We start from the raw sequence: 57,671 nt of genomic DNA on the forward strand, positions 1-57,671 counted from the left end.
TCCGTAGGGAACATTAGACCTTCTGGAGCATTGACCAAGAAATCCTCACCAGGAAATGGAGGCCCAGGGTTTGTGCCACTGAACATATCTGCTTCATCGCTACCTGATACGGAAGTGAATGTACCTGTGGTGACAGGGATACCGTCGATAACGACCCAACCTTCATACTTCCATCCGGGTTCAAGGGCGGGTAATTCCAATCCGTTTTCAGCACTACCAGAGCTGTTGTCCAAAAACCAGATTCCACTATACTTTTCTTCTTCAGTTCCCGTTCCGGTGGGTGTTGCGATGATGAATTTACCTGAAATGGCATCAAAGGTGGGAGCCACTGTCCCTGTGGTTAAAGCGGCGGAATTCCCATTAAAATCGCCAACGAATATTTTTGTGTCTGCCGGGGAAGTGGAAGGGTCTGGATTAGGTTCAATGGATAAAACGAATTTCGTGGCACTTTCCAACGTAACAGCATCAACATCAAAGGATGTTTGGGAAAGTTCCCCATTCGCATTTACCGAAAAGGTACCTGTACTCACTGGCGCACCATCTACAATTACCCAACCTTCGTAGCGGAAATCCGCACCCAAATCCTCCAAACCGTCAATTGCCAAGGTCAGCGCAGTGCTCTTTGGTTCCTCAACGTCGTCGTCGTTAACATTACAGGATGATACCAGTAAAACTGACATCAAAATAAATACGTACTTAAAATTTAATCTGTCCATTTTTTTCATGTTTAATAGTTATGGGACAAACTAACGGGGATAGTATAACAGAAGGATCACAAAAGGGTAAACTTTTGATACGGACTTATTACAAACCAATAACAACCGTTTGATCTATCATTTCAGGTAACCCCCAATTCGTTATATGAAATATGAATGGTATATTGTAAGGACACTTCCAAATATTCAACTACTAGTGTGTATAAGTACTTGTTGATCACATTTTTTTGAAGTGCAGACAGCGGTTAATATCCCAGGTTTAATCCTGCTGTGATAATTCTGTGATAACTTTTGATTTTATTCGTAACTACAAATATGAAAAATATTCTAATAATAGAGGATGATCCCGAGATAATCAAACTATTGGAGATACATCTTACCGACCTGATTTACACTACATCCAAGGCGATGGATGGGGAAGAGGGACTCCATATGGCCTTGGAAAACGATTATGACCTGATTCTCTTGGATTTGACCTTGCCCACCATGGATGGCGTTGAAATATGCAAAAAGCTTCGGGCTGTAAAGAATACACCCATTATTATGCTTACCGCAAAATCGGAAGAAATCGATAGGGTTCTTGGTTTGGAGATAGGTGCTGACGATTATATGACCAAACCTTTTAGTATTCGTGAGCTACTTGCCCGGATCAAGGCCGTTTTACGTAGGACTGAGATAAAGGTGGAAAAGAAAGAAAACACGTTAGCCATAAACGCCGAGAATTTAACAATCAATATTGAGAAAAGAAAAGTCCTTTTGGATGATCAAAAAATAGAGCTTAGTCCAAAGGAATTTGAGTTGTTGGTATTGATGGCATCCAATCCCGGCCGGAATTATACACGTTCTGAATTGTTGAATATGATATGGGGTTACAATTTTGAGGGGTATGAGCATACGGTAAATTCCCATATCAATCGTTTACGGGCTAAAATTGAGTCCGACATGGCAAATCCCAATTTTATATTGACCACCTGGGGAGTTGGGTATAAATTTAATGAAGACGTTATAGAATGAGTACAGATAAAACCTTAACACCACGACTGGTAAAGAAATTATGGCTTGCTTTAATAGTATTGATTGTGGTCATTGGGGCTTCGTACATATTTATCACAGGGTATTTTGACAATAAGCATAGTGAGGCGACCATACAAAAGATAAATGCCAGTTTAGCCAATCATCTTATAGAGGAAAAATTTCAGGATTCGTCACCTTTTTTGGTTGATGGTAGTGTGAACAAAGCGTTGTTCGGTGATCTAATGCACGATATGATGGCCGTTAATCGGAGCATTGAAGTGTATTTAACCGACAAGAGTGGGCATATTTTATATTCCGTTGTTTTGGACCATAGTGCGGATTCTGATGTAAAAAGTGTATCGACGACCCCCATAAAGGAATTTATTGCGACCAAGGGAGAGAAATATATTTTGGGGGATAACCCAAGAAATCCTGATGAAAGGAAAATATTTTCCGCAGCACCATATAATATAGAGGGTAAGGAAGGGTATATCTATATTATTCTGGCCGGGCAAGAGTTACAACAGGTAAGTGATACCTTGATCGGACGCTATTATTCCAATTTGGGTATAGGCGCTTCCCTCCTAGCCATACTCTTTGCAGGTATCATTGGTTTTATAAGTATATGGTTTCTTACGAAAAACCTAAGGCTTATGACCGGCACGGTCAGAAGGTTTCAGGAAGGTGATCTTGAAGCTAGGATCGAGAACCCCAAAAACTCGGATATTGAGGTGTTTGCCAACACCTTCAACGAAATGGCGGATACCATTGTGGGTAACCTTGATAAAATGAAATCCGTAGATCAATTGCGAAGGGAGCTCATCGCCAATGTTTCCCATGACCTTAGAACTCCCTTGGCCATACTGAAAGGTTATATTGAAACCATGCAAATGAAAAAGGATTCCCTAACCGACTTGGAAAAACAGGAATACCTACAAATCACCTATGACAATGCGGATAAGTTATCCAAATTGATCAATCAATTGTTTGAATACTCAAAACTTGAGGCAGAACAGATCACCCCGGTAAAGGAGCCATTTTCCATTACGGAATTATCACATGACCTTATCGCAAAATTCAATGTATTGGCCCAACAGAAAGAAATAGACCTTCATCTGAACAACGCCCAGGAAAACTGTATGGTTTTTGCGGATATAGGCCTTGTTGAGCGAGCCTTGCAGAATCTTTTGGAAAACGCCCTTAAATATACCCCACCAAAGGGAGAGGTAGTACTATCCATAAAACAGAATAATGATCAGGTTGAGATTAACATTAGGGATACAGGGACAGGCATTCCATTAAGTGAACAACCCTTTATTTTCGACCGCTACAAACAGGTCGATAGTAGCATTAAGAAACAGGGACACGGTTTAGGGCTGGCAATCGTCAAAAAAATCATGGATTTACACGATACTACCATCACAGTACTTAGTAAACCCAAAGAGGGAAGTTCTTTTATCTTTAAATTACCGGCCTATCACGTTTAGTATGGAAATAGATGATCACAAAAAGTAAAAACCTTCCATATTTTGGAAGGTTTTTATGTTTCTAAGGCATTAGAGTCCACTGAAATAACTACCATAAAGATCTTTGAATTGGAAACCTTCCGAGAATCGATGTTTGCTCAATTTCTTATGGGCCACCAATCCCCAAAGTAACAGCTCTTTTAAAAAATAACTATCCTCTTTTGGGATTTCAGGATTCTTTTCCTTGATCAATTGACCCAGCGGAGGCACGTCATCAAGAGCCCGCTTGTATTCAGTATCGGTATATTCATCCAAAAGTTCAAAACCTTCCCCTTGGAAAAACCAACTAACAAGTTCGTCATAGGGTCCTTCCTCATCCTTGCGTTCCAATTTTTTAATCTCTGGAAAATAAGTTGTGAATAGCGATTTTACCGCTTCATCGATTAGAATGGCGGCAACGGTGTCCGCACCCTCCTGTTCCCCTTCATACACCAATTCAATCTTACCGGTAATGGCCGGTATAATTCCCATAAAGTCGCTTAGCCTTACGGTCGTTTTATCGGCTCCGGTTATCAAAGCCCTACGTTCTGCCGTGCTTAACAGATTTTCAAATGCCGTGATACTGGTTCGGGCACTAACCCCACTTTTGGCATCAACATATTCACTGTTTCTTGCCTCAAAACTGATTTGTTCCAAAAGGTCCTTCGCGATTTCCGGAACATACACGGTATCTATCTGTCTTTGGTCCAAATTGGATTCCTGGGCCGTTATTTTCCGTGCTGTTGGAATGTCTTCGGGATAATGCGTCAGAATCTGCGATCCTATCCTATCCTTCAGCGGTGTTACAATACTTCCGCGATTGGTATAGTCCTCTGGATTCGCAGTGAAGACAAATTGAAGGTCAAGGGGTAATCGTAATTTAAAGCCCCTAATCTGAATATCGCCTTCCTCCAATATATTGAACAATGAAACCTGGATTCTGGATTGCAGATCGGGCAACTCATTGATTACGAATATACACCGATTGGCCCTCGGGATCATTCCAAAATGGATAACGCGATCGTCGGCATAGGACAGTTTAAGATTTGCAGCCTTAATGGGATCCACATCCCCTATTAAATCAGCCACGGTAACATCCGGGGTGGCTAATTTCTCATAAAACCGTTCACTCCTGTGAAGCCATGTTATAGGTGTGTCGTCTCCCCTTTCTTTTATCAATTCCATTGCGTAACGTGAAATGGGATTGAAAGGGTCGTCATTGATTTCCGAACCTTCAACGAAAGGAATCCATTCGTCGAGGAGATCCACCATCAAACGGGCCAACCTGGTTTTGGCCTGGCCCCGTAATCCCAATAGATTGATATTATGGCGCGATAGTATGGCTCGTTCCAATTCGGGTATCACGGAATTCTCATAGCCCCATACCCCTTGAAAGGATTCCTCCCCTTTTTTTATTTTCCCCCGTAGATTGTCACGAAGTTCATCCTTGATACTTTTGGTTTTATAGCCGGCTTTTTTCAGCTCCCCAAGTGTTGTTATTTTTTCCTTTTTCAAGTTCATATGCTTTTTTGTGATTCCTGTTAGTACAGGAATTGTAGATTAGTATTTTATCCTTTTAATCTTTTTCTTCGGTTTGCCTCATAATCCTCAAAGATCATTTCACCCAGACCGGTCAATCCCGTAAAGAAGGCCTTGCCTTTATTGGCTTCGGTAAAATGTCTTATAAATTGCTTAAGATAAGGGTCTTGGGCAATCATAAAGGTAGTTATGGGTATATGCAGTTTTCGGGCCTGACTGGCCATATTATAGCATTTCTCAACAATATAATCGTCGAGACCTACACTGTTTTTATAATAGGTGCCATCGGGTAGCCTCAGGCAACTGGGTTTACCATCAGTAATCATAAAAATCTGTTTGTTGGTATTTCGCTTTCGCCTCAGTATGTCCATCGCCAACTGTAATCCTGCTACGGTATTGGTATGGTAGGGACCTACTTTTAAATAAGGAAGTTCCTTTATGGATATGGGCCAAGCATCATTTCCAAAAACCAGTATGTCCAATGTGTCTTTGGGATATCTCGTGGTAATCAATTCGGCCAATGCCATCGCTACTTTTTTCGCAGGGGTAATTCGGTCTTCGCCGTAGAGAATCATACTATGGCTGATGTCGATCATCAAAACCGTACTCATTTGGGCCTTGAAGTGGGTATCTTCAACGACCAAATCATCTTCCGTCAATGAGAAATCACCAACACCATTATTGATTTGCGCATTTTTAAGACTTTCGGTCATAGAGATATGCTCTAATCCGTCTCCATATCTATATTCCCTAAAGTCACCCGTATGTTCGTCGCCCTGTCCCGCTTTGTTTGTTCTGTGGTTACCAGCACCTTTGCGCTTTAATTTTCCGAAAATCTGATCTAAGGCATGTTGCCTGATAATGCGTTCCATTTTGGCGGTAATCGATAGATTGCCTGGGGTTCCTTCCTCGCCTTCCCCGTCACCACCACCATCCTCGAATTCTTCCCTTAGGAATCCTTTAGCCTTTAGGTCCTCAATAAAATCATCAATGGTGTAGTTCTCATCGGTAAGCCCATATTCCTTATCCAATTCCCGTAACCAATCCAATGCCTCATCCACATCACCCGAAGTATGTGTGATCAACTCTTGAAAAATCTCGAAGAGTTTATCAAAAGGGGATTGCTCAGGAGCATCGTAGGTAGTAAAACGAAATCCTTTTCTCAAATTCATAGCCATATCATAAAATTAAGGTATTAAACATGAAGGTAAATCGTTTTTAGAAAAACTTAACGCTGGTAAATATTTTGGTATGGTCTAGTCGAGGTTAGTTAAGAGAGAATATTAATAAGTGTAAGTAACATAAAATATAAGTTATTTCCTACAATATCAGCTTAGTTATAACGTTCAACTAAAAGTTGATCCAAATCTTAAGTACCTATGAACAAATTAATTCTATTATTCCTTTTTCTAGTGTCCATACTTCCTGGGACCATCGATGACGATTGTTCAGCTGTTTACAGTAGGGCAACGTATGCCCTGTCCCATTCCAAAAAGGCCTTAAAGGCCCACAATTTCGACCACCAGGTTTATTATTCCGGTAAAACTTTGGAAGCCTACAAGAAAATTGCCGATGGTATGAAAGAGTGTGACTGTGTAAATGCCACAGAGCTTATCCTGGATATTACCATGGATGCCAAAAAAGCGGCTGATCCAGTAGATTGGGCCCGTGGACGGTATTATAGTAAAAAGGTATACCTAAATACCCAAGAATTGATAACAATTCTTGACCTATGGGCCGAATCCCATGAATAATAAGATTCCTTGCTTGGAAGAATCCAATATGGTAGGAAGTTTTAGTGCCTTCCCTTTAGGACCTCTACAATGTCATTAAGGGCATACCCCTTAGCTTGTAACAGAATTAAATAGTGGAATAGAAGATCGGCACTTTCATTCAAAAATAGATCATCATTGTCGTCTTTGGCCTCTATGACCACTTCAACGGCTTCCTCCCCTACTTTTTGGGCAATTTTATTGATGCCTTTATCGAACAATGAAGCTACATACGATTTACTGCCATCGGCCGCTTTTCTCCGTTGCGCAATAACCGCCTCCAATTCGGACAAAAAACCGAATTCCTGTTTGTTATCTTCATTCCAACAGGTGTCACTTCCTTTATGGCAGGTAGGTCCAACAGGATTTACTCGAATCAATAAGGTATCTTGGTCGCAATCGTTCTTAACATCCACCAAATTCAGGAAGTTGCCACTTTCCTCCCCTTTTGTCCATAAACGCTTCTTGGTTCTACTATAAAAGGTCACCTTTTTGGTATCCAAGGTCTTTTGATACGCCTCTTGGTTCATATACCCCAACATTAAAACGTTTTTAGTTGTTGCATCTTGAATGATGGCAGGAACGAGTCCGTCGTTGTTTTTATTGAAATCAATATCCATTTTATATGTTTTAAACGCCTTGAACATCTTAATTATCCAAGAACATGATTTTTATAATCGTACGGGAATCCCTTTTGATCGGAGTTCCTTTTTTAAATCGTTTATTTCAATTTCCTTAAAATGAAAAACACTTGCCGCCAGGGCAGCATCCGCTTTTCCGTTGATAAAGGTATCTGTAAAATGTTGCATATTGCCCGCACCACCGGAGGCAATAATCGGAATATTCAGTTCCGATGACAATTTGGCCAAGGCTTCATTGGCAAACCCATTTTTGGTGCCATCGTGGTTCATTGAGGTAAAAAGGATTTCACCGGCACCACGTTCCTCGACTTCCTTGGCCCAGTCAAAGAGTTTAATTTCCGTAGGAACCTTACCTCCTACCAAATGCACGATCCATTCGCCATCAATAACCTTGGCATCTATGGCAACAACAATACATTGTGAACCGAACTTGGCCACCAAGTCATTGATCAATTGTGGATTTTTAACGGCTGAAGAATTAATGGAAACCTTATCGGCTCCGTTATGGAGTAAGACATCAACATCTTCTACCGAAGAGATACCACCACCGACCGTAAACGGAATATTCACCTTTTCAGCCACATGGTATACCAAATCGGCAAGGGTTCTTCGTTTTTCTTCTGTAGCCGATATATCCAAAAAAACCAGTTCGTCGGCACCTTCCCGGGCGTAGATTTCAGCGAGTTCCACGGGATCTCCAGCATCGCGAAGATCAACGAAATTAATGCCTTTGACCGTTCTACCATTTTTAATATCCAAACAAGGAATGATTCTTTTTGTAAGCACTTTTTTTAATCTTATGAAATTAATATTCTGAATAGGTACCCAGTTTTATTTGCCAATACTTTTGGTTTCTTATACTTCACTACGCTTGCTTTAATACGGTACAGTGAATTTTATAAAATCTTTCCAATTCCCCTCTTTCAGGATTACGATGATAAAATATAAGTTTCCAACTGTTTAAGGCTGATCCTATTCTCGTAGATCGCCTTTCCGATAATTGTCCCCTCACAACCCAGTTCAGCCAATTTCGGTAGCTCATCAAAAGTTGAGATTCCGCCAGAGGCGATTAGTTTGAGGTTAGGGACCTCTTTCAATATTTTTTGGTACAATTCAAAAGAAGGGCCTTCCAACATGCCATCTTTGCTAATATCGGTGCATATAACATAGGAAATACCTCTTTTTTGATACGATTGGATAAATGGCACCAAGTTTTCCTTTGACTCCTCTAACCAGCCTGAAACCGCTACTTTTTCATTCATGGCATCTGCACCCAGGATTATTTTGTCAGCACCATAACGTTCCAACCAACTCAAAAAAGTTTCCTTGTCCTTAACCGCAATACTACCACCTGTTACTTGATTGGCGCCACTTTCAAAGGCAATTTTCAAATCCTCATCCCGCTTTAATCCACCTCCAAAATCAATTTTCAATTTGGTTTTGAGCGCAATTTGCTCCAAAACCTTATGATTGACGATCTGATGTGATTTAGCTCCGTCCAAATCGACTAAATGCAGGTGTTTTATTCCATGGGATTCAAATTCCTTTGCAATCTCCAACGGATTTTCGTTGTATATTTTTTTTGTGTTGTAGTCTCCTTTGGAAAGTCGAACACATTTACCATCGATGATATCAATCGCCGGGATTATACGCATATTATAATTGTAAAAAGTTCTTTAATATCTGTTCCCCCACGGTGCTACTCTTTTCGGGATGGAACTGTACCCCATAAAAATTGTCCTTGGCCAATGCGGCGCTATACGGAATTCCGTATTCGGCGGTAGCTATGGTTTCTTTACACAAAGGGGCATAATAGCTGTGCACCATGTAAATATATTCTGTTTTGACAATATCCTTAAACAGATTTGTTTTCAATGCTGTAATGGCATTCCAACCGATTTGCGGTACTTTGACTTCATTTGAAAAACGGACCACATCACAATCGAAAATCCCCAACCCTTTGGTGTCTCCTTCCTCGGAACTATTGCACATAAGTTGCATTCCGAGGCAAATACCCAACACGGGTTGTTTCAGTTGCGGAATTAAAGTGTCCAAGCCACTTTGCCTAAGCATTTTCATGGCACTACTGGCCTCACCTACCCCTGGGAATATAACCTTATCAGCATTTTTTATTTCCTCGACATCATCGGTCAATAGGGCATTATATCCCAATCGTTTAAAAGCGAATTTGATGCTTTGGATATTTCCCGCTCCGTAATTTATAATTACTATTCTCATAACATCCCCTTTGTCGAAGGTAAAACCATCTTCTCTACATCCCGTTTTACCGCCATTTTGATTGCCTTGGCAAAGGCCTTGAAAATGGCCTCAATCTTATGATGCTCATTTTTACCTTCAGCCTTTATATTCAGGTTGGCCTTAGCGCCATCGGTAAATGATTTAAAAAAGTGATAAAACATTTCGGTAGGCATTTTTCCGATCATTTCCCGTTGAAAATCAGCGTCCCAAACCAACCAGTTGCGGCCACCGAAATCTATGGCGACCTGCGCCAAACAATCGTCCATAGGTAAACAGAAGCCATATCGTTCAATGCCTAATTTGTTTCCCAGTGCTTTATGGAATACCTCTCCCAATGCTATGGAAGTATCCTCAATGGTATGGTGTTCATCTACCTCAAGGTCACCTTTCACCTTGATATCCAAATCCATTTGACCATGTCTGGCCAATTGATCCAACATATGGTCAAAAAATGAAAGGCCTGTATCGATGTTACTTTTTCCAGTACCATCGAGGTTCAATTTGATATAAATATCGGTTTCGTTGGTCTTCCGTGTAATTTCAGCAGTCCGATCATTCAGCTTGAGAAACTCGTATATCTTTTCCCAATCATTGTTCTCCAGCGCGATCACGCTATCCAATTCCTCCCTTTTCACCGAGATTTCATCAGTTCCCAAATTGGTGTTGTCATTGATGAATATTCCTTTGGAACCCAGGTTTTTAGCCAGTTCCATATCGGTTAATCGATCTCCGATCACAAAAGAGTTGGCCAAATCGTATTCCTCGGAAAAATATTCGGTTAATAACCCCGTTCCCGGTTTTCGGGTATCGGCATTCTCTTGGGGAAACGTACGGTCAAGAAAGACCTTGTCAAAAACCACCCCTTCATTCTCAAATGATTTAAGGATGAAGTTATGTACGGGCCAAAATGTTTCTTCAGGAAAAACATCGGTTCCCAGCCCATCCTGATTGGTTATCATGACCAGTTCATAATCCAATTCCTTGGCAATTTTACCTAAGAAGGTAAAGGCTTTCGGGTAGAAGATCATTTTCTCGAACGCATCGATCTGTTCATCGACAGTTTCTTTGATGATGGTACCATCACGGTCTATAAATAATACTTTTTTCATGTTATGCTATTTCCTTTAACGCGGTAATCAATTTTTCATTTTCAATCTTGGTGCCAATGGTGAACCGTAGGGTATTAGCGCAAAGGGGTTGTGTTGTCCTGTTTCGAACCACAACACCTTTTTTCAGTAGCTGATTATACCTTTTGTTGGCATCGTCCACTTCAACGAGTATAAAGTTGGCGTCTGAGGGATAAATCGTTTTTATATAGGACACTTCATGCAATACTTTCAACAAACATTCCTTTTCGACCAATATCTGACCTACTTCCATTTGTAACACCCCGGTTTTCAAAACCTGCTCCAACGCTCGCTTTTGGGTTAATTCGTTCACATTGTAAGGCGGCTTTATGGTGTTCAAGACAGCGATAATTTGCGATGAAGCGAAACACAACCCCAATCGAATACCTGCCAATCCATAAGCTTTGGATAAGGTTTGGGTAACAATTAGATTTGGAAATCCATCTAAGCGTTTCAACCAACTATCCTTATCCGAGAAATCGATATAGGCCTCATCAATGACCACTAATCCGTCAAAATTATTCAAAAGGTACAGGATGTCACTTTCGTTGATAGTATTTCCGGTTGGATTATTGGGTGAGCAAATGAAAATGACCTTACTATTCCCATCTACAGCGTTTAAAATGCCTTTAGTATCCAATTGGAAATCCTTGGTCAGGAGTACCTCACGATTTTCCACGGCGTTGATACCCGATAAAACCTTGTACATACCATACGTAGGAGGAAGGGAAATAATATTGTCGACCTTCGGTTCACAAAAAGCCCTGAATATCAAATCCAATACTTCATCACTACCATTTCCCAAAAGTATGTTATTGGCATTGACTCCTTTTTGTTCTGCCAATACCGCTTTAAGGTTACGTTGTTGGGGGTCGGGATATCTATTTACACCATTCTCGAACGGATTCTCATTGGCGTCCAAGAAAACCATCTCCGTACCATCGGAAACATATTCATCCCTAGCCGATGAATACGGTTGTAACCCTTTTATATTCTCTCGAATACTATTATTTAAATTGAATTCTGACATTTCTTTATTCTTTCAATCGCATTTTGGCTTTTCGTATTATTATCAATCCTTCAGACTTTGTAATCGAAGTGTTACCGCATTCTTATGGGCGTATAAACCTTCCGCCTCTGCCATTACCTCGATGGTCTTTCCAATTTCCATTATACCCTCCCTAGATATTTTTTGGAAGGTCATACTTTTCATAAAGCTATCCAGGTTTACGCCACTATACTGTTTGGCGTATCCATTGGTAGGCAAGGTATGGTTCGTTCCAGAGGCGTAATCGCCAGCACTTTCCGGGGTATAATTGCCGATAAAAACAGAGCCTGCATTTTTAATGTTCTCGATGAAGTACTCCTCATTCGTCACACAAACGATAAAATGTTCTGGACCATATTCATTGATCAGGGCGTTGGCAGTGGCATCATCCGCAACATAAATCAATTTACTGTTGGCGATAGCCTTTTCAGCGATTTCTTTTCGCGGTAATTCTTGAAGTTGTTTTTCAACTTCAATTTCAACTGCTGCGATTATTTCTTTTGAAGTCGAAACCAAAATCACTTGACTGTCGACACCATGTTCGGCCTGACTTAACAAATCGGAGGCCACAAAGGCAGGATTTGCCGAGTTATCGGCAAGGACCAAAAGTTCACTGGGGCCTGCCGGCATATCGATAGCAATTCCATATTTGGTCGCAATTTGTTTGGCGACAGTGACGAATTGATTACCAGGGCCAAATATTTTATAGACTTGCGGAATGCTTTCAGTACCAAAAGTCATCGAAGCAATCGCCTGTATACCGCCTACCTTGAATATTTTGGTCACCCCACACAAGTTGGCCGTAAACAAGATGGCCGGGTGGATCTTTCCTTCCTTATTCGGAGGGGAACACAACACCAATTCCTCACAGCCAGCAATAGTAGCGGGTACGGCAAGCATTAAAATAGTGGAAAACAAGGGCGCGGTACCACCGGGAATGTACAGTCCAACTTTTTGGATAGGTCGTTTTTCTTGCCAACATTGTACCCCATTGGCAGTTTCTACCGCTACCCTATCCGTCTTTTGGGCTTTATGGAATATTTCAATATTGTTCTTGGCTGACATTATAGCCTCTTTCAATTCTTGGGAAACCAATGTTTTAGCCTCCTCGATTTCCGGTTCAGAAACCAGAAACCCATTTATTATAACGCCATCAAACTTTTCGGTATACTTTCTTAAGATGGTATCGCCATTGTTCTGTACCTCTTTAAAAATAGCCTCAACAGTTTGTTCAATATCGGCTACGGTCTGTGTAGGGCGCTTTAACACATCACTCCATTCCGATCTATTGGGATTGTAAATCTTTTTCATGTTAGCGTTCATCAATTTTTTTAATCATATGGTATCCTAATGGTTCAAAACCATGACCTTCCCAAAACTTTTTTCCTTTTTCGTTCTGTACATAGCAATTAACCTCTGCGGTAGTACAATCAATACTTTTCGCATATTCAAAAAGCCATGACATCATAAGCTCACCAACCCCTTTACTGCGATATGCTTCTTCCACATACACGTTATCAGGCTCAATATGTTTACCATTGTACAATTTGTTCAGGACCCAGAAACCGCAACAAGCGATCAATATGTCATTGTCATAAACGCCGATACATTGGTAAGCATCCATGGTCAACATCGGTTGTAAACGGCTTTTTAGCAAAGCTTCGGAAAACGTACCTTGATTCAGCTTATAGACCAAGGGTAGAATCGATTCCATTTTGTCAGAGGGAATCAATTCTAGTTTTAAATTGTCTTCCATACCAATAACTAAAGCACCATTTTCTCGATAGGGCAAACTAAAATACCCTCGGCACCCGCTTGCTTTAATTCATCGATTACTTCCCAGAACTTGTCCTTATTGATTACGGTATGTACCGAACTCCAACCTTCTTCCGCCAAAGGTAACACTGTGGGACTTCGCATCCCGGGCAATAATTTCAGGACATCATCCAATTTATTGTTCGGGGCATTCAGCAAAACGTATTTGGACTGTCGGGCCTGTAAGACCGACTTGATCCTAAATTGCAACTTTGTCAAAATAGCCTTTCGCTCATCGGTTATTTTTTGTGAAACCGCCAAAACAGCTTCACTCTTCAACATTACTTCAACTTCCTTAAGGTTGTTCTTAAAAAGTGTACTGCCACTTGAAACGATATCGCAAATTCCATCCGCAAGTCCAATATTCGGGGCTATTTCAACAGATCCATTGATAATATGCAAATCGGCATTGACCCCCTTTTCCTTTAAATAAGCGATAACCGTATTGGGATAGGAAGTGGCTATACGTTTTCCCTCAAAATCCTTGACAGAAGTATATTTCATCGATTTAGGCACTGCCAAGGAAACCCTACATTTGGAGAATCCCAATTTTTCGGAAATATCAATACCCTGACCTTTTTCAATCAATACATTTTCACCGATTATGGCGATATCCACTACCCCATCACGCAGGTATTGGGGTATGTCTCCGTTACGTAGGTAAAAGACCTCCATGGGAAAATTTCGCGAAGATGCCTTTAGCTGATCTTTACCATTATCAATGGAGATTCCACAATTTTTAAGGATTTCAAGGGAATCCTCATTCAAACGGCCCGATTTCTGGATCGCAATTCTAAGTTTTGTCATTTTCTTCTTTTGTTAGGTTCAAGCAATCAAAAGAGCTCTAAAAATAAAACCCGTTTGATTGCTCAAACGGGTTTTAAATATTTTGTAATACTACAATACATCCTTACCTCGCTTGACAGCAAGTATAAAAATGATGATGTGTATTTTGATTCTTCATTACGAATGTAAAATTATAATTTATTTTCAATTCACAAAACATTTGTTCAAAATTGCACAATTCTTTCTTTGAAATGTACATTATCCAACAGTTTAGTTATTTCCCAAAATTAAAGGGAGACCTGATTCACCTCCTCCGACAACTATGATCTTTGTGTTGGGTGACTTGGAAAGTTCCAAAGTAGCATCGATACCTTTGTCCTTCAAGATCTGGTCATTCAAGGAAGCACTAAGGATTCGGTTCGCATCGGCTTTACCTTGTGCCTCAATAGTTACTTTTTGAGCTTCTTTTTGGGCCGTAACCAATCTAAACTCGTACTCCAAGGATTCTTGCTCTTGCTTTAATTTACGTTCAATAGCTTCCTTGATAGTTGGAGGTAAGGTTACATCACGTACCAATACTTCGTTTAATTGAATGTACTGTCCATCAACGATCTTTTCGGTTTCCTCAAAAATTTCCTGCTGAATGGCATCCCGCTTGCTGGAATATAGTTGCTCAGGGGTATAACGGCCTACGACACTCCTTGCTGCTGAACGTATGGTTGGCAATAAAACCCGTTGAATATATTCAGAGCCTTTTTCTTGGTGTAATTTCCCCAAGAATTCGACTTTTGGTTGGAACCAAATGGATGATTCCAATTTAATCTCCAATCCATTGGATGACAATACTTGCATTTTTTCAAGAACTTCTTGCTGTCTCACCTCATATACAAATACTTTGTTCCATGGGGCAACAATATGAAAACCTTCTCCCAATGGTGGTTCATCGGTGACGACACCCCCACCAAAAGTTTTGTAAAGGACCCCTGCCTCACCCGAGTCAATTGTAATTGCAGATTTTGATATCAATATCACCAAGACTATTAGTATAAATACTGCTGGTAATGCTATTTTAGGTAATTTATCCATATAATTGATTTTAATTTAATCCGTTGTATTTTCTTATAAACCATTCTACAGACAATGCTGCGATTATTAATCCTAAAAGAAATCGGAAATCAACCAAAGGTACGACATTTTCATCGCTTTTCTGTATAGGTTTGAATTGGTCATTGGCCAATAAGTCATCTATAAGAATATGGGTATCCTTTGGGAAATACAACTTGCCCCCAGTACCGTTTGCAAGCCTTTCCATTTTCTTGTAATTACTCGATGTGAACTGCTTTTCCACATCAAAATCCAAGATATTGAAACTTCCTGATTTAGTCAAATTTTCATCTTCAACTTTTACGGAAAACGCATATTCCCCTGATGGCATATTACTTAAATCAGTCTCGTAATACCCTCCTTTCAATAACATGGGGAAATCCTGCACTGTATTCGCCCCTTTCTTTCTTAGTTGCAGGGTGATCTGGGCATTGGGATCGAAAGTAAATGATTCATCAAAATAGTTGACGGTTATCTTGGCATCATTACCATGGTCATAAAAGGATTCGTAATCCAGGACCAATCGGTCTTTGGGTTCATTGACCGAGAGGTATAGGATTATTTTGCCGATCAACTCATCAAATTGATTGAAGTTTTGCTGCTCCTTATAATTTTGAACCCGCCATTTCCAAAGGTTTTCACCAAAAAGGACAGCCTCCCTCCTTTTGTCATCATCCAAGACGATCAATAAGGGTTCCCCTATATCACTTCCCTTGATTTTTTGGGACAATAATCCATAACTGTTTTTAATAATCATGGTTTCACCCAAGTTGGTTTCCAACGGGGGATAATTATAAAAATCGATATCGGGAATATTGAATTTATTGAAGCCTTTGTTGACTAACGGACTCACTTCCTCAGCTTGGTCGTAACTGTTTTTTGAAAAGGAATTCTGTGTTTTATTGAGAAAATCCCAATTTGTTTTTGGACCGGTGATCGTGAAAGTAGCTATGTTGGATTTCGCAATAAAATCGTATGTCTTACTAAACGATGGTGTCGGTTGATATAGGATGATCAAATCCACATCCTCCAATTTCCCCAAATCATCTATGGGTTTTAGTAGCTCTACCGAGCGCTGTTCATTGCTTTCAATGGACTTTTTCAAAGCACCAATGTCTGGATGCAACAGTTCGGAGATAATGGCGATGTTGGTTTTCTCATCAATCACCTCTATCGCAATGTTCTTGATGTTATTGGTAATGTTCTTTTCGTTTTCCAAAGGGTCAAGACTTATCTTCAATGTCTTAAGACCCACGGTAGCGGCATTTAAAAGTACGTTTATGGATGCCGAATTGTTGTTCTTTGATAATTCCAACTTTTGGGAGTGTACCGTTTTACCATTCATCGTTATTTTGAACCTGGAAACAATATGATCCTCCCCGTCATACGATACGAAAACCTCAAGAGGGAACTTGTTCTTAAGAAATGCATATTTGTTGCTATTGACTTGAACGATCTTCAAATCATCGTACCTCGTGGTATCCCCTACAACCAAGGGAAATATTGTGGACTTTTGCTGATTGCCGTAGTATTCATAATCATCCCCCAAGGTATTGTTGCCATCACTTAAGAGTACAATGGCACTCCGGGAATGATCGAAAATGGTATTTAAGGTTTTGATTCCTTTCGCTATATCCGTAGCGTTTTCATTGAAAGTCAGACTATCCAGAACCCTCAATTCCCTACCGAATCCATATTGTTGGATATTGAACTTATCCTTTAAATTATCTGATGCATTAAGCTCCGTGAGGATTGCATTTACCTGATTCTGGCCTATGCTATTCTTGATTGAGGATGAATTATCGACCAGTACGATTAAATTGGATTTCTCCAGGTAGAACTTTTTTTTAATGAACTTTGGGTTTATCAATAACAAAAAAGTACTAAATACAGCCAAATAACGCAAAAAGGAAAGCAGTAACCGTTGCTTTCCTTTTATTTTTGATCTGTAGTAATATTGAAAAATAACAACCAACAGGGCAGCTATTGCAGCTAATATAATCGCAAGTACTGTTGTTGTTTGCATTTCTTTCTAAACTAGAAGCCATTTGGACCAATTGGACTATGGTCGATACGTAGTTCGTTACCTGTGTTAGGTTAACATTCCCCCATTGACATGCAAAACCTCTCCAGTAATGTAGGAGGATAAGTCAGAGGCAAGGAAAAGACAAGCATTTGCAATATCTTCCGGAGTCCCTCCCCGTTTCAAAGGAATCTCATCACGCCATGATTGAACCACTTTTTCGTCAAGCTTATCGGTCATTTCCGTTTCGATGAATCCAGGGGCTATTGCGTTGCAACGAATATTTCTGGAACCCAGTTCCAAAGCCACTGATTTTGTGAAGCCGATCATACCGGCTTTGGAGGCGGCATAATTTGATTGTCCGGCATTTCCCTTAACACCAACGACACTACTCATATTAATGATAGAACCTTTTCTTTGTTTGAGGAAGGTACGTTGTACGGCCTTTGTCATGTTAAAGACCGATTTTAAGTTGGTTTCGATCACTTGGTCAAAATCGTCCTCGCCCATTCGCATGAGAAGATTGTCTTTGGTGATGCCTGCATTATTGATTAGGATATCAATACCACCAAAATCCTCCAATACCTGCGAAACAAGTTCTTCCGCAGCTTTAAAACTAGCGGCATTACTCTTGTACGACTTGGCTTTCACTCCTTTGGCCATCAATTCTTTCTCCAATTCCAAGGCTGGACCTTCACTTGAACTATAGGTAAAGGCCAAATTGGCCCCATGATCAGCAAATACCAGGGCAATGCCTTTGCCTATTCCCCTACTGGCTCCCGTGATTATTACGTTTTTTCCTTCTAACAGTTTCATTTATTGATTCTTTATGCTGTTGGTTATCAAATATAGGATATGTTTATCCAAAGTTGAAAAAAATCCCGATAATGCTGAGTAATCATCAGAACGATCGGGATTATAATTTTTTTTATAAGAAATTTTGACAGAGGTAGTCTATCCCATCACCTCTTTTACTTTAATGCCTATTTCCGCAGGGGAATCGACAACATTGATGCCACATTCCCTCATAATGGCCTTTTTGGCTTGGGCAGTATCATCACTTCCTCCTACGATAGCACCTGCATGTCCCATGGTCCTACCTGCAGGGGCTGTTTCCCCAGCGATGAAACCTACGATGGGTTTTTTACTTCCACTTTCCTTATACCACTTTGCGGCATCGGCCTCTAATTGTCCTCCAATCTCACCGATCATTACAACACATTCGGTTTCCGGGTCATTGATCAATAACTCAACGGCTTCCTTGGTTGTTGTTCCGATGATTGGATCTCCTCCAATACCTATGGCGGTAGTGATTCCCAATCCTTGGCGAACAACCTGATCGGCTGCTTCATACGTTAGTGTACCTGATTTGGATACAATACCAACATTGCCTTTCTTGAAAACAAAACCAGGCATAATCCCAACCTTGGCTTCTCCTGGCGTGATAACCCCAGGACAGTTGGGTCCAACCAATCGGCAATCCTTATCCTTTATGTAATCGGCGGCTTTCACCATATCGGCAACGGGAATACCCTCCGTAATCGTGATGATTACCTTGATACCCGCGCTGGCCGCTTCCATAATGGCATCTGCGGCAAAGGCAGGCGGTACAAAAATAATGGTCGTATCAGCCCCTACTTTTTCAACAGCCTCCTCAACCGTATTGAATACAGGTCTTCCTAAATGTTCTTGCCCTCCTTTTCCCGGAGTAACACCACCAACTACATTGGTACCATAAGCTATCATTTGCTCTGCGTGGAAAGTTCCTTCGCTACCGGTAAATCCTTGAACAATTATTTTGGAATTTTTGTTGACTAGAACGCTCATAAAGGTTTTATTTTATTTTATTCACAAAAATATGCCATAGCTTATTATTTGAAAAGCCATAACGGGGTTATTCTTTTAATTTTTCTATAATTTCGGGAATTTTTTTCACGTAAGCTAATTGCTTTAATTTCTCCCTGGATTCTTCAATGGGGGTGCCAAAATAACTTTTACCCCCCGGAACGGATTTTGTTACTCCCGTTTGTCCCATGATTACGGCTTTGGAGCCAATCGTTATGCCACTATTGGTGCCAACTTGACCCCATATGGTGACTTCATCCTCAATAATCACACAACCTGCTATTCCTGTTTGTGATGCTATTAGGCACAGTTCGCCAATAACGGTATCATGGCCAACGTGCACTTGATTGTCCAATTTGGTGCCTCGTTTTATCGTGGTATCCCCGGTTACCCCTTTGTCAATAGTACAAAGGGCCCCTAATTCAACATAATCCTCAAGGACAACGCGCCCACAGGAAATCAGTTTGTCGAATCCTTCAGGCCTTTTTTTGTAATAGAAGGCATCGGCACCCAATACGGTACCTGCATGAATGGTAACACCATTCCCTATTACACAATTATCATAAATACTGACATTGGAATGTATAAGGCAATCTTTCCCAATGGTCACATTATTTCCGATAAACACATTGGGTTGGATAATTGTACCCTCCCCAACTTTAGCCGAACTGGATATCGATAAAGTACTTTGTTGGAAAGGCCGAAAGAATTTAGACAGTTTGTTGAAATCCCTAAATGGATCGTCAGATATCAACAATGCTTTTCCTTCGGGGCATGCTACATCTTTGTTGATCAAAACAACCGAAGCTTTTGATTTTAAGGCCTTATCGTAATACTTTGGATGATCTACAAAGACTATTTCCCCATTTTGCACTACATGGATCTCGTTCATTCCCAAAACCTTAAAATCCGGGGAACCTACATAGGAACAATCTATTATGGTCGCAAGTTGTTCAAGGGTGTGTGGGCTAGGAAATCTCATGGCATAAAGTGATTTGCAATATTCTGGTTAGGTAATTATTCCTTTACCCTTTCCATATAATTACCCTTTTCGGTATCGATCTTGATTTTATCCCCTTCATTGATGAAAAGAGGAACATTGACCCTGGCACCGGTTTCCACGGTTGCCGGTTTAGTGGCATTTGTAGCGGTATTCCCTTTAACACCAGGCTCTGCGTGGGTTACTTCCAGAATAACGCTGGCAGGCATATCCACAGATAAAGGCATACTATCCTCCGTGTTGAATAAAATGGTCACAACTTCACCTTCTTTTAACAAATCAGGAGCATCCAATGAACTTTTCTGAAGTGATATTTGGTTATAGTCATCGGTATTCATAAAGTGAAAGGTATCCCCTTCCGCATATAAATATTGATATGATCTTGTTTCAACACGCACGTCATCGATTTTATGACCAGCAGAAAAGGTGTTGTCGACCACTTTGCCGCTTGTCACACTCTTAAGTTTTGTTCGTACAAAAGCTGGACCCTTACCCGGTTTTACGTGTAAAAACTCAATAACTTTATAAATGTCGTGGTTGTATTTAATGCACAATCCTTTTCTAATATCTGATGTTGATGCCATATGTAAATTTAATTAGTACTAAAATAACCTTTCATAATACCGCGTTGTGAATCCCTGATAAATTGAAGAATTTCGTCCCGTTCGGGAGTAGCCTCCATTTCGGCTTCAATAATCTGGACCGCTTGGGTATTATTGTAATGTTTTTGATACAGGATACGATATATATTCTGTATTTCATGTATTTTCTCAGAGGTAAATCCCCTTCTTCGAAGTCCGACAGAGTTGATTCCCACATAAGACAAAGGTTCACGTGCCGCTTTGACATAAGGGGGTACATCTTTACGTACCAAAGACCCTCCTGTCACAAAAGCATGTCCTCCGATGGAAACAAATTGGTGTACGGCCACTAAGCCGGCCAAAATAACATTATCCCCTATGGTTACATGTCCTGCCAATGTCGAATTGTTGGAGAAAATACAATTATCACCTACTAGACAATCGTGGGCAATATGGCAATAGGCCATAATCAAACAGTTTTTTCCTATAACCGTTTTCATTCTATCGGAAGTGCCTTTGTGAATCGTAGCACATTCGCGTATCGTGGTATTGTCACCTATGATCACTACGGTTTCTTCCCCTTCATATTTTAAATCCTGGGGAGAAGCGGAGATTACCGCACCAGGGAAAATATTACAATTTTTTCCGATACGGGCCCCTTCCATTATGGTGACGTTGGAACCGATCCAAGTACCATCCCCAATGATTACATTGTTATGTATAGTGGTAAAAGGTTCAACGACAACATTTTTCGCAATTTTGGCGCCTGGATGAATATAGGCAAGCGGTTGGTTCATATATTAGTTCTTTTTTACGATTTGGGCCATCATTTCGGCCTCACATACCAATTTATCATTGGCATAAGCATACGCTTGCATATGGCATATTCCCCGACGTATGGGTGAAATTAAACTACAGTGGAAAATAAGGGTATCCCCTGGGAGTACTTTCTGTTTAAATTTGACATTGTCGATTTTCATGAACAATGTAAGGTAGTTTTCAGGGTCGGGAACCGTGCTCAAGACCAGGATTCCCCCCGTCTGGGCCATGGCCTCTACCTGTAAGACACCCGGCATAACAGGTGCACCTGGAAAATGTCCTACAAAAAACGGTTCGTTCATGGTGACATTCTTCATTCCCACCACGTGCTGGTCCGAAAGTTCCAATATCCTATCGATCAATAAGAAAGGAGGTCTATGCGGAAGCATGGCCATAATCTGATGGATATCCATCAAAGGCGGCTTGCTCAAATCATATTTAGGGATATTGTTGCGCCTTTCCATTTTAATGATCTTGGACAATTTCTTTGCGAATTGGGTATTTACAAAATGACCTGGCTTATTCGCAATTACCTTTCCCCTAATCCGTATTCCGGCCAAGGCCAAATCCCCAATAACATCGAGTAATTTGTGCCTAGCGGCTTCATTGGGTTGGTGCAATGTCAAGTTATCCAAAATACCATTGGGTTTTACTGAAAGCTTCTTTTTATTGAAAGCCTTTTCGAGTTTTTCCATGGTTTTTGACGAAATCTCCTTATCTACATAGACAATGGCATTGTTAAGGTCGCCGCCTTTAATCAAACCATTTTCGAGAAGGGTTTCCAATTCGTGAAGAAAACTGAAGGTCCGTGCATCGGCTATTTCCTTTTTGAAATCGCATAGCTTGTGCAAGGTAGCATTCTGTGTACCCAATACTTTTGTGCCAAAATCAACCATTGCGGTGATTTGATAGGTATCGGATGGTATTATTGTTATTTCACTTCCTGTGGCATCATCCTTATACGATATTACATCCTTAACGATGTATTCCTCACGGTCTGCTTCCTGTTCTACAATACCCGCATTCTCCAAGGCCTCAACGAAGAATTTGGAAGAACCATCCATAATAGGAGGTTCCGGTGAGTCAAGTTCAATGATCACATTATCGATTTCCAATCCGACCAAAGCAGCCAAAACATGTTCCGACGTATGGATTTTGACCCCACGTTTTTCTAGGTTGGTGCCTCTTTGGGTATTGACGACATAGTTGGCATCAGCCTCTATAATAGGCTCTCCTTCCAAGTCAACACGTTTAAATGCATAACCATGGTTTATAGGGGCAGGGGTGAATTTCAAAGTAACATTTTCCCCTGTATGCAAACCTACACCTTTCAGTGTAGCCTCTTTTGCAATTGTTCTTTGTTTATCCGTTGTTTTGATCACTGTCAATCTTTTTTTCCAGTTTTTCAATTTTCTTTACAATCTTAGGTAGGTTCTTAAAATGAACATACGACTTATTAAAATCCCCATACGTCAATGCTGGAGATCCCTGTAATACTTCATTGTCCTTTATATTTCGGCCAATCCCTGATTGGGCCTGAATTTTTACATTATTTCCGATCGTTATATGACCAACAATGCCCACTTGGCCTCCGATCATACAATTCTCACCGATTTTAGCCGAACCGGCAATACCCGTTTGTGCAGCAATAACCGTGTTTTTGCCGATTTCCACATTATGGGCGATTTGAATCTGATTATCCAATTTAACCCCTTTCCTTATTAAGGTAGAACCTAAAGTGGCCCTGTCAATGGTAGTGCCTGCGCCAACATCGACATTGTCTTCCAGAACAACATTCCCGGTTTGGGGAACCCTTATGAATTCACCGTTTTTGTTTGGGGAATATCCAAAACCATCCGCACCAATGATCGCACCACTGTGAATCATGCAATTCTTACCGATTACGGTTTCAGAATATATTCTGGCTCCTGCAAATATGGTGACATTATCATCAATTCTTACATTATCACCTATAAATACATTGGGGTAGATCTTAACATTGTTTCCAATGATTACCTTATTTCCAATATACGCGAACGCCCCTAGATAGAAATTATCACCATAAACGGCGTCGTCGGCTTTAAAGACTGGGGACTCTATCCCAACTTTATTGTTTTTAACCTCATTGTAGTATTGCAAGAGTTTTGAAAAGGATTCATACGCATCATCCACCTTGATCATGGTGGTTTCAATATGCTGTTCCGGAACAAAATCTTTATTTACAATGGTCACTGAGGCCTTTGTAGTGTAGATGTGAGAGGTGTATTTGGGATTGGCCAAAAATGTTAACGAACCTATTTCGCCCTCCTCTATCTTGGCGAGTTTGTGTACCGAAATATCAGGGTTACCTTCAACTTCTCCTTCTAAAATGCCCGCAATTTGACCTGCTGTGAATACCATGGGGACAAAAGTAAGAAAAATAGTTAAACCGTTTCTTTGGGGTAACAGATATAAAATTTAGTCACCTTTTTTGAAAGTGTTTTCAAATTCAGGTGGTCGGAAGCTTTGGCGGCATCCTTAAGTTTACCATCCTTCCTAAGGATATTAATATTCTGTTTATCAATATTATATGCCCTATTTGATATTTCTCCCGTAAAAACAAAATATGCGGTTTCCTCATCGGAAAGCTTCCAAAGCTCTTTGATCTTGGTAAAATGTTCTTTTAATTTTTTGTGGGAAATCGACTTATTCTTGAGTTTTATGGTGAGCAATTTTCTATTAATGATCATACCGCACAAAGTAGAGAGCACAAAATCCCTATGATATTGCCATTGTTTGAGTGCTGATAAAATGTCGATATCATCCAAATGGGAAAATTTGTCCAAATTCGTGGCATTGAAGTTATGCACGTCAATTTTGTGCTCCATAAAATACAACAGTGCCTCGCTACAATTCAAATGCTCGCCCTTGGCCAAAAGTTCCTTGGCCCTTTTTAAGACACGGATCAATAATTGCTCCGCTACCAAGCCTGTCTTGTGCAGGTATACCTGCCAATACATAAAACGTCTGGCCATAAGGAATTTCTCTACGGAATAAATCCCTTTTTCCTCAACGACCAGTTTGTTGTCTACCACATTGAGCATACCGATCAAACGTTCCGCATTGATACTGCCTTCAGCCACGCCCGTATAAAAGCTATCCCTTTTCAGGTAATCCATCCGATCCATATCAAGTTGACTGGACATCAATTGGTTTAGGAAACCTCGGGAATATACACCTTGAAAGATTTCAATCGCAAGCGTTAAACTTCCGTTAAACTTTTTGTTGAGCTCTTTCATAAAAAGCAAGGAAATATGCTCATGGGAAATACCCTCCACTATACTGTGCTCCATGGCATGGGAAAAAGGGCCATGCCCAATATCGTGCAACAATATGGCCACTAATAACCCTTCTTCTTCCTCTTTGGATATTTCAACACCCTTAAAACGAAGTACTTGAATGGCATGTTGCATTAAATGCATACAGCCCAAGGCATGGTGGAAACGGGTGTGATGCGCTCCTGGATACACCAAATAGGATAACCCCATTTGTGATATTCTGCGCAACCTTTGAAAATAAGGTTCTTCAATAAGGTTAAAAATAAGCGTACTCGGAATTCTAATAAATCCGTAAATTGGATCATTGAATATTTTAAGCTTGTTTGAATTTGTCAAAATGGCTTTTTTAAATAATGATCAAAGTTATACAATTGAAACGATAACCCCTATATGAAATGGGCATGGCCTATTGCTTGCTACTGGATCGATCTTCAGGAAAAGGCAAATCATATACAGGTCTCATTAAATATAGTTCGCATACTATGAACAAGATAACAATCCTATGGGTCGATGATGAAATTGACCTTTTAAAACCACATATTCTCTTTCTCGAAAACAAGAATTACGAGGTTGTTACTTGCAAAAGTGGTCAGGAAGCATTGGAAGAAATACAGAAAACCCCTGTGAACATCATTTTTTTGGATGAGAATATGCCGGGTCTTTCCGGTTTGGAAACCTTGAGCGAGATCAAATTGATCAATTCATCGATTCCTGTGGTCATGATCACCAAGAGTGAGGAAGAACTTATCATGGAAGAGGCCATCGGTTCAAAAATCGCCGACTACCTGATAAAGCCCGTAAACCCCCATCAAATATTATTGTCATTAAAGAAAAACCTGGATCATTCACGTTTGGTATCGGAACGTACTACGGCCGATTATCAACAGGAATTCCGAAAAATAGCTATGGACCTGGCTATGGTCAATTCTTATGGGGAATGGATCGATTTGTACAGGAAGTTGATCCATTGGGAACTGCGACTTGAAAATATAGAGGATTCCAGCTTGATTGAAATCTTGGAATCCCAAAAAACCGAAGCCAATAATCAATTTGGGAAATTCGTGGAACGGCACTATGAAGACTGGTTCACCGAGGATGATGGTCCTGTTTTGTCACATAACCTTTTCAAAAAATGGATAAAACCCGAAATCATGGATACTCCCACCTTGTTGGTCGTTATCGATAATTTAAGATATGACCAATGGTTGGCTTTCGAATCAACGGTTAGTCCGTTTTACAAGAAAACCAAGGAGGAATCGTATTTCAGCATTTTACCTACAGCCACCCAATATGCCAGAAATGCCATTTTCTCTGGACTTACCCCCTTAGCGATGGAGAAAAAGTTTCCCGATTGGTGGAAAAACGATACCGAAGAAGGAGGCAAGAATCTCTATGAGGATAAATTTTTAGGAGAGCAACTGAAACAATTGGGGTTACCCCTTACATGGGAATACCATAAAATAAGTAGTCTTAAACAGGGCAAACAGTTATCCCAAAATTTCAAATCGCAGAAAAACAATGATTTAACGGTCATCGTTTACAATTTCGTGGATATGCTTTCCCATTCGAAGACCGAAATGGAAGTGATCAAGGAATTAGCCTCAAACGATAAGGCGTATCGTTCCTTGACGTTAAGCTGGTTCAAAAACTCACCCCTATTGGATATAATCCAACAAGCCCAACAAATGGGTCTTAAATTGATACTAACCACCGACCATGGTACCATTAACGTAAAACAGCCATCCAAGGTTATTGGGGATAAAGAAACGAGTTTAAACCTCAGATATAAAACAGGACGAAGTTTAAGTTATGAGGAAAAGGATGTTTTGGAGGCTAAAAATCCTGCTGACATTCATTTACCGAGTATCAATATGAGCAGTTCGTTCATTTTTGCCAAGAACGATCTCTTTTTTGCCTATCCCAACAATTACAACCACTACGTAAGTTATTATAGAAACACGTATCAACATGGCGGGGTCTCATTGGAGGAAATGGTCATCCCCTTTATCGTGTTGGAGCCTAAATAATTTTTTGTGAAAATGGAAATCACCTACACCGAAAACCAGATTACTGAGGTAGCCGATAAACTAATCGAGACACTGCCTTCAAAAATCGTCTGTTTTAATGGGGAAATGGGTGCTGGGAAGACCACCCTGATTAAAGCTATTGTAAAACAATTGGGTGGTGTTGATGAGGCCAATAGTCCCACCTTTGGCATTGTGAACGAATATAATGATGCCGAAAATCAGGTTCTGGCGTATCATTTTGATTTTTATCGATTAAATGACGAGAATGAAGCCTATGATTTTGGTATTGAGGATTATTTTAATTCCGATGCTTGGATTTTTATGGAATGGTCCGAAAAAATCGAATCCCTTATCCCCGATGACGCCATTATGGTAGCTATTCAAGTGATTGATCGCACCACCCGAAAATTGAACCTGCCCTGATCTTTAAAGGTGCTCGCAACGAATGGGGCAAATTTTTAGTATTATTTTTCGATGAAATCCATTTTTTTCGATAAAAGCATCATTTTTCAGGGTAAAATGTAAGTTTTTTTCGACGAAATACATGGTAATTCGTTTTTTTTTCCTACATTCACAACGTTATCAACCAATTACTAAATTAAAAACCCTCAAAAAAATGAAAAGATTACTTTTTTGCGCATTGGCTTGTGCAACCCTATTGGCTGTTTCTTGTGAACCAAATTCAACATCTGATGAAGACCAATTGTACGAACAAGGAATAGATAAAACGAAAATCAAAAAGAAGATATAATCCGATTTTTCTAACCGTTTATCGAGGGACAATGCAATTTGTCCCTTTTTTTATACTAATTACGGAAGTCTTACGTTAGCGCCTTATAGATTTACTAATTAGATGATGAATGATTTGAAGGCGAAAAAACGGGCAAAAAAGAAATTAATTATAGAATCTATCTTTATATTCTTTATAGCGATATCCCCTTTTCTCTATAAGATTTATGATTATTTACCCGAAGACCCGGAAGCTACTATTTCATTTTTGGGTATCACCATTGGAAATGGCGGATTTGAAGATGTTTCTATGTACGTCTGGTTTTTGATGAGTAAGATAGTACCTCTATACTTAATGATTTTATGGTTTATGACCTCTAAAAATTGGTGGTACCATATTATTCTCATTCCTATCGCAATGTATGCCTTTCAACTTTTCGAAGTAATATTCGATTCAGATGATTATGTCGACACCGAAAATATTTGGTGGCTATTGCCAATTTGTATGATTATTATTCCCATTGTTTATTTTATCCGGATAAAACTGTACGATAAGTATGTTCATGGTATAGATTTGGAAGCTATTGACGCCGAACTCAAAAGCTTGAAACAAAAGCAAATGAAAGGGGCTAATCCAGACAAGGTCGTTGATAACCAGGAAGATGGTTCCAATCACGCAGCGGAAAACAAAATTGATGGACAATCATTCACTAAGGCCTAAATCGAAATTATCTGCGTGAGAACCTTGAAAGTAGCTTAAGACTTTCAGCACGTACCCAAAGACTGGTTGTCTTTGAAATTTTGATTACGGCAACCGATATTCCTTGAATAAAATTCAATATAAATTTCATTATAAAGTTGTAAATTTACTTTTATCGCTATTTTTTTGCGATTAGAAGTAAACCCTATGAAGCAACCATCCTCGCCATTTAGCAAGTCACAATTGCTACCACAAGAAGAGACTCTTGAAGTATTGAAACAGAAAGGTGAACTTTTTATCGGTATACCCAAGGAGAACCAATATCAAGAAAAACGTATTTGCCTAACCCCAGATGCGGTTAATGCCATAACAGCCCATGGGCATCGGGTGCTCATTGAGGCTGGTGCAGGGGAAGGCGCCCATTTTACCGATCTTGAATACACCAATGCTGGGGCGGAAGTAACGAATGACATAAAAAAGGTTTTTGGTTGTCCCATTATTTTAAAGGTAGAGCCCCCTACCCTTTCCGAGATTGAATTGCTGAATCCCCAGACTACCGTAATTTCTGCCCTACAGATCAAAACGCAACAGAAAGCGTATTTTGAACAAATGGCCAAAAAACGCTTAACCGCAATTGCCTTTGAGTTTATAAGGGATGATGATGGTAAATACCCTGCCGTTCGGTCCTTGAGTGAAATCGCTGGGATTTCCTCTGTATTGATAGCTTCCGAACTAATGGCGGCGACCAATAAGGGCAATGGCCTCATGTTTGGAAATATCAGTGGCGTTCCCCCTGTGGAAGTAGTCATTATAGGTGCCGGAACCGTAGGTGAATTTGCGGCACGATCGGCCATAGGGCTTGGTGCCAATGTAAAGGTTTTTGATAATTCGATTACAAAACTCAGGAATATCCAGACCAATCTGAGACAAACGGTCTATACTTCCACCATCCAACCAAAAAATCTACTGAAATCATTAAAGCGATGTGATGTGGCCATTGGGGCGGTACGCGGTAGGGAGCGTTCCCCTGTGGTAGTTACCAATACCATGGTGGAACATATGAAGAAAGGTGCTGTCATTATCGATGTAAGTATCGATATGGGCGGGTGTTTTGAATCGAGTGAGATTACCGATCACAATAAACCCACCATTGAAAAATATGGTGTTATCCATTACGGTGTTCCCAATATACCATCGCGCTATCCTAAAACGGCTTCCATTTCGATCAGTAACATATTTACCCCCTATCTTTTGAAGTTGGGGGAAGATGGCGGATTGGAAAACTCACTTCGATTTGACAAGGGGTTGCGGAACGGACTCTATATTTACCATGGCATACTTACCAGTAAGGCTGTAGGTGAATGGTTCGACATGCAATACAGCGATATCAATTTCTTGATTTTTTAAAGGGCACTTACGTTAAAAAAAAGGTCTTTTTTTGAACAAAAGCCTATCTTGCGGTTTTATTGAAAACCATTAAATACGTACATGGCATTTTTAAAACGTTTAGGATTTTATCTCATTGGGCTTGCTATCGGACTTGTTTTTTTAACGATCTTCCTTAAAAAGAAATCAGAAGAAACAGGCGTGGAATTTTGTTACTTCCCAAATTGTAGAACACTGAAGGATATTCGTTCTAAGCCGCTTTCCTATTCTGATGAAGTCCAAAAATTGATAGACCATCAACAATTGGATTCCCTTTCCATTGCCGATTTTTTAAGGGAAGGGGAAGTGGATTTTAAAAATAGTGATACGGAATCAACTCCATGCCGAACCTATGTCATTGATGGGGTAATCAAGAATGAGCCTTCAACAATGACTGTTCGTAATTGCCCAGATAGTGCCGTTATTGAAAATGTGGCATTTTGAACCCTCCGGTAATCATATTTTCCTTCTTTTTCTTTCTTTTTTCAATAGTGTAAGTTCCCGACTTGTCTGTCCGGCTACAGAGGTATTCTCTTCCGCTCTTCGAATCAAATACGGCATAACGTCACGCACAGGTCCAAAGGGCAGGTATTTGGCAACATTGTATCCTTGGTCCGCAAGATTGAAGGAGATATGGTCACTCATGCCATATAACTGTCCGAACCAAATTCTTTGATCATTTTTGGCCAGCCCCTTGTCTTTCATTAACTGCATAAGATAATAGCTGCTTTCCTCATTGTGGGTTCCGGCGAATAGTGAAATGCATTCCAAACGATCTAAAATATATTGCGTACAGGCATCAAAATTTTCATCGGTGGCCTTTTTGGTCGTGCAAATGGGGGATTTATATCCCTTTTCCTCAGCACGTAGGTTCTCTTTTTCCATATAGGCGCCACGAACGGTTTTTATACCGATTTTAAAACCTTCCTTTTGGGCACTTGCATACAATTCTTCTAGATAATCCATTCGATCCCACCGATACAACTGTATCGTATTGAAAACTATGGGTTTTTCTTTATTGTATTTTCGCATCATATCCCCTACGAGCTGATCCGCTGCGCCCTGCATCCAACTTTCCTCGGCATCGATCAATAATGATACATCCAAATCAAATGCTTTTTTACAGGTTTTATCGAAACGGTTGACTACCCTTCCCCATTCGGCTTGCTCCTTGTCTGTAAGGGTATCCCCTTGGGTCACCTTTTTGAACAAAGCCAATCTACCATATCCTGTAGGTTTAAAAACAGCAAAGGGTATTGCTTCCTTCTGTTTCACAAAATCCAAGATCTCCAAGGTTTTGCCCAAGGCAAAATCCAAGGGGTCTTCATCGTCCTGTCCCTCCACGGAATAGTCCAACACCGCACTCACACCTTTTTCAAACATCCTGTCGACCACTGGCATACAATCGGCCTCACTTACCCCACCACAAAAATGGTCGAATACGGTTGCCCTTATCAATTTATCCACTGGAAGATGTGCCTTTAAGGCAAAGTTGGTCATTGCAGTGCCAATACGTACTAGGGGTTCATTGGCGATCATTTTAAACAAAAAGTAAGCACGCTCTAATTCGGAATCTGATTTTAACGCAAATGCCTTTGAAGTATCCTCAAAAATTCGCTCCATTTTATACCATAATTTAACATATCAAATATAATCACAGATTTTATATTCCTATCATTAAAAATAACGTTTATTTTGTGTTTTAGATAAATGAAATATGGAATCGATCACAACTTCTTCTTACGCCGTACATTTTAACGGGAATGCTTTTTTACAATTAAAGGATTATCTTGGTAAGCACACCTATTCAAAGGTATTTGTCCTTGTGGACGAAAATACCAAAGAACATTGTTTACCCGTATTTGAAAAGACCTTGGCGAATGCATTTCCGTTTGATCTGATCGCGATTAAGGCAGGGGAAGTACATAAGAATATAGAGGCTTGTACCCATGTTTGGCAGGCGTTGTCAGCTTTGGATGCTGACCGAAAAAGCCTATTGATCAACCTTGGGGGCGGAGTTGTGACTGATTTGGGCGGCTTTGTTGCCTCAACCTACAAAAGAGGAATTGATTTTATTAATATACCTACCACCCTATTATCTATGGTAGATGCTTCCGTTGGAGGTAAAACCGGTGTTGATCTAGGGTCCTTGAAAAACCAGATTGGGGTGATCAACCAGCCAAAGATGGTTTTGGTATCCACTGTATTTTTGGAAACCCTAGAAGACCGGCAAATGCGAAGTGGCTTTGCTGAAATGTTGAAACATGGCCTAATTCAGGATGCTTCGTATTGGAAAGCATTGAAGTCACTCAGCAACCTTGATACCATAGGGGGAGATATATACACTTCAGTTTCCATAAAGAACAAAGTAGTTCTGGAGGATCCCACGGAACAGCATTTAAGGAAAATATTGAATTTTGGACATACTTTAGGTCACGCTGTTGAATCCTATTTTCTAGAAAACGATGATAAGGAAACCCTTTTACATGGAGAGGCCATAGCGGTAGGAATGGTGTTGGAAGCCTATCTTTCGAACAAATTGACAGGATTGCCCACGGAGGACCTGGAGGACATCAAAACCTCCTTTTTTAAATGGTACCCAAAAGTTGATTTCACATCCAGCGATATAACCGCCATTCTATCCATGTTGAAATTCGACAAGAAGAATTCGCACGGGAATATCAATTTTGTACTATTGGAATCCATCGGAAATCCGGTTATAGATGTGAAAATACCCAACGATTTGTATGAAGGGGCTTTTGCTTACTACAAAGTTTAGGGGCTTCATATACTAAAATCATTGATTTACAACTCTTTGATTCAATATGTTGGAATATTGGTTAGTTTGGATATATAAATAACTGATTTTTAGAATGATCAATTAAACCAAACTATCATGATCCGTAAACTAATCGATTACAAAAAATTAAATCATCATTTAGCCGCCAAACTTATTGAAACCTATCCCAATGGGTATGGTGACGATGATATCATCACTTTTAAGAATGTGCATGGTGAAATCATCGAAACTGTGGAACTAAGGACAGATGACACTGTTTATTTGGTAAAAATAAGTAAGAGTCTTGCCAATTTCATTTCGAACTTCGAGGAGAATATGGAACGAGGTTTGGAACCAAGGCAGCAACCTGAATTCGAAGACAGCTTGGATGGTAAGGAATTTGAACTGCAATCCGAGGATGATTTTAATGAGGAACTTTAAAATTTTACCCTAAATAGCTGTTTCGAATTACATTTCTGTGGTGTTTTTGGTGTCCACAGATAATAAAGCCCAATGCCGCGACACTCATTGGGGCATTGCTGGCCCTACCCATACAATGAAGCGCTTTTTTGTCCATAGAAAAGAAAAGTGCATTCGTTGATTGACGAATGGCCCTATACTCATCAATGATACTTTGCTTTGTTCGGTTCGCCGCATTGGAGTTGGGTACATATAAATCTTGGTCAAAACCCGGTAATGGTGTTTCGTCTCCCCGCATAAACCTCAATGCCCGATATTGGAAAACCCGTTCCGTATCCAAAATATGAACCAGAACCTCACTAATGGTCCATTTCCCCACATCATAAGCATAATTTAATTTTTCATCAGGAATGCTACTGATAAATTGAGGGAAATTATTTAGTTGTGAACCCAGGGTCTCGAACAATTCAACATTGCCCAAAACATCCAAATAGGTTTTGTAATAAGGATCGTATTCTGATGATTTCAATTCATTGATTCGCATAGGCCACAAGCTAAAAAATCCCAAAAACCATAGTCTTTGGGAGATGAATTATTGTATTATGAGGAAAATCACAATTCGTTGAAAATCGTATGCATCAAACGTTTTTTATCGTTGATACTTTCTTCCAAGGAAATCATGGTCTCAGTTCTGCTGATTCCTTCAATATCATCAATCTTAAAGATGATGTTCTTCGCATGATTGGTATCCTTAGCCCTTATTTTACAGAAAATATTGAATTTTCCAGTAGTAATATGGGCAACGGTTACATTTGGAATTTGCTCCAAGCGTTCCAATACAAATTTTGTTTGATGCGTTTTCTCCAAGAAAACACCTACATAGGCAATAAAGGCATACCCCAACTTTACATAGTCCAAAGTAAGGGAGGAACCACGGATGATTCCGGCTTCTTCCATTTTTTTGACACGTACATGTACCGTACCAGCAGATATCAATAATTTCTTGGCTATATCGGTGAAAGGGGTTCTTGTATTATCAATCAACATATCCAGAATCTGGTGGTCAATCTCGTCTAATTTAACTTTTGTCATGGTCATTTAATCTTTGGTGCAAAAATACGTAATTAAGAAATTAAACATAATAAAAGTTGTAATTTTTTAACAAAAATGTAATATAAGATTGTTTTTTGAATCTTATGTTCAAAATCAGGACTTTATGAGATTCCAAAAAGTTTGGGTTTTTAATGCCGATAGATCATTTTCTTGGCTGCAATCATACGTTTTATGTCCAAAATAATTTTGAAGATTCCCCGAATTTTCGATGTGGGGTATAAAAGCAATTTGCTCATTTTGAAGTGTTTCCTTAAAAAGTAACCCAATAGCGTCCCCGGACTTGTATTTCCCAGGATCGATAATATGTACATTTGATATCAGGATGTCATAAAATAATTTGTTGTTATCGGGAATACCAAAATACATTTCCTTCTGAAAGCCATTGAGGCTATCATCTGAAATCACCTCCAGGGCAGTAAGCAGTGCTATAAAAATATAGTTACGCGTATGCTCCCGTTCATAATCGTTGAAATAATGGCCCGCTTCGAATAAAATGGTAGGGATATCCAGCATTTGGAAGGTATCGCCCACGCAATTGGCATTAAAACCATCGTCATAGCGTCCAATTTGACCAGGTATCAAGTTTTGCAACACATTATTCATAGCAACAATCAAACGCATACTTTGTGCCCTTGAGGGGGAAATACTGCGTTCTTCATCAAAAGCCGGGGCCAAAAATGATACCGTAGCCGGTTTTGGGGTGTTCCCTACATTGAATATGGTACGTTGCCCGTGGAGATTGAAACAATAATCAGGCAGAAAATTCTCATAACACGTACGCAACACATTACTTTCTGGTTGGGTCCTTTCCTGGGCATCCCTGTTCAAATCAACCTTATTGGCATTGATACGGGTATAGGCTTTAGCCCCATCTGGATTAAGCATTGGAATAACCTTTATGGTACAGTTCCTTAAAATAGCTTTACAATCCTTCGGATTCGATTGAAACAAATTAAACAGGTCAAAAACGGCTTTGGTCGTGGTGGATTCATTGCCATGCATTTGTGACCACATCAATATTTTGGTCTTACCGGTTCCAAAAGTAACCGCATGAATGGGAGACTTATTTACGGAGTGACCAATAACCTTAACTTGAAAATTATCAGGAAGCCGATCAAGTATCGGTTTTATATGATCTAAGGTTATGTACCTGCCTTTTAAGTTATTTTCTTTTACTGAATTATAAGTGTCTTGGGAAATTACCATTTTCAATCTTTATTTCAACGCCGCTAAGGTAACATCATATTAAATTACAATTGTAATCATTGGGTTTACATATGTATATTCACGTGTTTACATTTGTATCATGCTTTATTTAGAATTGTAACCAAAGCCACAATGGATTATAATGAAATTGTATAAAATTAGTTTATAAAATTATATATCAGATTATTATCGCATTTCAATTAAAGTATATATTTAATCTATGTCTATTGAAATCCATTATATTCCCTCGTGATGGTGCATCTTTTTATTACCTTTGTATTCGAATAAATTACAATGGTAAACACTGGGGATTTTATAAAACGTTTGGAGGAAATTCTTCGCTATTACGACTTATCGGCTTCTTCTTTTGCGGATAAGATCAAGGTACAGCGGTCCAGTATTTCCCACTTACTTTCAGGAAGAAACAAGCCAAGTCTGGAGTTTGTGATGAAGGTCGTCAAGGCGATTCCTGAAGTGGACTTGTATTGGTTATTGGAAGGAAAGGGTAGTTTTCCTGCCTCAAAAAAAACTACTTCCAAAGCGCCCGAAGTGAAGCCTCTTGCCCCTGCTTTGGAAAATAAGGAAAAAAACATCCCAAAGGCCAAAGGGAAGAAATCCATAGATAAAATCGTTATTTTCTATAGTGATGGAAGTTTTACATGCTATGAGGGCTAATCCTAAATGGTAAATTGAATTTTATTTGGATACGGCATATGCTATGTGCTACTAAATTCTTTATTTTGTGTTTATGCTTAAAGAATTTATTGTTTCATTCGTTTTATTGTTACTTCTTACCTCATGTTATCAGCCACAAAGGGACTGTAAGGCGTTTAAGGACGGTAAATTCACTTTTACCACAGTTATAGGCGATAAGGAAGTAAGTACTACTTTTGTGCGTTCAAGGGCTCTGGAAATTGATTACTTTCAGGGAAAATCGGATAGTTCCTCAGTTCGTTGGATCAATGATTGTGAATATGTCGTAAAGAAGATGCATCCTAAGAACAAGGCCGAGGAAAAATCGGTTCATATGAAAATATTGAGCACTACCGATAATTCTTATACATTTGAATATAATATTGTAGGTGACCCTAAAAAATCCAGGGGAACAGCCATAAAAACCAACTAACCATGTTCGATATTTTAGCAAGTCCCGATGCCTGGGTGGCATTACTCACATTAACCTTTCTTGAGATTGTCTTAGGTATAGACAACATTATCTTCATATCCATTGCTGCTGGTAAATTAGAAAAAAAACAACGTAAGAAAGCGACTAACTTGGGATTGGTTCTGGCCATGGTCATGCGTATCCTATTGTTGTTCGGGATTTCGTTATTGACCAGTATGAAAAAGCCTTTTTGGGTTTTGGATGGTGAGTGGATATCAGGTGGGATCAGCGGGCAAGGGTTGATTCTGTTCGCAGGAGGGCTGTTTCTACTTTATAAAAGTACAAGTGAGATCCATGAGAAAATAGAGGATAAAGGCCATGACGAACGGGAAGTTACAAGTCACCGCTCTACGTCCTTGATGAATGCCATTATTCAAATTACGGTAATCAACATTGTTTTCTCCTTCGATTCTATTTTGACTGCCATAGGAATGACCAATGGCATCTCCCCAAACCCCAATGACGCCTTGATACTAATGGTCATTGCGGTGGTTATCTCCGTATTGATCATGATGTTGTTCGCCAATCCTGTGGGTGAATTTGTCAACAAACACCCTTCAATCCAAGTTTTGGGGCTCTCTTTTCTGATTCTAATCGGATTTATGCTGATTGCGGAATCGGCCCATTTGTCGCATTTAGTGGTCTTTGGCAATGAAGTTGGGGTTATACCAAAAGGATACCTCTATTTCTCCATTACATTTTCGCTAATGGTCGAATTCTTTAATATGCGAATGAAGAAAAACAAGAAACCTCCCCTAAAGGAGGTTGATGGGAAATAGAAAACCTCTTTCCCTTAATTAGGTCTTGTGTATGCGGCCTTGGGGTTTTGGTTCTTCTGTTGCTTAAAAAGCCTTTGTTGTTGTTTTACGGTTAATGTACTGCCGTCCGGACTCCAACCTGGAGGTCCGAAGATATACATTAAGGCATGGGAGAGTTTCTTTGACTTTTTTACATCGTTCCATATATCCTTGAATTCATGGGTAAGGATAACAACGGGATTGTACGATTGTGGTGCGTGGATAACCCCGTATTTGACGTCGATATTCTCGTCGTACTCTTTCCAGGTACCAAAAATCTTGTCAAAGATGTTCAGGAACCCACCATGGTTTTTATCTAAATACTCAACATTCTGGGCGTGATGCACCTGATGCATGGTATGTGTATTGAAGATTTTTTCCAAAAAGCCCAATTTAGGCACATATACGGTATGTAATTGAAACTGCCATAGTGCCTCGATACCCAAACAGACAACGACCATTTCAGGAGGGAAGCCTAAAGCCGGCATCCACATATAGAACAATGGTTTGTATAAAATGGTAAACCATCCGTTTCGCACGGCTGTTCCAAGATTGAAGTTGTCGGAGGAATGGTGTACAATGTGCGCAGCCCAAAGAATGCGTACTTCGTGATTGGCCCTATGAAACCAATAATATGTAAAATCATCGGCCAATTGACAGAGCAACCAAATATACCAAGCATAGCCAAATGAGGCATAGCCCATGATATTGGTTCGAACCCCATCAACTACGGGATTGAATAATTCATAGGTGAATTCGAATATGACAATAGCGGAAATCACTTTGATCAGTGGGGCGATGATTGCGGAGCCAACGCCCATAAAACCACTAGCGAACAAGTCTTTCCATTCATAGAGATCATCGTCTCCATGAGTCTTGCTATAGGCCAATTCCAATAAGATAAATGCTATAAAGCAGGGTACTCCGTATACCAGGGGGTTGGTAAAATCCATATTTTTTTAATTAATGCAAAGGTACTGTTTAATATTTCAGTCCTACAAGGCATGTTGTTATTCTTTATTATTCCTGAGAATTTCATTCTGCTCTTTCATGAGCTTCTCAAGATTCGCCAACAATTCAATGTTCTTAGGCGTTTTTTCTTCTTTATTGGTGGGGTCTTCCGCTTTGGTTCTAAAGCGGTTCATGAATTTAATAACTGCAAAGATAGTAAATGAAATTATCGCAAAATCAACAATTACCTCGATAAGTTCCCCATATCCTATCGCAACTTCAGTCACATCCCCAACGGCTTCGCGTAAGATATATTTTTTATCGGCCAAATGAACATCCTCGGTCATTAGGGATAAAGGAGGCATTATTACTTTTTTGACAAGAACACTGACTACTTTGTTAAAGGCTGTACCTATGATAATACCGATGGCCATATCCATCATATTTCCCTTAATCGCAAAATCCTTGAATTCTTGAATAAAATTCCTCATTGGGGTCAATATCTAAAATAAGGCGGTTTGTCCTTCGTCATCACTATCAGGATTCTCTTTCTGGCCATCTTCCGATTTTGGTTTCTTTTTGGTATCAACACTTACGTCCTCTTCGTCAACCACTTCTATTTCGCTGGTTTCTGGGGCTTCTGGTTCCTCATAGGGCAAAGATTCCAATAAATTGATATTCTTCACTTTGTCGGAAGTCAATTGATTACCTAAAGCTTTTATTCCTTTAATCGCTATAAAATCTTCTAAATCAACCGTTAAGTTTGGCTTATGGTCTTTACCTCTAGGCTTTGTGAACTCTATCTCGGCAACCGGGCGCCAATCTGTGGAGACCAATTCGAGATGTGATTTTGGATGCTCGGAAATGAACATGTCTTCCCGATTGGGATGTTCAATCAAAAATCGCTTCACATAGAACCGTTCTTTTTCCCCTTCCCAATAAATAGCGGATAGTGGTTTGTGGGGGTTCCATTTCTCAAGAATGATCATGTCGTCATCAAATCGGGAGGTCAAGGTTGGTAAAATTGTTTTGGCCACCCCTTTCTGGGTTACGATCAATAAGAGATCGTCGCCACGGAATTCCCCTAGCAGTTCTCCCCTACCATCTACATTCAAACGACGTACAACATCATCGAACCAAATTTTTCGAGGTTTGAGGGTGGACACCCCTTTTTCTTTTAGTTCAATTCGTTTTACAGTGTATTTCGTAACAATGTTTCCTTTAGACCCTCTTCCTTTAATGATGACATCCGCAAAATCGATATCCCATTTCAATTTTTTTATACTACCTACCTGTCGAAGGTTGATGGTGACCACCTCTGCCTCACCATTCGGATTGGCTGAAAAATATTGAACAAGGGAATTGGGTTTCCCTGGAGTGAGGTCGTACAGTCGATCTCGGGTAACACTGGTCACATTGAATCTCTTGATATAGGTAGGTCCGCTTTTACCGTCCCTATAAATCATATTATAGGTAGTACGCTTGTCTTTTTTCTTAAAGACCGCGACATGGATAATATTCTTGCCGATAAAGGTTTTGGTGTCAACCTTGGTCACCATGGCCTTACCATCTTTGGTAAAGACGATAATATCATCTATATCACTACAATCGGTCACATATTCATCACGACGTAGTGAAGTACCGACGAAACCTTCTTCCCGATTGACGTACAATTTCGTGTTTCGTATGACCACTTTGGTAGCCTCAATATCGTCGAATATCCGTATTTCCGATTTACGTTCGCGGCCTTTACCGTATTTGGTCTTTAAATTTTTGAAATAATCGATTGCAAATTCAATAAGGTTCTCCAAGTGATGTTTTACCTCGGCAATACTTTCCTCCAAATTATCCAAATACTGCTGGGCCTTATCAATATCGAATTTGGATATACGTTTGATTCGGATTTCGGTCAAACGAACAATATCTTCTTCGGTTACAGCTCTTTTCAGATGTTTGGTATGTGGTTTTAAGCCTTTATCGATGGCCTTGATCACCCCTTCCCAAGTTTCTTCCTCCTCAATATCGCGATATATCCTATTTTCTATAAAAATACGCTCCAATGAGGCAAAATGCCATTGCTCCTCGAGTTCCGACAGCTTGATTTCAAGTTCGGCCTTTAAGAGTTCCACGGTAAGATCCGTGGATTGTTTCAACATATCGGTCACCCCTATAAAAAGAGGCTTGTTGTCTTCAATGATACATCCCAAGGGTGAAATGGAAGACTCACAGGCCGTAAAGGCATACAGTGCATCTATGGTCTTGTCCGGGGAAATACCACTAGGCAAGTGCACTAGGATCTCAACTTCCGCTGCCGTGTTGTCCTCAATTTTTTTAATCTTGATCTTGCCTTTCTCGTTCGCTTTTAGAATGGAATCGATTAAGGAAGAAGTGTTGGTTCCGTATGGGATTTCATTAATGACCAAAGTATTCTTGTCCCTTTGGCTGATTTTGGCCCTTACCCGGATCTTACCGCCTCTCAAACCATCATTATAAGAGCTCACATCAATGATTCCCGCTGTAGGAAAATCAGGAAAAAGTGTAAATCGTTGCCCTTTTAGATGTTTTATGGAGGCATCTATCAGTTCAATGAAATTGTGGGGCAACACCTTGGTTGAAAGTCCGACCGCAATACCTTCTGCTCCCTGTGCCAATAATAAAGGAAACTTAACGGGTAGGTTTACCGGTTCTTTCTTACGGCCATCATAGGAGAGTTGCCATTCGGTGATCTTGGGGCTGAATACCACTTCCAGGGCAAACTTGGAGAGTCGCGCCTCAATGTATCGGGAAGCGGCCGCCCTATCCCCTGTCAAAATGTTACCCCAGTTACCTTGGGTATCGATCAACAGGTCTTTTTGACCAATCTGCACCATGGCATCCGCAATACTGGCATCTCCGTGGGGATGGTATTGCATGGTATGTCCCACCACATTGGCCACTTTATTGTACCGGCCATCATCAAGCTCCTTAAGGGCGTGGAGAATCCTGCGTTGTACGGGTTTAAAGCCATCTTCAATCGCTGGTACCGCACGCTCTAAAATAACATAGGAAGCGTAATCTAAAAACCAATCCTTGTACATGCCTGTAACCTTGGTCAATGCATGACCAGAGTCGTCAGTTCCTGTGTTGTCCTCGGTTGGTGAATTTTCGTTTTGTGCTTCGTTCAGCTCTTCATTCTCTTCCATAAAGAAAGATTCGGGTTATCTAGATTTATAATTGGTTTTCCTCTACTAAGTCAATTTCCACTTTAAGGTTTTTGATGATGAATTCCTGACGGTCTGGAGTGTTTTTGCCCATATAGAATTGCAATAGGTTTTCTATGGACATGGCTTTATCCAGCATCACAGGTTCCAACCGAATGTCCTCCCCAATGAAAAATTGGAATTCGTCCGGTGAAATTTCCCCCAAACCTTTAAAGCGTGTTATTTCCGGTTTACCGGTCAACTTGGTTATGGCATTTCTGCGCTCTTCCTCGCTGTAACAGTAAATAGTTTCTTTTTTGTTCCGCACCCTGAATAACGGGGTCTGTAAGATATAGAGATGGTTTTCCTTGATCAATTCCGGGAAAAACTGTAGAAAAAACGTTATCAATAGCAGCCGAATATGCATTCCGTCCACATCGGCATCCGTTGCAATCACAATATTGTTGTACCGCAGGTCTTCCATAGATTCCTCTATGTTCAAAGCGGCTTGCAATAAATTGAATTCCTCGTTCTCGTATACGATCTTTTTGGACATTCCATACGAATTCAAGGGCTTACCCCTTAAACTGAAGACTGCTTGGGTGTTCACATCACGTGACTTGGTGATGGAACCCGAGGCGGAATCCCCTTCGGTAATGAACAAGGTGCTGTCCAATCTACGGTCATTCTTCATATCCCCTAAATGCACCCGACAATCCCGTAATTTTTTATTGTGTAGGCTAGCCTTTTTCGCTCGATCCCGCGCTAATTTCCGTATGCCCGAAAGTTCTTTCCGCTCTTTTTCGGCCATCATGATCTTCCGTTGTAATTTTTCGGCGGTTTCCGGATTTTTATGCAAATAATTATCCAAATACTTTCCTACGAAATCATTGATATAGGTACGTACTGTTGGGAAATCACCCCCCATATCGGTAGATCCCAGTTTCGTCTTGGTCTGACTTTCGAATACGGGTTCCATTACCTTTATGGAAACGGCGGAAATAATGGATTTACGAATATCACTGGCGTCATAATTCTTTCCGTAAAAATCCCTTATGGTCTTTACCAATGCCTCGCGAAAGGCCGATTGGTGCGTTCCACCCTGGGTGGTGTGTTGACCGTTTACAAAGGAATGGTATTCCTCGCTGTATTGGGTCTTGCTATGGGTAATCGCCACTTCGATATCCTCCCCTTTTAAATGTATAATGGGGTATAAAAGATCTTCGGCATTATTGTTGTCTTCGAGCAGGTCTTTCAGTCCGTTTTCGGAATAGAATTTTTCCCCATTGAAAACTATGGTCAATCCTGGATTGAGATAAACATAGTTCTTGAGCATGCGTTCTACATACTCATTCCTGTATTTGTAATTCTTGAATATGGACTCATCAGGGATGAATGAAACCCGCGTTCCCTTTCTTTTGGAAGTATCAACAGGACCTTCCTCCAAGGTTAGGTTCCCTTGCTCAAATTGGGCCGTTTTCATTTGGTTGTCCCTTGACGACTGTACCTCGAAAAAACTGGAAAGTGCATTTACGGCTTTCGTACCTACACCGTTAAGTCCGACCGATTTTTTAAACGCTCGACTGTCGTACTTACCCCCTGTATTCATCTTGGAGACCACGTCGACGACTTTCCCCAAGGGAATGCCTCGTCCATAATCCCTAACACGAACCATCTTATCCTTTATGGTGATTTCGATAGTCTTACCTGCACCCATTACGAATTCATCGATACAGTTATCGAGGGTTTCCTTTAAAAGTATGTAAATGCCATCATCGGCCGAAGAGCCATCTCCCAGTTTTCCTATATACATACCTGGGCGTAAACGAATGTGCTCTTTCCAATCGAGTGATCGAATGTTATCTTCAGTATATTGGGACTCTGCCATAGTTCATCAGGGGTTTATCCCTGCTAATATAAAATTTCAAAGCAATTTTCAAAGCTTTTGGCTTAGAAAGTAATCTACAACGAAAATACCAATTTTGTTCATATAATTCAATCTATATGTTTCTAAATCTTCCCAGAAGTAGGGAATACCAAACGTCTTGTACAGTAAATGAACCCCTTAAAAGCATCGTGCCCTTAAGCTTTCTGTCTCGAAACCAGGGTAACGCCACCGATAACGATAAGCATTCCAATAATTTGAAGTACGGTAATGCGTTCATCCAAAAAGAAAAAAGCCAAAATGATCGTTGATACTGGTCCTAAACTCCCAAATAGGGAAAAGGTAGGAGCCCCTAACCGTTTTATGGCAGCAGAAACCAAAAAGGAAGGTATCAAAGTGGAGAAAATAGCCATGGCGATACCTAAATAATAAACCTCTTTGGGGTAAGTAGATAGCTGTAGCCCTTTGACCATCGAATAATGCAGTACAATACAAACCGTAGAGACGATCATGGCATATGAGGTGAATTGCATTACCCCAAATTTAGGAATCAGCCAACCGCTACCGACCAAATAGGAAGCGTAGGTCAAAGCGCTGAAAAATATCAGGATACCCCCTAAAATCACTGAACCGTCTTTCATGGGCTCTTCATTCCAAAAGGTGAGTATTACACCTAAATAGGTGATAATAATGGCAATAATCTGTATTTTGGAAATGCTTTTTCTAAAAATCAACCATGATAAAACAACCACCATTGTCGGATAGATAAAAAGAATGATACGCTCTAACCCCGCTTTTATATATTGAAGCCCCATAAAATCGAAAAGACTGGCCAAGTAATAACCAATAAATCCGAAAAACACCACCCACAAATAATCTTTGTAATTGATTTCTTTTGAATGTAATGGTTTTTTGGAGAAAGCGATAAGAAGGTAAAAGGGTAAGGCGAAAACCATACGAAACAGTAATAAGGTCAAATGGTCAACCTCATACGTATAGGCCACCTTGACCAATACGGCTTTTGCGGAAAATAATACGACACCAATTATGGCGAATACTATTCCACTATTAGCTGCAGCTGTTTTCTGGACCATACAGCCAACCTAGGATTTTTAAAATAATAAATGTATTAGGTGAAAATGGAAATACAATGTCCAACCGAGGAAGGATACCTATTCCATACGATCAAAAGTAATAGGAACGATAAGTTGTATTAAACATTGAATCTAAAATGCATAATATCCCCATCCTGAACAATATAATCCTTTCCTTCAACGCGCATTTTCCCGGCCTCTTTAACCTTTGCTTCACTTCCATACTTCACATAATCCTCATATGCGATGACCTCTGCCCTGATGAAACCTTTTTCGAAATCGGTATGGATAACCCCTGCTGCCTGTGGTGCGGTTGCACCTACGGGAATAGTCCAGGCCCGAACCTCCTTGACACCTGCCGTAAAATAGGTTTCCAAATCCAATAATTTATAGGCGCCACGAATCAATTTTGCCGAACCGGGTTCTGAAAGTCCAAGATCTTCCAGGAACATTTGACGTTCTTCATAAGTTTCCAACTCGGTAATATCCGCTTCGGTACCAACGGCAAGAAATATTACTTCGGCCTTCTCATTGGCAACTGCTTCCTTCACCCTGTCAACATAGGCATTACCTGATACGGCCCCTTCTTCATCTACATTGCATACATACATTACCGGTTTGTCGGTAATGAACTGTAAAGGTCTTATGTATTCCTTTTTTTCATCATCAGAAAACGTAAGGGCACGAACGGATGTTCCCGCTTCCAATCCCTCTTTGACCTTCAAAAGCGCCGCCTCCTCTTTTTGGGCTTCCTTATTTCCGGTTTTAGCGGCTCTTTTAACCTTGTCGAGCTTCTTATCCACCGTTTCAAGGTCTTTCAACTGCAACTCCATATCAATGGTCTCCTTGTCCCTAATGGGATCAACCGAACCATCTACATGAACAATATTATCATTGTCGAAACAACGTAGCACGTGAAGAATGGCATCGGTTTCACGAATGTTTCCCAAGAATTGGTTTCCGAGTCCTTCCCCCTTACTTGCCCCTTTTACCAAACCTGCGATATCAACGATCTCTACCGTGGCCGGTAACACCCTTTCGGGAACAACGAGTTCTTCCAATTTCCCCAATCTGGCATCAGGAACATTGACGACACCAATATTGGGTTCAATAGTACAGAACGGAAAGTTCGCACTTTGCGCCTTTGCGTTTGACAAACAATTAAATAAGGTGGATTTTCCCACATTTGGCAATCCTACAATACCTGCTTTCATATTAAAGACATTTCAGGGTTGAAAACTAATCTATTTTCAAAATCGTGTGCAAAGATAGTTTTTCAAATGATTATTGACCCTTTTAGGGCAAAACAAAAGCCCGAACAATGTCGTTCGGGCCTATTTCTTGGTTTTAATTTAAGTTTTATACCTAACGGTAAGACCATAAGGGTCAACGTTAGTCCTCAGGATGCATGAATCTTTGTTTGGCCAACAATTCGTCCTCAGTCTCCTTGTGCTCATCATCGGGCACACAACAGTCTACAGGACAAACCGCAGCACACTGGGGTTCATCATGGAATCCTTTACATTCGGTACACTTATCGGGTGCTATATAATAATATTCATCACTGATCGGTTCTTGAACCTCGTCTGCATTTATAGCCTTTCCATTAGGCAAAACAACATCCCCGCTTAATGAGGTGCCATCACTGTAACGCCAATCATCAGCTGCCTCATAAATTGCAGTATTGGGGCACTCCGGTTCACACGCCCCACAATTTATACATTCATCTGTAATAATTATTGCCATAATTTTTTTCTCTTTTAAACTGAATTCGCTTCAGCATTCTTATTTTTGCCCAAAGGTAAACCCTTATTCATTTCTTTACAAATATTATGACGGACCAAGCGGAAAGAATAAATGCTTTTATTAAACTTGGAAAATTCTTTCGGGAATATTCCGAATACTGTAAAAAACCTGAGGCGATAAGCTTCAATAAAGATTTGGGGCAAAGGACGCAAGAGGTCATTACCTTGGCCGGTCACAAAAATGGTTGGTTTACAGCGGAAAATATATTGTTTGCCATGGAAAGTTGGGGCGAATTATTGACCTCTGAAAATCTCAAGGAATGGTTGTCGGACTATCCTATTGAAAGACCCAACCGCAAAACAGTGGCTTTGATCATGGCGGGAAACATTCCCTTGGTAGGATTTCACGATTTTCTTTCCGTCCTGTTGTCGGGCAACAGGGCATTGGTGAAGTTATCTTCCAATGATGCGGTTTTGTTACCTTTTATTGCCAATTACTTGATCGAGCAATCCCCTGCCCTTAAAAATGAGATTACTTTTACTGATGGCAAATTGGAGCATTTTGATGCGGTCATCGCCACGGGAAGTGATAATACGGCCCGTTATTTTGAGCATTATTTTAGCCATAAACCCCATATTATAAGAAAGAATCGGAATTCCGTGGCGGTTCTCACGGGTAAGGAATCCAAAGAACAGCTCACTGCTTTGGGCGAGGACATTTTCAGATATTACGGATTGGGTTGTAGGAGTGTATCAAAGGTCTTTGTGCCCAAGGGATATCGATTTGACCCTTTTTTCGAGGCGATCTATGATTACAATCCCATAATCAATCAAGCAAAGTACGCGAACAATTACGATTATAATAAGGCGGTTTATTTGATGAGTGAATTTAAAATCCTTGAAAACGGATTCTTGATGCTTAAGGAAGACCCGAGTTACTCCTCTCCTATCGCCACATTGTTTTATGAGGAATATGATTCAATTGATGGACTTAAACATCATATCAAAACGAATAAAGAGAAGATGCAATGTGTAGTGGCCAATGGTCTATTCGAGGATGAAGTGGACTTTGGAAAAACACAGAAACCTGCGTTAAGGGACTATGCCGATGGTGTTGACACTGTTGAATTCCTGTTAAAAACATAGTCCATTTTATTGTGAATCGTACTGATTTTTACCATATAATTGATGATCTTTGAACCCTAAACTACAAGCATAGATGAAAAAACATAATTTTAGTGCCGGCCCATGTGTTTTGCCACAGGAGGTCTTCCTAAAAGCCTCTGAGGCTATAATGGATTTTAATGGATCTGGACTTTCCTTGATCGAGGTTTCGCATCGAAGCAAGGATTTTGTGGAAGTGATGGAGAAAGCACGCAACCTTGCCTTGGAGCTTTTGGGGTTGGAAGGCAAAGGATATAAAGCACTGTTTCTACAAGGCGGTGCCAGTCTCGAATTTTTAATGGTAGCTTATAACCTACTTGAGACAAAAGCGGGATATTTGAACACCGGTACTTGGAGTAGTAAGGCATTAAAGGAGGCACGTCTGTTTGGAGAGGTCATTGAAGTAGGCTCCTCTAAAGATGAGAACTTCAATTATATACCTAAGGGGTATACCATACCCGATGGTTTGGATTATCTGCATCTAACGTCCAATAACACCATTTTCGGTACCCAACTGAAAAAATTCCCGAAAGTGGACATTCCTTTGGTCTGTGACATGAGTTCTGATATTTTCTCGAGACAATTGCATTTCTCCCAGTTTGATCTAATTTACGCCGGGGCACAAAAAAATATGGGTCCAGCAGGTACAACATTGGTAGTGGTCAAGGAAGATATTCTCGGTAAAGTTTCTAGGGAAATCCCTTCAATGTTGGATTATAAGGTACATATAAGTAAGGACAGTATGTTCAATACACCTGCTGTTTTCGCAGTGTATACTTCAATGCTGACCTTGGAATGGCTTAAAAACCTGGGTGGCATTGCTGCCATTGAGGAAATCAATGAGAAAAAAGCACAATTATTATATTCTGAAATTGATTTGAATCCGGTATTTGAAGGTTTTGCCAAAAAAGAAGACCGTTCGAACATGAATGCGACCTTTAACCTCACTGACAGTAAACTAAAGGACACCTTTGATGCCCTCTGGAAGGAAGCAGGAATCAATGGACTTAACGGACATCGCTCAGTAGGCGGTTATAGAGCCTCTATGTACAATGCCCTATCACTTGAAAGTGTTGGGGTATTGGTTGATGTAATGAGTGAAATGGAACGAAAAGGTTAATCTTATATCAAATGAATATTTTAGCAAACGATGGTATCTCCCAAACAGGTATAAATGAGCTTGAAGCTGCAGGTTTTGTAGTAAATACAACGACTGTAGCCCAAGAACAACTGATCAAATATATCAATGACAATGGTATTGTAGGACTGTTGGTCCGTAGTGCCACACAAGTCGGAAAAGATATTATCGATTCATGTCCATCCCTGAAATTGATCGGACGTGGCGGGGTAGGAATGGATAATATTGATGTGGCCTATGCCAGGGAAAAAGGTATCCATGTCATCAATACGCCTGCAGCATCTTCGGAATCTGTGGCTGAATTGGTTTTTGCCCATTTGTTCGGTGGTGTACGTTTTTTATATGATGCCAATAGAAATATGCCCTTAGACGGGGATAGTAAGTTTAAGCAACTTAAAAAGGCTTATGCCGGTGGTACCGAATTAAGGGGAAAAACCCTAGGAATCATAGGTTTTGGGAGAATTGGCCAAGCTACCGCCAAAATTGCTTTGGGAATTGGTATGAACGTGGTCTATTATGACCCCTATATTGAAAAGTCGAGCATTGCGGTAAAATTCTATGACGGACAATCGATTTCATTTGATTTTGAGGGCATATCAAAGGAAGAACTCTTAAAACAAGCGGATTTCATCTCAGTGCATGTACCTGCCCAAAAGGAATATGTTATTGGTAAACGTGACTTCGATATGATGAAGGATGGAGTGGGTATCGTAAATGCAGCCCGTGGAGGGGTTATCGATGAAGTCGCCCTTGTAGAGGCCATGGAAGAAGAAAAGGTGTCTTTTGCAGGTTTGGACGTATATGAGTCAGAACCTAAACCCGAAATAAAAATCCTAATGCACCCTAAAATATCGTTGACACCACATATTGGGGCTGCCACAGGAGAGGCCCAAGACCGGATAGGAAGTGAATTGGCCACACAGATTATTGCTCTTTTGAAATAAGATTATAGTTAAGGAAATAGATACTTAATTGCTTTTTTGTACATTACGGCACCAATATTAAAATTAACTATAACATGTCTGGATTATTAGATTTACTAAACAGCCCAATGGGCAAACAACTTATTAGCGGTGTTGCTGGCCAAACGGGTCAACCTGAAAATAAAACCGCTGATGTAATGAGTATGGCCATGCCTTTGATTTTGGGTGCCATGAAAAAAAATGTATCCTCTTCTCCACAAGGAGCCGAAGGATTAATGAGTGCACTTTCTTCCAAACACGACGGGTCTATCTTGGATAACCTTGGTGGATTATTTGGTGGAGGTGTCGATGATTCCGTTATGAGTGATGGTGCCGGTATCTTGGGTCACGTCTTTGGAAATAAACAACCACAGGTAGAAAGTGCCTTGAGCCAAAAATCTGGATTGGATGCAGGTTCTGTTGCGAGCATTTTAAAAATTGCGGCGCCTATTGTGATGGGATTCCTAGCCAAACAGAAATCAGAAAGTAATGTTAGTGATGCCAATGGCTTAAATAGTCTTTTAGGAGGTATGTTGGGTGGTCAACCTGCAGAAAACCAAAGCTTGATCACTACTTTATTGGATGCTGACGGAGACGGCAGTATTCTTGATGACGTTGCCGGTATGGTAATGGGTGGTAGCAAGAAGAAAGGTGGCTTGGGCGGATTGCTCGGTGGCCTTTTTGGAAAATAAAACGAGATGAATCTCAATGAGTATGAAACCGCTTAATTCCTAAGCGGTTTTTTTTGTATCTTAAAACAAGCATAAGGTTGTAAGGTTCAATCGCTTAAAAGGACTGAATAATCATGTAAAAACAATTAGTGCCATGAAACATTTATGTTATAAAATTTTCGGTGTATTGATTTTAGTGATGGTCATTGCAAGTAGTTGTGGTAGTACCAAGGAAGTGGTGGACATATCCGAGGATGAAAAAATAGCATTTTCCCAAAAAGAGGGTGATACCATTAAAATAGCCAGTGATACCGTGGGCTATGAAATCATCATTATTGAACCTGGATATGATTTTTGGTTGAAAAGCATCGCAAAACCAGAAGGGTACTATTCCCAATCGTTTCTAGAAAACAGAAACAATATTTATGTGCAGGAGTGGAACCAACGTGTACTTCAGCCACAAAGGTTCGACCCGAACTTATATGAAATGCAAATCGATTATTCCCCTAACATTGATTATGGCTATGATGTAAACTATAAACTTTACAATTATTTTATATATTTTCAACGTAAATACAACCAAAGACTAGGCCCTTTTTTACCTCGGATTTAAGGGGTATATTAGCTGCTTTTAAAATTTTGCATGGAAAAATTGAAGAAACGTTGGGGCATAAATTCCAATTTTCAAATCGTGGTTATTTTTATCGTGTTCGCCATAACCGGTTCAACAGCGGTTAAAATTGCAGCACCCCTTATCGAATTTCTTGGGTTGCATCGTGATACAACAAATCCTTGGATATATTGGATAATTCGGATATTGATAATATTTCCAACCTATCAAGTTCTGTTAATTGCCTTTGGATGGCTTTTTGGTCAGTTCAAATTTTTCTGGAATATGGAAAAGAAAATGTTGCGAAGGCTCGGTTTGGGTTTTCTCCTGGATAATTAAACTTTTCTTAACAGTTTTACAGGTTGTTTATTAGTTAACTTTGAAAAATGAACTTAATTAAGCATAAGAAATCAATGTCCCTAATGGCTATGCTATTGGTGGTTTTCTTATGTGTACCATCCATAATTAAGATTTCCCATGCCTTAAACGGTCATAAAAGTACAAAGTGCTTCCAAGTAGGGAAATTACATATGCATGAAGTGGAATTGGATTGTGTTTTCCATGATTTCAATCTTTCGCCTTTATGTTCCACTCCAATAGTATTTATTCCTGCCCCACTGGTTATTGATACACCAAGTAAGATCACATACCACTATACATTCTTAAGTAAGTACCAAAAACTTCATTTTGCCCTTAGGGCCCCCCCCCACAACTTCGTAGCGTTCTAGATTATTTTATTTTTTTAATTTTTAATCCATAACATTATGAAGCATACTTTGCTAATCATGATTATGGCCTTATCCTTTTATACGGGTATGGCCCAAAATACAATTATCGGTACCGTTACCAATGCAGAGGACGGTACCCCTTTAAGTCAGGTTTCCATTTATTTTCCAGAGTTGGAAAAAGGGACTGCGACGAATACCAATGGCTCTTTTGAAATCACCAATATTCCCAATGGAAATTTTGAATTGGTCATATCCTCTTTAGGATTTGAAACATTTGAACAGAAAATGGCGATTTCTTCCCATACCGGCCCCTTGCAAATAGCATTGGTCCCTTCGGCTATAGAAATGGAGGAGATCATCGTATCTACGCCTTTTCACAAATTACAAAGTGAGAATGTCATGAAGGTGGAAAGAGCCGATATCAAGGAGCTTAAGGGGAATGGTGCAATAACGCTTTCCGAGGGTATTTCAAATATTGCCGGAGTAGAGAGTATTACCACTGGCGTTGGTATAGGCAAACCCGTAATACGTGGCCTCAGTGCGAATAGGGTTTTGGTTTATGCCCAAGGAGTGCGTCTTGAAAACCAGCAATTTGGAAGTGAACATGGTTTGGGTATCAATGACGCTGGATTGGAAAGTGTAGAGGTCATTAAAGGACCTGCTTCCCTGCTATACGGTTCGGATGCCATGGGTGGCGTACTTTACTTCAATCCCGAAAAATTCGCACAACCGAATAACACGGAGGGAGATGTGAATTTAAATTATTTTACCAATACACAAGGTTTAGGGGCGAATGCCGGAATTAAAACATCAACAGATAAACTCAAGTTCCTTTTAAGGGGAAGCTACGCCTCCCATATCGACTATAAGACCGGTGATGGTGAACGATTGACCAATTCGAGGTTCAATGAATATGACCTTAAAACAGGATTGGGTTATCAGTCCAGTAGCATAAAGACAGAGTTGCGGTATAATTTTAATTCAACAGAATTGGGAATCCCTGAGGAAATCGGGGTACAGGAAAAAGATCGTGACCCAGAGTTGCCTTATCAACAAATAGACAATCATATTCTGAGTTCAAAAACCGGTATCTATTTTAAAAATTCCAGTCTCAACGTTTCATTGGGTTATATCATGAACAAGAGAAAGGAGTTTGAGGAGGAACATGATCATGGGGAAGAAGGGGAAGAAGAACATGAAGAGGAGGTACATGAGGAAGGCCCCGCCCTAGACATGAACCTCTCTACTTTCAGTTATAATGCAGAATATCACTTGCCGGAATTAGGTAAGTTTGAAACGATAATCGGCGTACAGGGTATGCACCAAACCAACAGCAATTTTGGCGAGGAAGTATTGATACCTGATGCCAAAACCAATGATATCGGTGTTTTGGCAACTTCGCACGTTCATTTTGAAAAACGAAATGGATTGCAGTTAGGACTGCGTTACGACCATCGGAACATTAGCTCAGAAGAGCCTATGGAGCTTACATCGGAAATTCTTGACCGAAGTTTTAATAGTTTCAATGCGGCTTTGGGCTATAAATTGGAATTGTTCAACAAAGTGACCACAAGGATCAATTTGGCGACCGGCTTCCGTGCACCGAACTTAGCTGAATTGACTTCTGACGGAACGCATGAAGGAACAAACCGTTATGAAATCGGTGACCCGGACTTAAACCATGAGAAAAATTTCCAAACCGATATTTCATTGGAGTATACCAACAAACACATAGAGTTTTTTGTAAACGGATTTTACAACAATATCAATGATTACATTTTTATTCAACCAAATGGGGAAATCATAGACGAGGCGGATGTTTTCGCTTATGTACAGGAAGATGCCAAACTCTATGGCGGTGAAATCGGGTTTCATTTACACCCACATCCGATAGATTGGTTGCATTATGATAGTAGTTTTGAAACCGTAATCGGAAAACGCAAAAATGATGAATATCTTCCGCTGATCCCTGCAAATAAATTAGTGAATACGATTCGGGTGGAAGGAGCTGGTAAATCAACCTGGCTGAACGATGAATATGCCTTTATAACGCTCAGATCCATTTTTGAGCAAAATAAGGTAGATGAATTTGAAACCCCTTCAGATAATTATAATTTGGTGGATTTAGGATTGGGAGGTACTTTCTTGTTCAACAAACAACCTATCGAGGTAAGATTGAGCGCCAATAACATCTTTGATAAAACCTATATTTCGCATTTGTCCCGCTTAAAAACCGATTCGATCGCAAATATTGGAAGGAACATTTCAATGGCGGTAAGCATACCTTTTTAAAATATAATCAAGGAATAAGGAAAGATGATCAATCAGTTTTGATATCGATTGTCTTTCCTTTTTTTGTGCCTTTGATCAAATAGGTGTAAATCCACATGATCGTAAATGTCGGAACTACATCCAATCCTGGTATGATTTCCTCGACAAACGTAACCAACCCAGCTGCTTGACCAATTTTACCTTTGTATAATCGGGTCATTAACCATCCTGCCAACGGGGCCCAAATAATATCGGAAAAATCCCCTATAAAAGGTACGGCGAACGACAACATTCCAATACCGTCGAACAATAGTCCCAATAATAGGGTTTTGTATTTTTTATCTTTGTTTTTTGACATTTCTTAAATTATAGATCCATTATTCACATAGCAATAAGAATGCCAATTTTGGGAATATTTGGTTGTACGTCCTAGGACAGGCTTGAGCTGATCAACTTCAAAAACTCGTTTCGGGTCTCTTCTTTTACAAAACTTCCCCGGAATCCCGAGGTAGTGGTTACCGAATTTTGTTTCTGTACACCCCGCATCATCATACACATATGTGAAGCCTCGATCACCACGGCAACACCTTGGGGCTTTAAGGTATCGTTGATACAGTCCAATATTTGTTCGGTTAATCGTTCCTGAACCTGTAATCTACGTGCAAATACATCAACGATGCGCGGTAACTTACTAAGACCAACTATTTGTCCGTCAGGAATATAAGCTATATGTGCTTTCCCAAAAAAGGGCAACATATGATGTTCACAAAGGGAGTACAGTTCAATATCCTTTACAATGACCATTTCATTGTACGACTCATTGAACATGGCACTCTTTAAAATCTGTGCCGCATCCTGCTCATAGCCTTGGGTAAGAAAAAGCATGGCCTTTGCCGCTCTTTCAGGGGTTTTCATTAATCCCTCGCGTGAGACGTCCTCCCCTATTTCCTCAATTATTTTAGCATACCGTTCTTGAACATCCTTGGTGATTTCCAAATCATATTCCTCAAAACTTCTATATGGTGTCATTTTGTGATTTTGTTATTTACGTTGTTCGCTAAGTGCGTTTTCCCCCTTTTAAGGACCTGTTTTCCCCGTAAAGATTATAGGATGACAATTTAACGCTTAATTCATTAAAATAAAACAAGAAAACAGTATTGTTATCTACCGGGTTGTTTTGGTATGTCTTGGCTATTGATTAATTTTCGAACTGTAAAAAAAGCATCAATGATCCAAGCCACCAATATCCAAAAGTTTTATGGGGATTTACAAGTATTAAAGGGAGTAGACCTACATATTAAATCGGGTGAAATCGTCTCTATTGTGGGGCCTTCGGGTGCAGGAAAGACCACCCTCCTACAAATTTTGGGCACTTTGGATGTCCAAAGTAACAAGGTAGACAGTAGGTTATTGATAAAGGGTGTGGAAGTCACTGATTTATCAGACAATGAAATCGCAAGGTTCCGAAACGAGAATATTGGTTTTATTTTTCAATTTCATCAATTATTACCTGAGTTTACTGCGCTAGAGAATGTATGTATTCCTGCGTTCATTAAAAAGACACCCCGGAACCAAGCAGAAAAACGGGCGAAGGAATTATTGGAGTTTTTGGGACTTGCCCATCGCCTTCACCACAAGCCCAATGAATTATCAGGAGGGGAACAACAACGCGTTGCCGTTGCAAGGGCCTTGATCAACAACCCCTCAGTAATCTTCGCTGATGAACCCAGTGGAAACCTGGACTCCGAGAGTGCCGATAATCTACATAAATTGTTTTTTGAATTGCGGGATAAATTCGGTCAAACCTTTGTTATTGTAACCCATAACAAGGAATTGGCGGATCTGGCCGATCGCAAACTTACCATGGTAGATGGCCTTATTACCGATGCAACGGGCATTGAATGGACCGATTTTACCAATAGGCCCTTACTATGACCCAAAAAGAGCTTAAGGAGTTTTTGGACGTCAAGGTTGAGGAATACAACCAGGTACAATTCTTGGATAGTGATCCCATTCAAATTCCACATACTTTCAGCGTAAAGGAAGATATAGAGATCAGTGGCTTCCTGACGGCGACCATTGCCTGGGGAAATCGCAAAAGCATTATCAACAATGCCAGAAGAATGATGGACTTGCTTGATCATTCCCCTTATGATTTCATCATGAACCATAGGCCGAATGACCTTGAAAGATTTGATGGATTTGTTCACCGCACTTTTAATAGTAGGGACCTAACGTATTTTATTCATAGCCTTCGGCATATTTATCAAAACCATGGAGGAATGGAGGCCGTATTTGCTGCCAATGTCGATGCCAACTCGGTACAAAATGCCATATCGGGCTTTAAGAAGGTGTTTTTTGAATTACCCCACGAACAACGAACCACCAAGCACATCTCGGACCCTTTGAAAGGATCGGCAGCCAAGCGTATCAATATGTTTTTACGATGGATGGTCAGGGATGCATCAACGGGTGTGGATTTCGGTTTATGGACGCAAATCCACCCCAAACAACTTTCCTGTCCGTTGGATGTGCATTCTGGTAATGTAGCCAGAAAACTCGGATTATTACAACGTAAGCAGAATGATGCCAAGGCGCTTATGGAATTGGATACCGCACTTCGTAAATTAGACCCCGATGATCCCGTAAAATATGATTTTGCACTATTTGGACTTGGGGTTTTTGAAAAATTCTAGTTTCTCCCCTATTCTTCATTCGTAAGTCGGGTAAACCAATGGGTTTTTCCATACAAATTCCCTACTTTTAATCCTGACCAAATTCAGGAATACAATGAAAAGAACTTTAGTTATTTTAAGTCTGCTTGTAGGCTTTAGCCTAGTGCATGCCCAAGAACGTAAACTTCCCGTTGATACCGTTGTGACCACACAGCATAGTGTTACCATAAATGGAAGTCCTTTGAATTACACGGCAAAAACGGGAACACAACCCGTTTGGGATGAATCTGGAAAACCTATAGCAGCATTGCATTATACCTATTATACCAAGAATAATGTAAAGGATCGTGCATCCAGACCGTTGCTTATATCCTTTAATGGTGGTCCTGGGTCCGCTTCGGTATGGATGCACTTGGCATATACCGGTCCGAGAATGCTTAAAATTGATGATGAAGGGTATCCTGTACAGCCATACGGTGTAAAGGAAAACCCCTTTTCCGTCCTGGACGTGACCGATATTGTCTACGTAAATCCTGCCAATACGGGCTATTCACGTACCATTCCGGAAACAGGTAAGGAAGTTGACCGGGATACATTTTTCGGAATAAATGCCGATATTAAATATTTGGCGGAATGGTTGAACACTTTTGTTACCCGTAACAATAGGTGGCGTTCCCCAAAATACATTATTGGGGAAAGTTATGGTGGTACAAGGGTTATGGGACTTTCTTTGGCCTTGCAAAACCAGCAATGGATGTATTTGAATGGGGTGATTATGGTCTCCCCAGCGGATTATAAGGTTATACGAAAAGGAGGACCGGTTTCAGACGCCATTAGCCTACCCTATTTCACCGCAACGGCTTGGCATCATAAAAAATTACCTGCTGCATTGCAACAAAAAGACCTCCTTGAAATCTTACCCGAAACCGAGGAATTTACATTGAATACATTGATTCCCGCCCTTAGTAAGGGAGGATTTATAGACAACGCTGAAAAGAACGCTGTTGCCAAAAAAATGGCCTACTATTCAGGATTGTCCGAAAAAGAAATCCTTGATCAGAATTTGGTCGTATCAACACGGTATTTTTGGAAACATCTGTTGCAGGATGAAGGTTATACCACCGGTAGGTTAGACTCACGGTATTTAGGAATAGACCGTCAAATGTTCGGTGGGCGACCCGACTATAATGCAGAGATATCCTCTTGGTCGCACAGTTTCACCCCTGCCATCAACTACTATTTGCAGGAAGAATTGAATTTTAAGACCGATATTAAATACAATATGTTCGGGCCTGTTCACCCATGGAACAATGAAAACGACAATAC

The 57,671-nt window shown here is 40.2% G+C and carries 59 protein-coding genes (2 of these 59 cut by a window edge); 24 read left to right on the top strand and 35 right to left on the bottom strand.

Annotation, left to right across the window (positions count from 1 at the left end; genetic code table 11):
• Window positions 1-716, bottom strand: the 5' portion of a protein-coding gene (locus LX92_RS18815; protein ID WP_109654130.1) for an anti-sigma factor. Its footprint begins 169 nt before the window's first position; 716 of the gene's 885 nt are visible here — the first part of the coding sequence; the start codon lies at window positions 714-716; its stop codon lies beyond the left edge, outside the window.
• A gap of 315 nt (window positions 717-1,031) precedes the next feature.
• Here LX92_RS18815 and LX92_RS18820 point away from each other — a divergent pair, with 315 nt between their 5' ends.
• On the top strand, window positions 1,032-1,730 hold the full coding sequence (locus tag LX92_RS18820; protein ID WP_109653941.1) for a response regulator transcription factor: 699 nt from the start codon (window positions 1,032-1,034) through the stop codon (window positions 1,728-1,730).
• Window positions 1,727-3,217 (top strand): sensor histidine kinase, encoded by a 1,491-nt coding sequence (locus tag LX92_RS18825; protein ID WP_109653943.1) that lies wholly within the window; start codon window positions 1,727-1,729, stop codon window positions 3,215-3,217. Before LX92_RS18820 ends, LX92_RS18825 begins: the two co-directional genes overlap by 4 nt.
• A gap of 69 nt (window positions 3,218-3,286) precedes the next feature.
• Here the strand turns inward: LX92_RS18825 and LX92_RS18830 are convergent, their stop codons facing one another.
• Window positions 3,287-4,756, bottom strand: coding sequence for an AAA family ATPase (locus tag LX92_RS18830; RefSeq protein ID WP_109653945.1), 1,470 nt, complete (start codon window positions 4,754-4,756; stop codon window positions 3,287-3,289).
• A gap of 47 nt (window positions 4,757-4,803) precedes the next feature.
• Complete coding sequence (locus tag LX92_RS18835) at window positions 4,804-5,952, bottom strand: vWA domain-containing protein (protein WP_109653947.1); 1,149 nt, start codon at window positions 5,950-5,952, stop codon at window positions 4,804-4,806.
• Window positions 5,953-6,153: 201 nt separating this feature from the next.
• Between LX92_RS18835 and LX92_RS18840 the strand changes: the two genes are divergently transcribed.
• On the top strand, window positions 6,154-6,528 hold the full coding sequence (locus LX92_RS18840) for a hypothetical protein (protein WP_109653949.1): 375 nt from the start codon (window positions 6,154-6,156) through the stop codon (window positions 6,526-6,528).
• A 41-nt stretch (window positions 6,529-6,569) separates the two neighbouring features.
• Here LX92_RS18840 and hisIE read toward each other — a convergent pair whose 3' ends face one another.
• From hisIE to LX92_RS18935, 19 genes are all read right to left on the bottom strand, one after another.
• Complete coding sequence (gene hisIE, locus LX92_RS18845; RefSeq protein WP_109654132.1) at window positions 6,570-7,166, bottom strand: bifunctional phosphoribosyl-AMP cyclohydrolase/phosphoribosyl-ATP diphosphatase HisIE; 597 nt, start codon at window positions 7,164-7,166, stop codon at window positions 6,570-6,572.
• Between the two features lie 51 nt (window positions 7,167-7,217).
• On the bottom strand, window positions 7,218-7,973 hold the full coding sequence (hisF, locus tag LX92_RS18850; RefSeq protein WP_109653951.1) for an imidazole glycerol phosphate synthase subunit HisF: 756 nt from the start codon (window positions 7,971-7,973) through the stop codon (window positions 7,218-7,220).
• 143 nt (window positions 7,974-8,116) lie between these two features.
• Window positions 8,117-8,842 carry a 1-(5-phosphoribosyl)-5-[(5-phosphoribosylamino)methylideneamino]imidazole-4-carboxamide isomerase gene (gene hisA, locus LX92_RS18855; protein ID WP_109653953.1) on the bottom strand — a complete coding sequence of 242 codons (726 nt, stop codon included), beginning with the start codon at window positions 8,840-8,842 and terminating at the stop codon, window positions 8,117-8,119.
• 1 nt (window position 8,843) lies between these two features.
• Window positions 8,844-9,425 carry an imidazole glycerol phosphate synthase subunit HisH gene (gene hisH, locus LX92_RS18860; RefSeq protein WP_109653954.1) on the bottom strand — a complete coding sequence of 194 codons (582 nt, stop codon included), beginning with the start codon at window positions 9,423-9,425 and terminating at the stop codon, window positions 8,844-8,846.
• On the bottom strand, window positions 9,422-10,555 hold the full coding sequence (gene hisB / locus LX92_RS18865; protein WP_109653956.1) for a bifunctional histidinol-phosphatase/imidazoleglycerol-phosphate dehydratase HisB: 1,134 nt from the start codon (window positions 10,553-10,555) through the stop codon (window positions 9,422-9,424). The genes hisH and hisB overlap by 4 nt, the downstream gene beginning before the upstream one ends.
• Before the next feature lies 1 nt (window position 10,556).
• Window positions 10,557-11,603 (bottom strand): histidinol-phosphate transaminase, encoded by a 1,047-nt coding sequence (gene hisC, locus LX92_RS18870; protein ID WP_109653958.1) that lies wholly within the window; start codon window positions 11,601-11,603, stop codon window positions 10,557-10,559.
• A gap of 42 nt (window positions 11,604-11,645) precedes the next feature.
• A complete protein-coding gene (gene hisD / locus LX92_RS18875) occupies window positions 11,646-12,932 on the bottom strand; it encodes a histidinol dehydrogenase (protein WP_109654135.1) in 1,287 nt (428 codons plus the stop codon).
• A 1-nt stretch (window position 12,933) separates the two neighbouring features.
• Window positions 12,934-13,377, bottom strand: coding sequence for a GNAT family N-acetyltransferase (locus LX92_RS18880; protein ID WP_109653959.1), 444 nt, complete (start codon window positions 13,375-13,377; stop codon window positions 12,934-12,936).
• A gap of 8 nt (window positions 13,378-13,385) precedes the next feature.
• Window positions 13,386-14,243, bottom strand: a complete 858-nt coding sequence (hisG, locus tag LX92_RS18885) for an ATP phosphoribosyltransferase (RefSeq protein ID WP_109653961.1) — start codon at window positions 14,241-14,243, stop codon at window positions 13,386-13,388.
• Window positions 14,244-14,492: 249 nt separating this feature from the next.
• Window positions 14,493-15,308 carry a prohibitin family protein gene (locus LX92_RS18890; protein ID WP_109653963.1) on the bottom strand — a complete coding sequence of 272 codons (816 nt, stop codon included), beginning with the start codon at window positions 15,306-15,308 and terminating at the stop codon, window positions 14,493-14,495.
• A gap of 10 nt (window positions 15,309-15,318) precedes the next feature.
• A complete protein-coding gene (locus LX92_RS18895; protein ID WP_109653965.1) occupies window positions 15,319-17,352 on the bottom strand; it encodes a vWA domain-containing protein in 2,034 nt (677 codons plus the stop codon).
• A 66-nt stretch (window positions 17,353-17,418) separates the two neighbouring features.
• Window positions 17,419-18,165, bottom strand: coding sequence for a 3-oxoacyl-[acyl-carrier-protein] reductase (gene fabG, locus LX92_RS18900; protein ID WP_109653967.1), 747 nt, complete (start codon window positions 18,163-18,165; stop codon window positions 17,419-17,421).
• 138 nt (window positions 18,166-18,303) lie between these two features.
• Complete coding sequence (sucD, locus tag LX92_RS18905; RefSeq protein ID WP_109653969.1) at window positions 18,304-19,176, bottom strand: succinate--CoA ligase subunit alpha; 873 nt, start codon at window positions 19,174-19,176, stop codon at window positions 18,304-18,306.
• 67 nt (window positions 19,177-19,243) lie between these two features.
• A complete protein-coding gene (locus tag LX92_RS18910; RefSeq protein WP_109653971.1) occupies window positions 19,244-20,176 on the bottom strand; it encodes a UDP-3-O-(3-hydroxymyristoyl)glucosamine N-acyltransferase in 933 nt (310 codons plus the stop codon).
• A gap of 35 nt (window positions 20,177-20,211) precedes the next feature.
• Complete coding sequence (efp, locus tag LX92_RS18915) at window positions 20,212-20,778, bottom strand: elongation factor P (RefSeq protein WP_109653973.1); 567 nt, start codon at window positions 20,776-20,778, stop codon at window positions 20,212-20,214.
• Between the two features lie 8 nt (window positions 20,779-20,786).
• A complete protein-coding gene (gene lpxA / locus LX92_RS18920; RefSeq protein ID WP_109653975.1) occupies window positions 20,787-21,572 on the bottom strand; it encodes an acyl-ACP--UDP-N-acetylglucosamine O-acyltransferase in 786 nt (261 codons plus the stop codon).
• Window positions 21,573-21,575: 3 nt separating this feature from the next.
• Complete coding sequence (locus tag LX92_RS18925; RefSeq protein WP_223308423.1) at window positions 21,576-22,982, bottom strand: bifunctional UDP-3-O-[3-hydroxymyristoyl] N-acetylglucosamine deacetylase/3-hydroxyacyl-ACP dehydratase; 1,407 nt, start codon at window positions 22,980-22,982, stop codon at window positions 21,576-21,578.
• Window positions 22,957-23,994, bottom strand: a complete 1,038-nt coding sequence (lpxD, locus tag LX92_RS18930; RefSeq protein ID WP_109653979.1) for a UDP-3-O-(3-hydroxymyristoyl)glucosamine N-acyltransferase — start codon at window positions 23,992-23,994, stop codon at window positions 22,957-22,959. The genes LX92_RS18925 and lpxD overlap by 26 nt, the downstream gene beginning before the upstream one ends.
• Window positions 23,995-24,017: 23 nt before the next feature.
• On the bottom strand, window positions 24,018-25,247 hold the full coding sequence (locus LX92_RS18935) for an HD domain-containing protein (protein ID WP_109653981.1): 1,230 nt from the start codon (window positions 25,245-25,247) through the stop codon (window positions 24,018-24,020).
• 146 nt (window positions 25,248-25,393) lie between these two features.
• On the opposite strand from LX92_RS18935, the gene porX reads away from it, so the two are divergent.
• The 6 genes from porX to LX92_RS18965 all read left to right on the top strand — a co-directional run bounded on the left by porX (window position 25,394) and on the right by LX92_RS18965 (window position 30,236).
• Entirely contained in the window at window positions 25,394-26,938 is a 1,545-nt protein-coding gene (porX, locus tag LX92_RS18940; RefSeq protein WP_109654137.1) for a T9SS response regulator signal transducer PorX, read from the top strand.
• A 12-nt stretch (window positions 26,939-26,950) separates the two neighbouring features.
• Window positions 26,951-27,361, top strand: a complete 411-nt coding sequence (gene tsaE, locus LX92_RS18945) for a tRNA (adenosine(37)-N6)-threonylcarbamoyltransferase complex ATPase subunit type 1 TsaE (RefSeq protein ID WP_109653983.1) — start codon at window positions 26,951-26,953, stop codon at window positions 27,359-27,361.
• Between the two features lie 193 nt (window positions 27,362-27,554).
• Window positions 27,555-27,689 carry a hypothetical protein gene (locus tag LX92_RS22945; protein WP_262509858.1) on the top strand — a complete coding sequence of 45 codons (135 nt, stop codon included), beginning with the start codon at window positions 27,555-27,557 and terminating at the stop codon, window positions 27,687-27,689.
• Window positions 27,690-27,791: 102 nt separating this feature from the next.
• Window positions 27,792-28,388, top strand: coding sequence for a hypothetical protein (locus LX92_RS18955; protein ID WP_190263562.1), 597 nt, complete (start codon window positions 27,792-27,794; stop codon window positions 28,386-28,388).
• A gap of 186 nt (window positions 28,389-28,574) precedes the next feature.
• Window positions 28,575-29,774, top strand: a complete 1,200-nt coding sequence (locus LX92_RS18960) for an alanine dehydrogenase (RefSeq protein WP_109653987.1) — start codon at window positions 28,575-28,577, stop codon at window positions 29,772-29,774.
• Window positions 29,775-29,855: 81 nt separating this feature from the next.
• Complete coding sequence (locus LX92_RS18965) at window positions 29,856-30,236, top strand: hypothetical protein (RefSeq protein ID WP_109653989.1); 381 nt, start codon at window positions 29,856-29,858, stop codon at window positions 30,234-30,236.
• A gap of 12 nt (window positions 30,237-30,248) precedes the next feature.
• Here the strand turns inward: LX92_RS18965 and LX92_RS18970 are convergent, their stop codons facing one another.
• Window positions 30,249-31,415, bottom strand: a complete 1,167-nt coding sequence (locus LX92_RS18970; RefSeq protein ID WP_109653991.1) for a proline dehydrogenase family protein — start codon at window positions 31,413-31,415, stop codon at window positions 30,249-30,251.
• Between the two features lie 94 nt (window positions 31,416-31,509).
• On the opposite strand from LX92_RS18970, the gene aroB reads away from it, so the two are divergent.
• Together aroB and LX92_RS18980 are read left to right on the top strand one after the other, a co-directional pair.
• Window positions 31,510-32,571, top strand: a complete 1,062-nt coding sequence (gene aroB, locus LX92_RS18975; protein ID WP_109653993.1) for a 3-dehydroquinate synthase — start codon at window positions 31,510-31,512, stop codon at window positions 32,569-32,571.
• A 117-nt stretch (window positions 32,572-32,688) separates the two neighbouring features.
• Window positions 32,689-33,012, top strand: coding sequence for a hypothetical protein (locus LX92_RS18980; RefSeq protein WP_109653995.1), 324 nt, complete (start codon window positions 32,689-32,691; stop codon window positions 33,010-33,012).
• Between the two features lie 4 nt (window positions 33,013-33,016).
• On the opposite strand, the gene LX92_RS18985 is transcribed toward LX92_RS18980, so the two are convergent.
• The 3 genes from LX92_RS18985 to LX92_RS18995 form a co-directional block, all read right to left on the bottom strand.
• Window positions 33,017-33,535, bottom strand: a complete 519-nt coding sequence (locus LX92_RS18985; protein WP_109653997.1) for a DinB family protein — start codon at window positions 33,533-33,535, stop codon at window positions 33,017-33,019.
• Between the two features lie 68 nt (window positions 33,536-33,603).
• On the bottom strand, window positions 33,604-34,083 hold the full coding sequence (locus tag LX92_RS18990; protein ID WP_109654139.1) for an Lrp/AsnC family transcriptional regulator: 480 nt from the start codon (window positions 34,081-34,083) through the stop codon (window positions 33,604-33,606).
• A 114-nt stretch (window positions 34,084-34,197) separates the two neighbouring features.
• The gene (locus LX92_RS18995; protein ID WP_109653999.1) at window positions 34,198-35,310 is read right to left on the bottom strand and encodes a M14 family metallopeptidase; all 1,113 of its coding nucleotides are present in this window, start codon (window positions 35,308-35,310) and stop codon (window positions 34,198-34,200) included.
• Between the two features lie 294 nt (window positions 35,311-35,604).
• Between LX92_RS18995 and LX92_RS19000 the strand changes: the two genes are divergently transcribed.
• The 3 genes from LX92_RS19000 to LX92_RS19010 all read left to right on the top strand — a co-directional run bounded on the left by LX92_RS19000 (window position 35,605) and on the right by LX92_RS19010 (window position 37,254).
• Window positions 35,605-35,985: a helix-turn-helix domain-containing protein gene (locus tag LX92_RS19000; protein ID WP_109654001.1), complete on the top strand. Its 381-nt coding sequence runs from the start codon at window positions 35,605-35,607 to the stop codon at window positions 35,983-35,985.
• 73 nt (window positions 35,986-36,058) lie between these two features.
• On the top strand, window positions 36,059-36,436 hold the full coding sequence (locus tag LX92_RS19005; RefSeq protein ID WP_109654003.1) for a DNA topoisomerase IV: 378 nt from the start codon (window positions 36,059-36,061) through the stop codon (window positions 36,434-36,436).
• Window positions 36,437-36,438: 2 nt separating this feature from the next.
• The gene (locus LX92_RS19010; protein ID WP_109654006.1) at window positions 36,439-37,254 is read left to right on the top strand and encodes a TerC family protein; all 816 of its coding nucleotides are present in this window, start codon (window positions 36,439-36,441) and stop codon (window positions 37,252-37,254) included.
• Between the two features lie 14 nt (window positions 37,255-37,268).
• Here LX92_RS19010 and LX92_RS19015 read toward each other — a convergent pair whose 3' ends face one another.
• The 7 genes from LX92_RS19015 to LX92_RS19045 all read right to left on the bottom strand — a co-directional run bounded on the left by LX92_RS19015 (window position 37,269) and on the right by LX92_RS19045 (window position 46,127).
• Complete coding sequence (locus LX92_RS19015; RefSeq protein ID WP_109654008.1) at window positions 37,269-38,225, bottom strand: sterol desaturase family protein; 957 nt, start codon at window positions 38,223-38,225, stop codon at window positions 37,269-37,271.
• A 57-nt stretch (window positions 38,226-38,282) separates the two neighbouring features.
• The gene (gene mscL / locus LX92_RS19020; protein WP_109654010.1) at window positions 38,283-38,714 is read right to left on the bottom strand and encodes a large conductance mechanosensitive channel protein MscL; all 432 of its coding nucleotides are present in this window, start codon (window positions 38,712-38,714) and stop codon (window positions 38,283-38,285) included.
• Between the two features lie 12 nt (window positions 38,715-38,726).
• On the bottom strand, window positions 38,727-41,405 hold the full coding sequence (locus tag LX92_RS19025) for a DNA gyrase/topoisomerase IV subunit A (RefSeq protein WP_109654012.1): 2,679 nt from the start codon (window positions 41,403-41,405) through the stop codon (window positions 38,727-38,729).
• Between the two features lie 25 nt (window positions 41,406-41,430).
• Window positions 41,431-43,290, bottom strand: coding sequence for a DNA topoisomerase IV subunit B (locus LX92_RS19030; protein ID WP_109654014.1), 1,860 nt, complete (start codon window positions 43,288-43,290; stop codon window positions 41,431-41,433).
• Between the two features lie 194 nt (window positions 43,291-43,484).
• Entirely contained in the window at window positions 43,485-44,381 is an 897-nt protein-coding gene (locus LX92_RS19035) for a DMT family transporter (protein WP_109654016.1), read from the bottom strand.
• Window positions 44,382-44,500: 119 nt separating this feature from the next.
• A complete protein-coding gene (ychF, locus tag LX92_RS19040; RefSeq protein ID WP_109654018.1) occupies window positions 44,501-45,595 on the bottom strand; it encodes a redox-regulated ATPase YchF in 1,095 nt (364 codons plus the stop codon).
• 178 nt (window positions 45,596-45,773) lie between these two features.
• The gene (locus LX92_RS19045) at window positions 45,774-46,127 is read right to left on the bottom strand and encodes a 4Fe-4S dicluster domain-containing protein (protein WP_109654020.1); all 354 of its coding nucleotides are present in this window, start codon (window positions 46,125-46,127) and stop codon (window positions 45,774-45,776) included.
• Window positions 46,128-46,213: 86 nt separating this feature from the next.
• On the opposite strand from LX92_RS19045, the gene LX92_RS19050 reads away from it, so the two are divergent.
• From LX92_RS19050 to LX92_RS19085, 7 genes are all read left to right on the top strand, one after another.
• A complete protein-coding gene (locus LX92_RS19050) occupies window positions 46,214-47,272 on the top strand; it encodes an acyl-CoA reductase (protein ID WP_109654022.1) in 1,059 nt (352 codons plus the stop codon).
• Window positions 47,273-47,345: 73 nt separating this feature from the next.
• Complete coding sequence (serC, locus tag LX92_RS19055; RefSeq protein WP_109654024.1) at window positions 47,346-48,410, top strand: 3-phosphoserine/phosphohydroxythreonine transaminase; 1,065 nt, start codon at window positions 47,346-47,348, stop codon at window positions 48,408-48,410.
• A gap of 11 nt (window positions 48,411-48,421) precedes the next feature.
• The gene (locus LX92_RS19060) at window positions 48,422-49,372 is read left to right on the top strand and encodes a D-2-hydroxyacid dehydrogenase (RefSeq protein ID WP_109654026.1); all 951 of its coding nucleotides are present in this window, start codon (window positions 48,422-48,424) and stop codon (window positions 49,370-49,372) included.
• A 74-nt stretch (window positions 49,373-49,446) separates the two neighbouring features.
• Window positions 49,447-50,082: a DUF937 domain-containing protein gene (locus LX92_RS19065; RefSeq protein WP_109654028.1), complete on the top strand. Its 636-nt coding sequence runs from the start codon at window positions 49,447-49,449 to the stop codon at window positions 50,080-50,082.
• A gap of 133 nt (window positions 50,083-50,215) precedes the next feature.
• Window positions 50,216-50,674, top strand: a complete 459-nt coding sequence (locus tag LX92_RS19070) for a DUF6146 family protein (RefSeq protein WP_109654033.1) — start codon at window positions 50,216-50,218, stop codon at window positions 50,672-50,674.
• A gap of 30 nt (window positions 50,675-50,704) precedes the next feature.
• Window positions 50,705-51,010, top strand: coding sequence for a DUF6787 family protein (locus LX92_RS19075; protein WP_109654034.1), 306 nt, complete (start codon window positions 50,705-50,707; stop codon window positions 51,008-51,010).
• A 425-nt stretch (window positions 51,011-51,435) separates the two neighbouring features.
• Entirely contained in the window at window positions 51,436-53,691 is a 2,256-nt protein-coding gene (locus LX92_RS19085) for a TonB-dependent receptor (RefSeq protein ID WP_109654038.1), read from the top strand.
• Window positions 53,692-53,719: 28 nt separating this feature from the next.
• Here the strand turns inward: LX92_RS19085 and LX92_RS19090 are convergent, their stop codons facing one another.
• Window positions 53,720-54,028 carry a hypothetical protein gene (locus LX92_RS19090; protein ID WP_109654040.1) on the bottom strand — a complete coding sequence of 103 codons (309 nt, stop codon included), beginning with the start codon at window positions 54,026-54,028 and terminating at the stop codon, window positions 53,720-53,722.
• A 71-nt stretch (window positions 54,029-54,099) separates the two neighbouring features.
• On the bottom strand, window positions 54,100-54,699 hold the full coding sequence (gene folE, locus LX92_RS19095; protein WP_109654042.1) for a GTP cyclohydrolase I FolE: 600 nt from the start codon (window positions 54,697-54,699) through the stop codon (window positions 54,100-54,102).
• A gap of 198 nt (window positions 54,700-54,897) precedes the next feature.
• Between folE and LX92_RS19100 the strand changes: the two genes are divergently transcribed.
• The 3 genes from LX92_RS19100 to LX92_RS19110 all read left to right on the top strand — a co-directional run.
• The gene (locus tag LX92_RS19100) at window positions 54,898-55,605 is read left to right on the top strand and encodes an ABC transporter ATP-binding protein (protein WP_109654044.1); all 708 of its coding nucleotides are present in this window, start codon (window positions 54,898-54,900) and stop codon (window positions 55,603-55,605) included.
• Window positions 55,602-56,366, top strand: a complete 765-nt coding sequence (locus LX92_RS19105; protein ID WP_109654046.1) for a TIGR02757 family protein — start codon at window positions 55,602-55,604, stop codon at window positions 56,364-56,366. The genes LX92_RS19100 and LX92_RS19105 overlap by 4 nt, the downstream gene beginning before the upstream one ends.
• A gap of 94 nt (window positions 56,367-56,460) precedes the next feature.
• Window positions 56,461-57,671: the 5' portion of a S10 family peptidase gene (locus LX92_RS19110; protein WP_109654048.1), read on the top strand. It continues 274 nt past the right edge of the window; only the first 1,211 of its 1,485 coding nucleotides appear in the window; it begins with the start codon at window positions 56,461-56,463; its stop codon lies beyond the right edge, outside the window.

Source organism: Maribacter polysiphoniae, assembly GCF_003148665.1.
Taxonomy (GTDB): Bacteria; Bacteroidota; Bacteroidia; order Flavobacteriales; family Flavobacteriaceae; genus Maribacter_A; species Maribacter_A polysiphoniae.

Coding starts and splice junctions, on each gene's coding strand:
- LX92_RS18970 (WP_109653991.1), bottom strand. CDS start 31,415: ATGGAGCGAATTTTTGAGGATACTTCAAAGGCATTTGCGTTAAAATCA.
- hisA (WP_109653953.1), bottom strand. CDS start 8,842: ATGCGTATAATCCCGGCGATTGATATCATCGATGGTAAATGTGTTCGA.
- LX92_RS19005 (WP_109654003.1), top strand. CDS start 36,059: ATGCTTAAAGAATTTATTGTTTCATTCGTTTTATTGTTACTTCTTACC.
- LX92_RS18895 (WP_109653965.1), bottom strand. CDS start 17,352: ATGCAAACAACAACAGTACTTGCGATTATATTAGCTGCAATAGCTGCC.
- fabG (WP_109653967.1), bottom strand. CDS start 18,165: ATGAAACTGTTAGAAGGAAAAAACGTAATAATCACGGGAGCCAGTAGG.
- LX92_RS18960 (WP_109653987.1), top strand. CDS start 28,575: ATGAAGCAACCATCCTCGCCATTTAGCAAGTCACAATTGCTACCACAA.
- LX92_RS18990 (WP_109654139.1), bottom strand. CDS start 34,083: ATGACAAAAGTTAAATTAGACGAGATTGACCACCAGATTCTGGATATG.
- LX92_RS19075 (WP_109654034.1), top strand. CDS start 50,705: ATGGAAAAATTGAAGAAACGTTGGGGCATAAATTCCAATTTTCAAATC.
- sucD (WP_109653969.1), bottom strand. CDS start 19,176: ATGAGCGTTCTAGTCAACAAAAATTCCAAAATAATTGTTCAAGGATTT.
- LX92_RS19070 (WP_109654033.1), top strand. CDS start 50,216: ATGAAACATTTATGTTATAAAATTTTCGGTGTATTGATTTTAGTGATG.
- LX92_RS19085 (WP_109654038.1), top strand. CDS start 51,436: ATGAAGCATACTTTGCTAATCATGATTATGGCCTTATCCTTTTATACG.
- efp (WP_109653973.1), bottom strand. CDS start 20,778: ATGGCATCAACATCAGATATTAGAAAAGGATTGTGCATTAAATACAAC.
- hisH (WP_109653954.1), bottom strand. CDS start 9,425: ATGAGAATAGTAATTATAAATTACGGAGCGGGAAATATCCAAAGCATC.
- LX92_RS19065 (WP_109654028.1), top strand. CDS start 49,447: ATGTCTGGATTATTAGATTTACTAAACAGCCCAATGGGCAAACAACTT.
- LX92_RS18910 (WP_109653971.1), bottom strand. CDS start 20,176: ATGAGATTTCCTAGCCCACACACCCTTGAACAACTTGCGACCATAATA.
- LX92_RS18830 (WP_109653945.1), bottom strand. CDS start 4,756: ATGAACTTGAAAAAGGAAAAAATAACAACACTTGGGGAGCTGAAAAAA.
- LX92_RS18825 (WP_109653943.1), top strand. CDS start 1,727: ATGAGTACAGATAAAACCTTAACACCACGACTGGTAAAGAAATTATGG.
- LX92_RS18890 (WP_109653963.1), bottom strand. CDS start 15,308: ATGGATAAATTACCTAAAATAGCATTACCAGCAGTATTTATACTAATA.
- LX92_RS22945 (WP_262509858.1), top strand. CDS start 27,555: ATGAAAAGATTACTTTTTTGCGCATTGGCTTGTGCAACCCTATTGGCT.
- hisC (WP_109653958.1), bottom strand. CDS start 11,603: ATGTCAGAATTCAATTTAAATAATAGTATTCGAGAGAATATAAAAGGG.
- lpxA (WP_109653975.1), bottom strand. CDS start 21,572: ATGAACCAACCGCTTGCCTATATTCATCCAGGCGCCAAAATTGCGAAA.
- LX92_RS18955 (WP_190263562.1), top strand. CDS start 27,792: ATGATGAATGATTTGAAGGCGAAAAAACGGGCAAAAAAGAAATTAATT.
- porX (WP_109654137.1), top strand. CDS start 25,394: ATGAACAAGATAACAATCCTATGGGTCGATGATGAAATTGACCTTTTA.
- LX92_RS18820 (WP_109653941.1), top strand. CDS start 1,032: ATGAAAAATATTCTAATAATAGAGGATGATCCCGAGATAATCAAACTA.
- LX92_RS18880 (WP_109653959.1), bottom strand. CDS start 13,377: ATGGAAGACAATTTAAAACTAGAATTGATTCCCTCTGACAAAATGGAA.
- LX92_RS19045 (WP_109654020.1), bottom strand. CDS start 46,127: ATGGCAATAATTATTACAGATGAATGTATAAATTGTGGGGCGTGTGAA.
- LX92_RS18840 (WP_109653949.1), top strand. CDS start 6,154: ATGAACAAATTAATTCTATTATTCCTTTTTCTAGTGTCCATACTTCCT.
- LX92_RS19035 (WP_109654016.1), bottom strand. CDS start 44,381: ATGGTCCAGAAAACAGCTGCAGCTAATAGTGGAATAGTATTCGCCATA.
- LX92_RS19025 (WP_109654012.1), bottom strand. CDS start 41,405: ATGGAAGAGAATGAAGAGCTGAACGAAGCACAAAACGAAAATTCACCA.
- lpxD (WP_109653979.1), bottom strand. CDS start 23,994: ATGGTATTCACAGCAGGTCAAATTGCGGGCATTTTAGAAGGAGAAGTT.
- serC (WP_109654024.1), top strand. CDS start 47,346: ATGAAAAAACATAATTTTAGTGCCGGCCCATGTGTTTTGCCACAGGAG.
- LX92_RS18965 (WP_109653989.1), top strand. CDS start 29,856: ATGGCATTTTTAAAACGTTTAGGATTTTATCTCATTGGGCTTGCTATC.
- LX92_RS18980 (WP_109653995.1), top strand. CDS start 32,689: ATGATCCGTAAACTAATCGATTACAAAAAATTAAATCATCATTTAGCC.
- LX92_RS19010 (WP_109654006.1), top strand. CDS start 36,439: ATGTTCGATATTTTAGCAAGTCCCGATGCCTGGGTGGCATTACTCACA.
- LX92_RS19030 (WP_109654014.1), bottom strand. CDS start 43,290: ATGGCAGAGTCCCAATATACTGAAGATAACATTCGATCACTCGATTGG.
- LX92_RS19060 (WP_109654026.1), top strand. CDS start 48,422: ATGAATATTTTAGCAAACGATGGTATCTCCCAAACAGGTATAAATGAG.
- LX92_RS19015 (WP_109654008.1), bottom strand. CDS start 38,225: ATGGATTTTACCAACCCCCTGGTATACGGAGTACCCTGCTTTATAGCA.
- hisG (WP_109653961.1), bottom strand. CDS start 14,243: ATGACAAAACTTAGAATTGCGATCCAGAAATCGGGCCGTTTGAATGAG.
- hisB (WP_109653956.1), bottom strand. CDS start 10,555: ATGAAAAAAGTATTATTTATAGACCGTGATGGTACCATCATCAAAGAA.
- hisIE (WP_109654132.1), bottom strand. CDS start 7,166: ATGGATATTGATTTCAATAAAAACAACGACGGACTCGTTCCTGCCATC.
- LX92_RS18835 (WP_109653947.1), bottom strand. CDS start 5,952: ATGGCTATGAATTTGAGAAAAGGATTTCGTTTTACTACCTACGATGCT.
- LX92_RS18995 (WP_109653999.1), bottom strand. CDS start 35,310: ATGGTAATTTCCCAAGACACTTATAATTCAGTAAAAGAAAATAACTTA.
- tsaE (WP_109653983.1), top strand. CDS start 26,951: ATGGAAATCACCTACACCGAAAACCAGATTACTGAGGTAGCCGATAAA.
- aroB (WP_109653993.1), top strand. CDS start 31,510: ATGGAATCGATCACAACTTCTTCTTACGCCGTACATTTTAACGGGAAT.
- LX92_RS19100 (WP_109654044.1), top strand. CDS start 54,898: ATGATCCAAGCCACCAATATCCAAAAGTTTTATGGGGATTTACAAGTA.
- mscL (WP_109654010.1), bottom strand. CDS start 38,714: ATGAGGAATTTTATTCAAGAATTCAAGGATTTTGCGATTAAGGGAAAT.
- ychF (WP_109654018.1), bottom strand. CDS start 45,595: ATGAAAGCAGGTATTGTAGGATTGCCAAATGTGGGAAAATCCACCTTA.
- LX92_RS19000 (WP_109654001.1), top strand. CDS start 35,605: ATGGTAAACACTGGGGATTTTATAAAACGTTTGGAGGAAATTCTTCGC.
- folE (WP_109654042.1), bottom strand. CDS start 54,699: ATGACACCATATAGAAGTTTTGAGGAATATGATTTGGAAATCACCAAG.
- LX92_RS19105 (WP_109654046.1), top strand. CDS start 55,602: ATGACCCAAAAAGAGCTTAAGGAGTTTTTGGACGTCAAGGTTGAGGAA.
- LX92_RS18985 (WP_109653997.1), bottom strand. CDS start 33,535: ATGCGAATCAATGAATTGAAATCATCAGAATACGATCCTTATTACAAA.
- LX92_RS19090 (WP_109654040.1), bottom strand. CDS start 54,028: ATGTCAAAAAACAAAGATAAAAAATACAAAACCCTATTATTGGGACTA.
- LX92_RS19050 (WP_109654022.1), top strand. CDS start 46,214: ATGACGGACCAAGCGGAAAGAATAAATGCTTTTATTAAACTTGGAAAA.
- hisD (WP_109654135.1), bottom strand. CDS start 12,932: ATGAAAAAGATTTACAATCCCAATAGATCGGAATGGAGTGATGTGTTA.